Annotated in this window: 47 protein-coding genes, 1 tRNA gene and 1 pseudogene (1 of these 49 running past the window's edge); 15 read left to right on the top strand and 34 right to left on the bottom strand. The window is 71.3% G+C overall.

The features are described 5' to 3' along the window. Both D0Z08_RS23915 and lepA read right to left on the bottom strand, forming a co-directional pair. A protein-coding gene (locus tag D0Z08_RS23915; protein ID WP_118927797.1) for an outer membrane protein assembly factor BamB family protein crosses the window boundary here: on the bottom strand, positions 1 to 673 show its 5' portion. 437 nt of this gene lie to the left of the window's left edge; the window shows 673 of its 1,110 coding nt (coding positions 1–673); its start codon is at positions 671 to 673; the stop codon falls past the left edge of the window. Continuing rightward, positions 670 to 2,553, bottom strand: a complete 1,884-nt coding sequence (lepA, locus tag D0Z08_RS23920) for a translation elongation factor 4 (protein WP_118927798.1) — start codon at positions 2,551 to 2,553, stop codon at positions 670 to 672. Before lepA ends, D0Z08_RS23915 begins: the two co-directional genes overlap by 4 nt. Before the next feature lie 205 nt (positions 2,554 to 2,758). Here lepA and D0Z08_RS23925 point away from each other — a divergent pair, with 205 nt between their 5' ends. The 5 genes from D0Z08_RS23925 to rpsT all read left to right on the top strand — a co-directional run bounded on the left by D0Z08_RS23925 (position 2,759) and on the right by rpsT (position 6,829). Then, entirely contained in the window at positions 2,759 to 4,372 is a 1,614-nt protein-coding gene (locus tag D0Z08_RS23925) for an alkaline phosphatase D family protein (RefSeq protein ID WP_118927799.1), read from the top strand. 115 nt (positions 4,373 to 4,487) lie between these two features. After that, positions 4,488 to 5,129, top strand: a complete 642-nt coding sequence (locus D0Z08_RS23930; protein ID WP_245994372.1) for a hypothetical protein — start codon at positions 4,488 to 4,490, stop codon at positions 5,127 to 5,129. Then, a complete protein-coding gene (locus D0Z08_RS33155) occupies positions 5,129 to 5,425 on the top strand; it encodes a hypothetical protein (RefSeq protein WP_245994375.1) in 297 nt (98 codons plus the stop codon). Before D0Z08_RS23930 ends, D0Z08_RS33155 begins: the two co-directional genes overlap by 1 nt. Beyond that, positions 5,422 to 6,396: an aminoglycoside phosphotransferase/kinase family protein gene (locus D0Z08_RS23935; RefSeq protein ID WP_118927800.1), complete on the top strand. Its 975-nt coding sequence runs from the start codon at positions 5,422 to 5,424 to the stop codon at positions 6,394 to 6,396. Before D0Z08_RS33155 ends, D0Z08_RS23935 begins: the two co-directional genes overlap by 4 nt. Positions 6,397 to 6,568: 172 nt before the next feature. Continuing rightward, positions 6,569 to 6,829 (top strand): 30S ribosomal protein S20, encoded by a 261-nt coding sequence (rpsT, locus tag D0Z08_RS23940; protein WP_118927801.1) that lies wholly within the window; start codon positions 6,569 to 6,571, stop codon positions 6,827 to 6,829. Between the two features lie 124 nt (positions 6,830 to 6,953). On the opposite strand, the gene holA is transcribed toward rpsT, so the two are convergent. Beyond that, the gene (gene holA / locus D0Z08_RS23945) at positions 6,954 to 7,901 is read right to left on the bottom strand and encodes a DNA polymerase III subunit delta (RefSeq protein WP_118927802.1); all 948 of its coding nucleotides are present in this window, start codon (positions 7,899 to 7,901) and stop codon (positions 6,954 to 6,956) included. A gap of 10 nt (positions 7,902 to 7,911) precedes the next feature. Then, positions 7,912 to 10,263, bottom strand: coding sequence for a ComEC/Rec2 family competence protein (locus D0Z08_RS23950; protein WP_118927803.1), 2,352 nt, complete (start codon positions 10,261 to 10,263; stop codon positions 7,912 to 7,914). Positions 10,264 to 10,406: 143 nt separating this feature from the next. Here D0Z08_RS23950 and D0Z08_RS23955 point away from each other — a divergent pair, with 143 nt between their 5' ends. After that, the gene (locus D0Z08_RS23955; protein WP_118927804.1) at positions 10,407 to 11,447 is read left to right on the top strand and encodes an HPP family protein; all 1,041 of its coding nucleotides are present in this window, start codon (positions 10,407 to 10,409) and stop codon (positions 11,445 to 11,447) included. On the opposite strand, the gene D0Z08_RS23960 is transcribed toward D0Z08_RS23955, so the two are convergent. From D0Z08_RS23960 to D0Z08_RS23980, 5 genes are all read right to left on the bottom strand, one after another. Then, positions 11,448 to 12,410: a ComEA family DNA-binding protein gene (locus D0Z08_RS23960; RefSeq protein ID WP_118927805.1), complete on the bottom strand. Its 963-nt coding sequence runs from the start codon at positions 12,408 to 12,410 to the stop codon at positions 11,448 to 11,450. A 185-nt stretch (positions 12,411 to 12,595) separates the two neighbouring features. After that, positions 12,596 to 13,459: a DegV family protein gene (locus D0Z08_RS23965; RefSeq protein ID WP_118927806.1), complete on the bottom strand. Its 864-nt coding sequence runs from the start codon at positions 13,457 to 13,459 to the stop codon at positions 12,596 to 12,598. A gap of 63 nt (positions 13,460 to 13,522) precedes the next feature. Beyond that, positions 13,523 to 16,012, bottom strand: coding sequence for a leucine--tRNA ligase (gene leuS / locus D0Z08_RS23970; protein ID WP_118927807.1), 2,490 nt, complete (start codon positions 16,010 to 16,012; stop codon positions 13,523 to 13,525). 209 nt (positions 16,013 to 16,221) lie between these two features. Then, positions 16,222 to 18,333 (bottom strand): PhoX family protein, encoded by a 2,112-nt coding sequence (locus tag D0Z08_RS23975; RefSeq protein ID WP_118927808.1) that lies wholly within the window; start codon positions 18,331 to 18,333, stop codon positions 16,222 to 16,224. A gap of 62 nt (positions 18,334 to 18,395) precedes the next feature. Next, positions 18,396 to 19,991, bottom strand: coding sequence for an AMP-binding protein (locus D0Z08_RS23980; RefSeq protein ID WP_118927809.1), 1,596 nt, complete (start codon positions 19,989 to 19,991; stop codon positions 18,396 to 18,398). Positions 19,992 to 20,193: 202 nt separating this feature from the next. Here D0Z08_RS23980 and D0Z08_RS23985 point away from each other — a divergent pair, with 202 nt between their 5' ends. Next, the gene (locus tag D0Z08_RS23985; protein ID WP_245994378.1) at positions 20,194 to 20,874 is read left to right on the top strand and encodes a LuxR C-terminal-related transcriptional regulator; all 681 of its coding nucleotides are present in this window, start codon (positions 20,194 to 20,196) and stop codon (positions 20,872 to 20,874) included. On the opposite strand, the gene D0Z08_RS23990 is transcribed toward D0Z08_RS23985, so the two are convergent. Further along, a complete protein-coding gene (locus D0Z08_RS23990; RefSeq protein WP_118927811.1) occupies positions 20,875 to 21,459 on the bottom strand; it encodes a TetR/AcrR family transcriptional regulator in 585 nt (194 codons plus the stop codon). A 47-nt stretch (positions 21,460 to 21,506) separates the two neighbouring features. Next, a complete protein-coding gene (locus D0Z08_RS23995) occupies positions 21,507 to 22,454 on the bottom strand; it encodes a helix-turn-helix domain-containing protein (protein ID WP_118927812.1) in 948 nt (315 codons plus the stop codon). A gap of 151 nt (positions 22,455 to 22,605) precedes the next feature. Between D0Z08_RS23995 and D0Z08_RS24000 the strand changes: the two genes are divergently transcribed. Then, complete coding sequence (locus tag D0Z08_RS24000; protein WP_118927813.1) at positions 22,606 to 23,238, top strand: TetR/AcrR family transcriptional regulator; 633 nt, start codon at positions 22,606 to 22,608, stop codon at positions 23,236 to 23,238. A gap of 27 nt (positions 23,239 to 23,265) precedes the next feature. Here D0Z08_RS24000 and D0Z08_RS24005 read toward each other — a convergent pair whose 3' ends face one another. The 5 genes from D0Z08_RS24005 to D0Z08_RS24025 all read right to left on the bottom strand — a co-directional run bounded on the left by D0Z08_RS24005 (position 23,266) and on the right by D0Z08_RS24025 (position 29,301). Then, entirely contained in the window at positions 23,266 to 24,561 is a 1,296-nt protein-coding gene (locus D0Z08_RS24005; RefSeq protein WP_118927814.1) for a calcium-binding protein, read from the bottom strand. Then, entirely contained in the window at positions 24,552 to 25,037 is a 486-nt protein-coding gene (locus D0Z08_RS24010; protein WP_118927815.1) for a hypothetical protein, read from the bottom strand. Before D0Z08_RS24010 ends, D0Z08_RS24005 begins: the two co-directional genes overlap by 10 nt. A gap of 125 nt (positions 25,038 to 25,162) precedes the next feature. Next, positions 25,163 to 25,444 (bottom strand): nickel-binding protein, encoded by a 282-nt coding sequence (locus D0Z08_RS24015; RefSeq protein WP_118927816.1) that lies wholly within the window; start codon positions 25,442 to 25,444, stop codon positions 25,163 to 25,165. Positions 25,445 to 25,507: 63 nt separating this feature from the next. Next, positions 25,508 to 28,258: a helix-turn-helix transcriptional regulator gene (locus D0Z08_RS24020; RefSeq protein ID WP_182481461.1), complete on the bottom strand. Its 2,751-nt coding sequence runs from the start codon at positions 28,256 to 28,258 to the stop codon at positions 25,508 to 25,510. Positions 28,259 to 28,359: 101 nt separating this feature from the next. After that, complete coding sequence (locus D0Z08_RS24025) at positions 28,360 to 29,301, bottom strand: hypothetical protein (RefSeq protein WP_118927818.1); 942 nt, start codon at positions 29,299 to 29,301, stop codon at positions 28,360 to 28,362. 95 nt (positions 29,302 to 29,396) lie between these two features. Between D0Z08_RS24025 and D0Z08_RS24030 the strand changes: the two genes are divergently transcribed. Continuing rightward, positions 29,397 to 29,984, top strand: a complete 588-nt coding sequence (locus tag D0Z08_RS24030) for a 1-acyl-sn-glycerol-3-phosphate acyltransferase (protein ID WP_118927819.1) — start codon at positions 29,397 to 29,399, stop codon at positions 29,982 to 29,984. 63 nt (positions 29,985 to 30,047) lie between these two features. Here the strand turns inward: D0Z08_RS24030 and D0Z08_RS24035 are convergent. Next, positions 30,048 to 30,120: transfer RNA gene (locus tag D0Z08_RS24035), tRNA-Ala, on the bottom strand. Positions 30,121 to 30,265: 145 nt separating this feature from the next. Between D0Z08_RS24035 and D0Z08_RS24040 the strand changes: the two genes are divergently transcribed. After that, on the top strand, positions 30,266 to 30,901 hold the full coding sequence (locus tag D0Z08_RS24040; protein WP_118927820.1) for a hypothetical protein: 636 nt from the start codon (positions 30,266 to 30,268) through the stop codon (positions 30,899 to 30,901). Positions 30,902 to 30,907: 6 nt separating this feature from the next. Here D0Z08_RS24040 and D0Z08_RS24045 read toward each other — a convergent pair whose 3' ends face one another. The 6 genes from D0Z08_RS24045 to D0Z08_RS24065 are packed head-to-tail and all read right to left on the bottom strand — an operon-like array spanning position 30,908 to position 33,832. Continuing rightward, positions 30,908 to 31,522, bottom strand: a complete 615-nt coding sequence (locus D0Z08_RS24045) for a histidine phosphatase family protein (RefSeq protein WP_118927821.1) — start codon at positions 31,520 to 31,522, stop codon at positions 30,908 to 30,910. Then, positions 31,515 to 31,901 carry a ribosome silencing factor gene (gene rsfS, locus D0Z08_RS24050; protein WP_118927822.1) on the bottom strand — a complete coding sequence of 129 codons (387 nt, stop codon included), beginning with the start codon at positions 31,899 to 31,901 and terminating at the stop codon, positions 31,515 to 31,517. Before rsfS ends, D0Z08_RS24045 begins: the two co-directional genes overlap by 8 nt. Next, complete coding sequence (nadD, locus tag D0Z08_RS24055; RefSeq protein ID WP_118927823.1) at positions 31,898 to 32,521, bottom strand: nicotinate-nucleotide adenylyltransferase; 624 nt, start codon at positions 32,519 to 32,521, stop codon at positions 31,898 to 31,900. Before nadD ends, rsfS begins: the two co-directional genes overlap by 4 nt. A 27-nt stretch (positions 32,522 to 32,548) precedes the next feature. Continuing rightward, on the bottom strand, positions 32,549 to 32,707 hold the full coding sequence (locus D0Z08_RS32330; protein ID WP_182481462.1) for a hypothetical protein: 159 nt from the start codon (positions 32,705 to 32,707) through the stop codon (positions 32,549 to 32,551). 19 nt (positions 32,708 to 32,726) lie between these two features. Next, positions 32,727 to 33,188, bottom strand: coding sequence for a hypothetical protein (locus D0Z08_RS24060; protein WP_118927824.1), 462 nt, complete (start codon positions 33,186 to 33,188; stop codon positions 32,727 to 32,729). Next, positions 33,185 to 33,832, bottom strand: a complete 648-nt coding sequence (locus D0Z08_RS24065; RefSeq protein WP_118927825.1) for a CDP-alcohol phosphatidyltransferase family protein — start codon at positions 33,830 to 33,832, stop codon at positions 33,185 to 33,187. Before D0Z08_RS24065 ends, D0Z08_RS24060 begins: the two co-directional genes overlap by 4 nt. A gap of 114 nt (positions 33,833 to 33,946) precedes the next feature. Here D0Z08_RS24065 and D0Z08_RS33775 point away from each other — a divergent pair. After that, a pseudogene (locus tag D0Z08_RS33775) lies at positions 33,947 to 34,681 on the top strand (DMT family transporter); the annotation flags it as partial. A 72-nt stretch (positions 34,682 to 34,753) separates the two neighbouring features. Here the strand turns inward: D0Z08_RS33775 and D0Z08_RS24070 are convergent. Both D0Z08_RS24070 and D0Z08_RS24075 read right to left on the bottom strand, forming a co-directional pair. Beyond that, positions 34,754 to 35,845, bottom strand: a complete 1,092-nt coding sequence (locus D0Z08_RS24070; RefSeq protein WP_118927826.1) for a class I SAM-dependent methyltransferase — start codon at positions 35,843 to 35,845, stop codon at positions 34,754 to 34,756. 118 nt (positions 35,846 to 35,963) lie between these two features. After that, positions 35,964 to 37,502 carry a helix-turn-helix domain-containing protein gene (locus tag D0Z08_RS24075; protein WP_118927827.1) on the bottom strand — a complete coding sequence of 513 codons (1,539 nt, stop codon included), beginning with the start codon at positions 37,500 to 37,502 and terminating at the stop codon, positions 35,964 to 35,966. Between the two features lie 103 nt (positions 37,503 to 37,605). Here D0Z08_RS24075 and D0Z08_RS32335 point away from each other — a divergent pair, with 103 nt between their 5' ends. Next, complete coding sequence (locus tag D0Z08_RS32335; RefSeq protein WP_182481463.1) at positions 37,606 to 40,047, top strand: tetratricopeptide repeat protein; 2,442 nt, start codon at positions 37,606 to 37,608, stop codon at positions 40,045 to 40,047. A gap of 18 nt (positions 40,048 to 40,065) precedes the next feature. Here D0Z08_RS32335 and D0Z08_RS24085 read toward each other — a convergent pair whose 3' ends face one another. Continuing rightward, positions 40,066 to 41,316 carry a glutamate-5-semialdehyde dehydrogenase gene (locus D0Z08_RS24085; RefSeq protein WP_118927828.1) on the bottom strand — a complete coding sequence of 417 codons (1,251 nt, stop codon included), beginning with the start codon at positions 41,314 to 41,316 and terminating at the stop codon, positions 40,066 to 40,068. An 84-nt stretch (positions 41,317 to 41,400) separates the two neighbouring features. On the opposite strand from D0Z08_RS24085, the gene D0Z08_RS24090 reads away from it, so the two are divergent. Continuing rightward, positions 41,401 to 42,930, top strand: a complete 1,530-nt coding sequence (locus tag D0Z08_RS24090) for a lysyl oxidase family protein (RefSeq protein ID WP_118927829.1) — start codon at positions 41,401 to 41,403, stop codon at positions 42,928 to 42,930. Positions 42,931 to 43,033: 103 nt separating this feature from the next. On the opposite strand, the gene D0Z08_RS24095 is transcribed toward D0Z08_RS24090, so the two are convergent. The 4 genes from D0Z08_RS24095 to D0Z08_RS24110 all read right to left on the bottom strand — a co-directional run bounded on the left by D0Z08_RS24095 (position 43,034) and on the right by D0Z08_RS24110 (position 46,107). Next, positions 43,034 to 43,996 carry an electron transfer flavoprotein subunit alpha/FixB family protein gene (locus D0Z08_RS24095; protein ID WP_118927830.1) on the bottom strand — a complete coding sequence of 321 codons (963 nt, stop codon included), beginning with the start codon at positions 43,994 to 43,996 and terminating at the stop codon, positions 43,034 to 43,036. A 13-nt stretch (positions 43,997 to 44,009) separates the two neighbouring features. Beyond that, positions 44,010 to 44,780, bottom strand: coding sequence for an electron transfer flavoprotein subunit beta/FixA family protein (locus D0Z08_RS24100; RefSeq protein WP_245994380.1), 771 nt, complete (start codon positions 44,778 to 44,780; stop codon positions 44,010 to 44,012). A gap of 188 nt (positions 44,781 to 44,968) precedes the next feature. Continuing rightward, entirely contained in the window at positions 44,969 to 45,319 is a 351-nt protein-coding gene (locus D0Z08_RS24105) for a hypothetical protein (protein WP_118927832.1), read from the bottom strand. Between the two features lie 5 nt (positions 45,320 to 45,324). Continuing rightward, positions 45,325 to 46,107: an enoyl-CoA hydratase/isomerase family protein gene (locus tag D0Z08_RS24110; protein WP_118927833.1), complete on the bottom strand. Its 783-nt coding sequence runs from the start codon at positions 46,105 to 46,107 to the stop codon at positions 45,325 to 45,327. Between the two features lie 73 nt (positions 46,108 to 46,180). Between D0Z08_RS24110 and glgX the strand changes: the two genes are divergently transcribed. Next, positions 46,181 to 48,343 (top strand): glycogen debranching protein GlgX, encoded by a 2,163-nt coding sequence (gene glgX / locus D0Z08_RS24115; RefSeq protein ID WP_118927834.1) that lies wholly within the window; start codon positions 46,181 to 46,183, stop codon positions 48,341 to 48,343. A 16-nt stretch (positions 48,344 to 48,359) separates the two neighbouring features. Here glgX and D0Z08_RS24120 read toward each other — a convergent pair whose 3' ends face one another. Beyond that, a complete protein-coding gene (locus D0Z08_RS24120) occupies positions 48,360 to 51,989 on the bottom strand; it encodes a hypothetical protein (RefSeq protein WP_118927835.1) in 3,630 nt (1,209 codons plus the stop codon). Between the two features lie 115 nt (positions 51,990 to 52,104). Continuing rightward, the gene (glgP, locus tag D0Z08_RS24125) at positions 52,105 to 54,699 is read right to left on the bottom strand and encodes an alpha-glucan family phosphorylase (RefSeq protein ID WP_118927836.1); all 2,595 of its coding nucleotides are present in this window, start codon (positions 54,697 to 54,699) and stop codon (positions 52,105 to 52,107) included. A 371-nt stretch (positions 54,700 to 55,070) separates the two neighbouring features. Here glgP and moeA point away from each other — a divergent pair, with 371 nt between their 5' ends. Beyond that, positions 55,071 to 56,282: a molybdopterin molybdotransferase MoeA gene (gene moeA, locus D0Z08_RS24130; RefSeq protein ID WP_118927837.1), complete on the top strand. Its 1,212-nt coding sequence runs from the start codon at positions 55,071 to 55,073 to the stop codon at positions 56,280 to 56,282. A gap of 18 nt (positions 56,283 to 56,300) precedes the next feature. Here moeA and D0Z08_RS24135 read toward each other — a convergent pair whose 3' ends face one another. Together D0Z08_RS24135 and D0Z08_RS32730 are read right to left on the bottom strand one after the other, a co-directional pair. Beyond that, a complete protein-coding gene (locus tag D0Z08_RS24135; protein ID WP_245994382.1) occupies positions 56,301 to 56,795 on the bottom strand; it encodes a GNAT family N-acetyltransferase in 495 nt (164 codons plus the stop codon). Between the two features lie 32 nt (positions 56,796 to 56,827). Next, positions 56,828 to 57,028: HNH endonuclease signature motif containing protein (locus D0Z08_RS32730; RefSeq protein ID WP_220454330.1), on the bottom strand; the 201-nt coding region annotated here is incomplete at its 5' end.

Consider the following 57,028-nt stretch of genomic DNA (forward strand, 5'->3'; position numbering starts at 1 on the left):
CCTGCGCCGTCGAGTCGCCGGCGCGTCCGACCTTGCGGCCGCTGGCGAGGTCCACCAGGCCACCCGCGAGATCGTCGACCAGGGTCGGACCCAGTGTCGTCACCGGCGCGCCCTCGGCGAGCCCGCCCTTCGCGACGGTCTCGCCGGTGCGCGCGTCGAGGACCAACCAGTCGTTGTTGTCGAGCGACTCGAAGATGATCGAGCCGCGGCCCTCGTAGTTGCCGGCGAGGTGGCCGGCGAGCTCGATCGCCCAGAGCTGCTCGCCCTCGGGGGTGAAGCCGGCGACCAGCTTCGGCTCATCGTCGTACAGGTCGGCGTACGCCTCCTGCGCCTCGACGACGACGATCGGCCCCTCGGCGGTCGGCACGCAGCCGCCCGAGGTGCGCCAGTCGTGGGTGATCACGACGTCCGAGCCGTCGGGCGGCGTCACCTCCGGCACGACCACGCGGTCCTCGTGCACGAGCGCGACGTGCAGATCCTCGTCGGGGTTCGCCATCACCGCGAACGAGCCGCACGTGTCCAGGTGGCCCGCGACGATCAGGTGGTCGTCCCAGATCACCTCGCCGAGGTGGACGGGGGGTTCCTCGTCTTCGTCCGGCTCCGCGTCGCCCGCGCAGCCGGCCACGAGCAGCAGCACTGCCGCCGCGGCCGAGATCCACCAGCGCGTGGTCACTTCTTGGGCTTGTCCCCCGCGGGCCCCGACGTCGACAGTGCGGCGACGAAGGCCTCCTGGGGCACCTCCACCCGGCCGACCATCTTCATCCGCTTCTTGCCTTCCTTCTGCTTCTCGAGCAGCTTGCGCTTGCGGGTGATGTCACCGCCGTAGCACTTGGCCAGCACGTCCTTGCGAATCGCGCGGATGTTCTCGCGGGCGATCACGCGGGCGCCGATGGCGGCCTGGATCGGCACCTCGAACTGCTGCCGCGGGATGAGCTCCTTGAGCTTCGACGCCATCATCACGCCGTAGGAGTACGCCGCCTCGCGGTGCACGATCGCGCTGAACGCGTCGACCGGCTCGCCCTGCAGGAGGATGTCGACCTTGACCAGGTCGGCGGCCTGCTCTCCCGAGCGCTCGTAGTCGAGGGAGGCGTAGCCCTTGGTGCGGGACTTCAGCTGGTCGAAGAAGTCGAAGACGATCTCGCCCATCGGCAGCGTGTAGCGCATCTCGACGCGGTCCTCGGAGAGGTAGTCCATCCCCTGCAGGTTGCCGCGCTTGGTCTGACAGAGCTCCATGATCGCGCCGATGTAGTCGCTCGGCGACAGGATGGTGGCGCGGACGACGGGCTCGCGGACCTCGGCGATCTTGCCGTCGGGGTACTCGCTCGGGTTGGTCACCTCGAAGGTCTTCCCGTCCTCCATGACGACCTCGTAGACCACGTTGGGCGCGGTCGCGATCAGGTCGAGGTTGAACTCCCGCTCGAGCCGGTCGCGGGTGATCTCCATGTGCAGCAGCCCCAGGAACCCGACCCGGAAGCCGAAGCCGAGTGCACCCGAGGTCTCCGGCTCGTAGGCCAGGGCGGCGTCGTTGAGCTGCAGCTTCTCCAGTGCGTCGCGAAGCACGGGATAGTCGTCGCCGTCGATGGGATAGAGGCCGGCGTACACCATCGGGTTGGGGTGCTTGTAGCCGCCGAGCGCCTCGGTCGCGCCGTGGTGCTGGCTGGTGACCGTGTCGCCGACGCGGGACTGGCGGACGTCCTTCACCCCGGTGATCAGGTAGCCGACCTCGCCGACGCCGAGGTCCCCGGCCTTCACCGGCTCGGGGCTGATCACGCCGACCTCGAGCATCTCGTGGACGGCGCCGGTCGACATCATCTTGATCCGGTCGCGGTGGCTGAGCTTGCCGTCGATGACCCGGACGTAGGTCACCACGCCGCGGTAGGTGTCGTAGACGGAGTCGAAGATCAGCGCCCGCGGCGGCTTGTCGGCCCGACCGACGGGGGCGGGCGTCTGCTTCACGATCTCGTTGAGCAGCGCCTCCACGCCGACGCCGGTCTTGGCGCTGGTCAGGAGCACGTCGGAGACCTCGCAGCCGACCAGACCGGCCAGCTCCGCGGCGTACTTCTCCACGTTGGCGCTCGGCAGGTCGATCTTGTTGAGCACCGGGATGATGTGGAGGTCCGCGCCCATGGCGAGGTAGAGGTTCGCGAGGGTCTGCGCCTCGATGCCCTGGGCGGCGTCGACGAGGAGCACTGCGGCCTCGCACGCCTCGAGCGACCGGGACACCTCGTAGGTGAAGTCGACGTGGCCCGGGGTGTCGATCATGTTGAGCACGTAGGTGTCGGGCCCCGCATCGATGCCGTGCTCTCGGGCTGCTTCCTCCGTGACCGTCCACGGCATCCGGACGGCCTGGCTCTTGATGGTGATCCCGCGCTCGCGCTCGATGTCCATCCGGTCGAGGTACTGCGCCCGCGCCTCCCGCTCGCCGACCACGCCGGTGAGCTGCAGCATCCGGTCGGCCAGCGTCGACTTGCCGTGGTCGATGTGGGCGATGATGCAGAAGTTGCGGATGATCGCCGGGTCGGTACGACCGGGCTGCGGTGCGGGTGCGGGCATGATCCGGCCATTCTCCCAAAGGGCTGCTCAGTTAGGTGAATCCTGCCTATCGGTAGGCGTCGACCAGCTCCTGTCCGATCCGCGCCAGCTCCCGGGCCCGCACTACCTGGAGCAGCTCGGCGAGCAGTGATTCGTCGCCGCGGGTTGGGGGCGTCGTACGGCGGGCGTCGGATGCCGTTCGCCGTGCCCGGGGACGTTCGACGTCATGACCTCGGACCTCTCGGACAGCCCCCAGCCCGCCTTGCGCGCCTCCCGTCGCGGGCTGCTCGGCGGCGCCGCCCTCACCGTCGGCGCAGCCGGCCTCGCCCTTCCGTCCCGCGCGCTCGGCGCACCGTCGCCCGCATTCGGATCCGCCTCCCTGATCTCGAGGGGGCGGCCCGCACTCACGCACGGCGTCCAGTCCGGTGACGTTCGCGTGGGCGCCGCCACCCTCTGGGCCCGCGCCGACCGGCCGTCCCGGCTGATCGCAGAGATCTCGCGCGATGCACGGTTCCGCGACGTGCGCCCGGTGCGCGGACCGGTCGTCACCCCCGACACCGACCTCACCGGCGAGATCCACCTCTTCCGCCTCCCGGACGGGATCGACCTGCACTACCGGATCCGCGCGGTGTCGCTCGACGACAGCCACCGCGCCGGAGAGCCCGTGGTTGGGCGACTGCGAACGGCACCGCGCCCGAACGACGACGTACGGTTCCTGTGGTCCGGCGACATCGCCGGCCAGGGATGGGGCGTCAACCCGGAGTACGGCGGCTTCCGGGTCGCCGACGCGATGCGGGCCCGCCGCCCCGACTTCTTCCTCTGCAGCGGCGACAACATCTATGCCGACGGCCCCGTCCAGGCGAGCGTCCCGCTCCCCGACGGCTCGACCTGGCACAACCTGGTGATCCCGGAGAAGACGAAGGTCGCCGAGACGCTCGAGGAGTACCGCGGCCAGTACAAGTACAACCTGATGGCCGACAACTGGCGTGCGTTCCTCGCCGAGACCTCGCAGGTCGTCCAGTGGGACGACCACGAGGTGACCAACAACTGGTACCCGGGCGAGATCCTCGCCGATGCTCGCTACACCGAGAAGAGCGTCGACGTGCTCGCCGCCCGGGCGGGCCGGGCCTTCCACGAGTTCCTGCCCGTCGCACCGATCTCGCCCGATGACGAGGGCCGCGTCTACCGGGTGATTCACCACGGTCCGCACCTCGACCTCTTCGTGCTCGACATGCGGGCGCACAAGAACCCGAACACCGGCAACCGCGAGCCCGTCGCCGACGGCGGCGTGCTCGGCAACCGCCAGACCGAGTGGCTGATCGGCGAGCTCAGGAAGTCGCGGGCCACCTGGAAGGTCATCGCCGCCGACCTCCCGCTCGCGCTGGTCGTGCCCGACGGGTCGGCCGCCCAGGAGGGCATCGCACAGGGCGACAACGGGGCGCCGCTCGGCCGCGAGCTCGACATCGCGCGGGTGCTGACGGCACTCTCGCGGCTGCGGATCCGCAACCACGTCTGGCTGACCGCCGACGTCCACTACACCGCGGCGCACCACTACTCCCCCGATCGGGCGGCCTACCAGGACTTCGACCCGTTCTGGGAGTTCGTCTCCGGGCCGGTCAACGCCGTGGTCGCGAACGCCCCGAACGCCCTCGACGGCACCTTCGGACCGCGGGCCGAGTTCGTCGCGGTCGCGCCGACCGCCGGCACCGGTCCCGCCAGTGGGCACCAGTACTTCGGCGAGGTCGAGATCTCCGGCGAGACCCGGCAGCTGACCGTCAGCCTTCGCGGTCTCGACGGCGCGGCGCTCTGGTCGACGACGCTGGATCCCGGGCCCCGCTGACGCCGAGTCGGCTCATCTCAGAATGCGCCGACTCGGCGTCGTACGGAACCGGAGATGAGCCGACTCGGCGGAAATGGAGAGGCCAGACGCGCCGACTGGGGCGAGGATGGGCGCCGTGACCGTCGTACCGCTGCCCACCCGGATCCCGCACGGCCGTACCGCCCGCCGGCTGGAGTGGTCGTTCCTGCCGCCGCACATCCGCTCCGAGGTGGAGCGGCGGGTCGGGGCGCCCGTGACCGACGCCGTCTCGCGGACATCCGGGTTCACGCCGGGGTTCGCGTCGGTGCTGACCTGCGCGGACGGCAGCCGGCACTTCGTGAAGGCGGCGTCGACCATCGCCCAGCGGGCGTTCGCCGACGCCTACCGCGAGGAGGCCCGCAAGCTGCAGATGCTGCCGGACGGCGTCCCCGCTCCGCGGCTCCGCTGGATGCACGACGCCGACGACTGGGTCGTCCTGGGCTTCGAGTACGTCGACGGGCGGGCGCCGCTGCGGCCCTGGGCGCCGGACGAGCTCACGGCGGCGTCCGCCATGGCGGTCGAGATCGCCCGGCTGCTCACGCCGGCGCCGCCGGGGATCGACCGGGCGGTCGACGAGTTCGCCCGCTGGCCGGGCTATGGACCGCGATCGACCACCCGCGGGCCGCGGAGTGCCAGGCGCTGGCCGCCCGGTACGCCGAGGTCGTCGAGGGCGACACCCTGGTCCACACCGACATCCGCGACGACAACCTCCTGGTCCGCAGTGACGGCTCGGTCGTGATGTGCGACTGGAACTGGCCCGTGGTCGGCGCGCCCTGGATCGACTCGCTGTTCCTCCTCATCGGCCCGCGCGGCGACGGGCTCGACGTCGAGAAGCACATCGCCTCGCACCCGCTGCTGTCGACCGTCGATCCCGACGACATCGACGTCGTGCTCGCGCTGGTCCTCGGCTACTTCGAGACCTCCGCCGCCCTGCCCGCGCCACCCACGTCGCCGTACCTCCGCGAGGCCCAGGCCTGGCAACGCGACGTCCTGCACGGCTGGCTCGCCGAGCGCCGGGGCTGGGCGCCGCAGTGACCGCACCGCGTGCGGTGGGCGTGCGGGCGCCGTACGCCACGATGCCGGACGTCGTGCGCGCCTGGGTCGACGACACCCTGGGCTCACCGGTGGTCGAGGCGGTCGACCAGGTCGGCGGCATGTCGCCGGGCTGCGCCACCCGGTTGCGGTGCGCCGATGGGACCAGGGCGTTCGTCAAGGCCGTCGGGACCGACCTCAACCGGGACACGCCGACCCTGTTCCGGCGCGAGATCACGGCCCTGACGCTGCTCGGGTCGCATCCGCTCTGGGCCGGCCTGCTGGCGGCGTACGACGACGGCGACCGGGTCGCGCTGCTGCTGGAGGACGTCGACGGCGGCCACCCGGACCTGGCCGACGACGCCACCATGGAGCGCCTGGTCGCGGCGACCGACGACCTGGGCGCCGCGATGCGGAGCCGGGTCGACGCGACCGAGGTCCAGGACCTGGTCGGCAGCGTGCTGATGAAGCCGGGGCTGACAGACCTGCGCGCGGTGTTCGGCCACTGGCTGGCGGCGTTCGACGACCTCGCCCGGCTACCGGACGCACCGGTGCCGGCGTGGGTCCGAGCCGAAGCGGCCGAGTGGCGCAAGCGGATGGCCGTCCTCGCGGACTGCCGCACCGACACCCTCGTCCACTGGGACGTCCGGGTCGACAACCTGCTGCAGCGGCGGACCGGTGAGATCGTCTTCCTCGACTGGGGTGCCGCGGGGGTCGGCGAGTCGTGGCTGGACCCGCTCCTGGCGCGGCTCGAGAGGGTCGACCGGGCGTGGTTCGACCGTTCGGTGGCCACGTCGCCTGCCCTGGCCGCGCTCGGCGACGACGCCATCACGACCTGGCTGGTCGGCATCGGCACCAACCTGGCGGTGCGGGCCGTGACCGCGGTCGACCTCAACCTGCCGACGCTCGCCGACTTCCGGCGGGTCGAGTCGGCGCGGTTCCTCGGCGCCGCGGCCCGGCGGCTCGGGCTCTGAGAGCCGGACCGGACCGGCGTCCTGGCGCCTCGCCGGTCGATTTGGGTGCGCTCCGACACCGCTGTTAGCCTTGCCTGTCGCGTCCGCCGCAGGTCTTTTGCATGCCCTCCTCGGTGCCGACGCACTCCGGACCAGACCAGCTTTCACCGATCGAAACGACAGAGGCGTATCAGTGGCAAACATCAAGAGCCAGATCAAGCGGAACAAGCAGAACGAGAAGCGCCACGAGCGCAACAAGGCCGTCAAGACCGGCCTGAAGAGCGCCGTCCGCAAGTTCCGCGAGGCCGCCGAGGCCGGCGACAAGGAGCAGGCCATCGCGCTGGGTCGCGACGCGGCCAAGAAGCTCGACAAGGCCGCCTCCAAGGGCGTCATCCACAAGAACCAGGCCGCGAACCGCAAGTCCGCGATCATGAAGAAGGCCGCCTCTCTCTGAGGCCCTGGCTCCGGTCCGGAGCTTTGACGAAGTGTCAAACTTGGCCCTTCGAAATGTCAGAACCGCCCGTGGATCCACGGGCGGTTCTGACATTTCGAAGGGCCAAGTTTGACACTTCGTCACGTCAGCCCGCCTCGCGGAGGGAGGCGATGGTCAGCACCAGGCGCTCCAGCGTGTACGACGCATCGCTGGACGCTCCCTTGAGATCCGCATCCGCCTTGGCGACCGCCCGGATCGCCCGCGCCAGCGCCGGAGGCGTCCAGCCCCGGGCCTGGGCGTTGAGGCTCTTCAGTTTCCACGGCGGTATCCCGCCGTCGCGGTTGCCGGCGACGTGGTTGGCGAGCGAGCGCAGCTGCCCCGCGACGGCGGACAGGATGTAGACCTCGGACGTGCCGCTCTCGATCGACCAGCGCAGCTCCTGCAGCGCCAGGGCCCGCTTGCCGGCCAGCATGGCGTCGGCGATCTCGTAGTTCTTGACCTCGGCACGGCCACCGAAGTAGCGACCGACCTTCTCCTCGTCGATCCGCTCACCCGGGAAGTCGCTGGTCAGCTGGTCGACCGCGGCGGCGAGCGACCGGAGGTCATGCCCGACCGCGATGACGAGGACCTCGGCGGCCTGCTTGTCGAGGGTGGCGCCGCGCCGCCGGGCCTCGCCGACCGCGAACCCGCCCATCTCCCACGCCTTGACCTCGCCGGACTTGATCTCGGTGACGGTGGGGAGCTTGCGCAGCTTGGTGAGCACGCCGGAGCCCTTGGGCCCGCCGCCGTGCACCAGCACCAGGGCGACGTCCTCCGCCGCCTCGGCGGCGTAGCGCAGCAGTCCGTCGACGGACTCGTCGGGCAGGTTCTCCAGGCCGCGGACGACGACACAGCGCACCGTGGAGAAGAGCGATGGCGCCGAGAGCTCGCCGAGCGTGGCGAGCGTGAGATCGGCGCCCGTGGCCTCGGAGATCTCTGCCTCCGGGTCGTGGGCCCGGACGACTGAGCGCACCTCGTCGACCGTGCGTGCACTCAGGAACTCCTCCTTGCCGGTAACCAGGATCACCCGGCCCAGCACGTCCTCCGCCCGCATGGCGGCGAGCCTAGTCCGAGGTGACGACAGTCGGTCCGCCCTCCCCCGCCACCACCGCGACATCGCCGTCCTGGTCGGTGCGGGCGATCTCGGCGCCGCCGTAGACGAGGGCGTCGAGCAGCCACGGATCGGGGTGTCCGTAGTCGTTGTCCTCGCCCACCGACACGACCGCGATCTCGGCGTCGAGCGAGCGCAGCCAGTCGGTGTCCTGGTGGGTGCTCCCGTGGTGCGGGATCTTGAGCACGTCGATGTCGAGGTCGGGCAGCACGGCTGCGAGGCGCTGCTGGCCGGGCGGCTCGATGTCGCCGGTGAGGAGCATCCGGATCCCGCGGGACTCGATGAGGAGGACCACGCTCGCATCGTTGGCCGCCGAGCCGTCGCCGGGACCGCGGACCGGGGCCGGCAGGTCGGGCCAGAGCACCTGGAGCGTGACGTCGCCGTACCGAAGCGTCCTGCCGTACGACGCCCGGGTGACCACCACGCCCGCCTCAGCCGCCGTCCGCGTCACCTCCTCCACCCCGGCAGCGGGGTCGAGCATCGGGCTCGCCTCCACGACCCCGACCGTGCGCCCGTCCAGCACGCCCGGCAACCCGGTGATGTGGTCGGCATGGAAGTGGGTCAGCACCACCAGCGGGACCTGGGTGACGTCGAGCCGGTCGAGGCACCGGTCGACGAGGTCGGGGTCCGGGCCGGCGTCGACGACGATCGCCTGGTGGGGCGCGACCGACACGGCGAGCGCGTCGCCTTGACCGACGTCGCACGCCGCCAGCACCCACCCGCGCGGCGGCCAGCCGCGAAGCCAGCCGCCGGGGACCGACGCGATCCGACCCGGCACGCCCAGTACCACGACCAGCGACGCGACGACGACAACGACGCCGAGGCGCCGTCGGCGCAACAGCGCGGGCGCGGCGAGAGCCACGCCCAGGCACAGTGCGACGAGGGCGGCGATCGCCAGCACGCCCGAGCCCCACCCCACCGAGGGGACCGGCAGGTCGGCGCCCCACCGCGCCACCAGCACGATCCAGCCGACGCAGAGGGCCGCCCCCGTGCCGACCACCCGGCCGAGGGGATCCCACACCAGTCCCGCCAGTCCCCCGGCCAGGCCGAGCACTGTCGCCGGCCCGACGAGCGGGGCGACCAGCAGGTTGGCCAGCACGGCCACCAGGCTGACCTCGCCCGAGAGCGCGGCGATGACCGGAGTGCACGCGAGCTGGGCGGCGAACGGGACTGCGATCGCGCCGGCCATCGGCATCGGGAGCCACTGTCCGAGCGCCGCCTGCACCCGCGGCCCGAGCAGGACGATCCCGCCGGTCGCGAGCACCGAGAGCGCGAACCCGGCCGACACGGCCAGCGCCGGCGACACCAGCAACAGCGCGGTGACCGCCACCCCGAGCGCCCGCAGGCCGCGACGCCGCCCGTCGGTCCCGAGAGCGAAGAGCCCGACGGTCCCCATGGCGGCGGCGCGGACGACGCTCGGCTCGGTGCGGGCGAGCAGGACGAACCCCACGATGCCGAGCAGGCCGACCAGAGTCAGCCAACGACCCCGCACCCCGACCGAACGCGCGAGGAGCAGCAGGAAGCCGACCACCAGGGTGAGGTTGGTGCCCGACACGGCCGTCAGATGGGTGAGCCCGGTCGTCCGGAAGTCACGCTCGACCTCGTCCGGCAGGCCGACGTCGTCACCGACGACGAGTGCCGGCACCAGCTCACGCTGGGCCGCCGGCCGGCCGTCGACCGAGTCGCGGATCGAGGACCGGACCGCCGCTGCGCCGCGCCACCACACGTCCGGCCCCCGGATCCGGACGGGCGGCCGGGACCCGACGACCAGGGCTGCGAGGTCGGCGTCGTCCGCGGGCGCGAGCCGACCCACCCACCTCACCTCGGACCCGAGCGCAACGCGCGACCAGCCCGGGTCACCGAGGGCGAGCACCACCCCTCCCAGCCGGTACCTCGTGCCACGCGCGGTCACCTCGCAGACCCGGACCCGCACCACGACCTGCTGGCCCCACTGGCCGTCGACCACGAGCGGGTCGGACACGACGGTCCCGCGCAGCTCAGCCACGGCTCGCTCCTCGGCGACCGCCCGCAGCACCCCGTGGGCGACCGCCTCGCTCCGCAGCAACGCGCTCGCGACCACCCCGGTGCCCACCACGGCGCAGCCCACCAGCAGTCGGGAGCCCCGTGCCCTTCCCTGCCGCGCCAGGACGACAGCGACGACGACGAGCGCGACGGGAAGCCAGACCGACCAGGCGCCCACGCCGTACGCCGCGATGCCGCCCAGCCAGCCGACCGTCACGACGACCGCCATCCGCAGGTCGTGAGCCGGCCTGCGCCCGGGGTCGACCTCGGTCTGCTGCGTCATGGCGGGGAAGCTACGGAGGCCTCCCGACGCGGACCCGCTCGACCGGAGGACGCTGTGGAGTACGACGCAGCCGGGAGGCCCTGTGGACGACAACCGGGCCGGACCCGCTCCGTCACCGGCGTAGACCTAGGGTTCCGTGGGTGATGCGCTACTCCCCGGCCGAGCTGGCCCGCGGCGCCGCCGGCGCCCTCCTCGGCATCGCGCTGGCGGGTGCCACGGCGAAGGTAGTGCCCGGCGGAGCGGAGTCGCTGCCGTTCATCGTCGCGCCGATGGGCGCGGCGGCGGTTCTGCTGTTCGCGGTGCCGGCCAGCCCGCTCGCGCAGCCCTGGCCGGTCGTCGGCGGCAACATCATCTCCACCCTGGTCGGGCTGACGGCCCACTGGCTGATCGACGACGTGCTGCTGGCGGGCGCCGTCGGGGTCGGCGCCGCGATCGGCGTGATGATGCTGCTGCGGTGCCTCCATCCGCCCGGTGGCGCGTGCGCGCTCCTCGCGGCCACCGCGACGCCGGCGATCGACGAGCAGGGCATCGCGTTCGCCGCACTGCCGGTCGCGGTCAACACCGTCGCACTCCTGCTCGTCGCGATCGCGATCAACAACCTCACCGGCCGGCGCTACCCGCACCGGGCACCCGCAGCGCCTCCCCCGACGGGCGCCGCTGCCGAGCTCACCCTCGGCGCCGCGGACATCGAGTCGGCCATGGCCCGGCTGTCGCAGCGGCTCGACGTGCTGCCCGAGGACGTCGTGGCCCTGGTCCGGGACGCCGAGGCGCACGCGCTGGACCGGCGGCTCGGCAGCGTGCCGGTCGAACGGGTCATGCACACCGAGGTGGCCACGGTGATGCCGTTCGAGTCCATCTACCGCGCCCGCACGGTGATCGTGCAGCGCCAGGTCAAGACCCTCCCGGTCGTCGACGAGAACGCCCACGTCGTCGGCATCGTGTCGATCATCGACCTCTTCACCCGCGACCTCGTCGAGCTGGAGCCCGTGGAGTCGATCATGATCCGCGAGGTGACGACCATCCTCGCGGACACCCCGGTGGCCGACCTGGTCCCGGTGATGACGCAGGAAGGGTTCAAGGTGGTGCCGGTCGTCGACGAGCACGACCGGCTGGTCGGGATCGTCACCCGCGGAGATCTCATCACCGTCCTGCACCGGGCGCTGCTGGAGGACGGGTCCCGATAGTCACACCGTGACGTAGGGCGCGAGCTTCTGGAGCGTCACGTCGCCGATCCCGTCCACCTCGAGCAGCTCGTCGACGCTCGTGAAGCCACCGTGCTCATCGCGCCACGTGACGATCGCGAGGGCGGTCACCGGGCCGACATCGGGCAACGTCTCCAGCTCTGCCTGGGTGGCGGTGTTGAGGTTGACGAGGGCCGGTGGCACGCCGGGAGTCGCTGAGCCGGTCGGCGCCGATGGCACCGTCGCCTGCGGCGCTCCCACCACGATCTGCTCACCGTCGACCAGTACCCGGGCCAGGTTGAGGGTGCCGAGGTCGACGCCCTCCCGCTCCCCGCCGGCAGCCTCCAGGGCGTCGACGACCCGGGCGCCGACGTCGAGCACCACGATCCCCGGGCGGCGTACCTTGCCCGTCACGTCGACGGTCACCGTGTCACCGGTCTCGCCCGTCGAGGTCGCGCCGGCCGGTTCGCCGCCTCCGGTACCGGCGACCAGCGGCTCCGCGGACGCCGCCGGCTGCGCCGCGAGCGGACCCACCGGCGCTGCCTGGTCGCGGACCACCCACCAGGCGGCGAGCGCCACACCCACGGCCACGACCACCGCCAGCACCGTGACCTGGGGCGCACCCAGCCCGGGGAGACGCGCAGCCGTCAACCCGGGCACCGACCAGCTCAGCCTCCGGCGAGCGGCATGTCGTCCGGGACGGGGCACCACCGGCGGCGCGGGCGCCGGGGACTGGTCGACGGCTCCCGCGAGTTCGGGATCTGGTTCGGGATCGCCCGGCGACACCGCGCGCCGGGCCGGCACCACCCGCGTGAAGTCACCCGGACCTCCGGGCCACTCCCCTGCCCCGGAACCAGGGTCGACCGCTCCGATGTCAGCAGCGAGCAGCGCGAGCCGACGGGCGGCTGCGTCGGCGCGCTCGGACCGCGACGGCTCGCCGCCGGACGTCCCACGAGTGCTGCGCATGCCGGCACGTTAGGTGGCTGGCGCCCCCGTCGCACCGGAGCGACCGCGCACCTGTGGACAAGGGAGCCGCCCGATGGCGCCTGTGGACGGATGCCGGTCCGACCGCCGATTGGTCAGAAGCGACAGTCCCCAGGGCCGACTTCATGCGGTTTGGTCCCAAACCGCATGGACCAACACCCCCGCACTCAGACAGTCGGCACGAGGGGCGCGACGCAGATCGCGAGCATGCCCGGCCCGACGTGCGCGCCGAGCACCGCCCCGAGCTCGCCGCACCGGACTTCACGACCGTCGAGCTGCTTCTCGAGCCGGTCGGCAAGACTCGCAGCCAGCGCGCCCGCCCGCTCCTCGCTCGCGAGGTGCGCGACCGTCACGTCGACCTGCTGGTCACCCGCGGCGGCCACGGCCAGCTCCTCGAGCCGGCTGATCGCCCGGCCGGACGTGCGCACCTTCTCCAACGTGGTGATGACGCCGTTCTCGATCGCCAGCAGCGGCTTGACCGCGAGCGCACCGCCGAACACCGCCGCGGCGCCCCCGATCCGACCGCCACGACGGAGGTACTCGAGGGTGTCGACGTAGAGCACGGACGTCACCGCAGCAGCGCGCTCCCGCGCGGCCCGGGCCGCCTCGGCGCGACTGCCCCCGGCAGCCAGGACCGCAGCCGCCGACTCGACGGCATATCCCGTGCCGAAGCCGACCTGCCGCGTGTCCACGCAGGTCACCGGCACCGGCGCGTGCCGCGCCGCCACCTGGGCGGACTCGAAGGTCCCGCTCACCTCGCTCGACAGGTGCACCGAGAGGATCTCGTCGGCTCCCTCGTCGGCCAGTCGCCGGTACAGGTCCGCGAACACGGCGGGCGCCGGTCGCGACGTACTCACCGATCGCTTCTCCCGCAGGGCCGCGGCCACGCACGCCGGGGACGCCTCGTCGGCGCCCTCGTCGTACGACACGTCGTCGATGACGACCTGGACCGGCACCACCGAGACCCCGCACTCCCCGGCGACCTCGGGCGTGAGGCTCGCGGTGGAGTCGGTGACGAGCGCGACCGTCATAGACGGCAACCTACCGGCCTTGGTTTCGACGCTCGCAAGCTCGCACCTCAACCAGCGGCTGCATCAGACCACGATGTTGACGAGCTTGGGCGCACGGACGATCACCCGGCGCACCTCACGCCCGTCGATCGCGCGTACGACGTCGGGGTCGGCCATCGCGGCCGCCTCCAGGTCGGCGTCCGAGACGTCGGGCGCGACCTCGAGCCGGGCCTTCACCTTGCCCTGGACCTGGACGATCGCGGTCACGGTGTCCTCGACCAGCAGCGACTCGTCCACGGTCGGCCACGCGACCTGGGCGACCGACGGCTGGTGGCCCAGCCGCTCCCACATCTCCTCGGCGGTGTACGGCGCCACCAGCGACAGCAGGATCGCAACCGTCTCGGTCGCCTCCCGCACCGCCGGGTCGGCCGGTCCGCAACCGGAGTCGATCGCCTTGCGGGTCGCGTTGACGAGCTCCATGGTGCGGGCGACGACGACGTTGAACCGGTGGTTCTCCAGCAGCTCGGCCGCGTCGTGCACGGTGCGATGGGTCACCTTGCGCAGCCCGACGTCACCGGCGCCGGCGTCCGCACCCGGCTCCGACGTCACGTCGCCGGACAGCCGCCAGGCCCGCTGCAGGAACCGCAGCGATCCGGCCGGGCTCACGTCGGCCCAGTCGATGTTGTCCTCCGGCGGGCTCGCGAACACCAGGGTCAGCCGCACCGCGTCGACGCCGAACTTGTCCAGCTGCTCACCCAGGTTGACGCCGTTGCCCAGCGACTTCGACATCTTCTTGCCCTGGTTGACGACCACCCCCTGGCCGAGGAGGGCCTGGAACGGCTCGGTGAAGTCGAGCATCCCCATGTCGTGCAGGACCTTGGTGAAGAACCGGGCGTACAGCAGGTGCAGCACGGCATGCTCGACGCCGCCGACGTACTGATCGACGGGGCCCCACATCCGCACCTGCGCCGGGTCGAACGGACCGTCGGTCGCGCCGGGAGAACAGAAGCGCAGGAAGTACCACGACGAGTCGACGAAGGTGTCCATCGTGTCGCTGTCGCGCTTCGCCGGCCCACCGCACGACGGGCAGTCCACGTTGACCCAGTCCTCGGCGGCGGCCAGCGGCGAGACGCCCTTCGGCTTGAGGTCGGCGCCCTTCAGCTCCGGCAGCACGACGGGCAGCTGGTCCTCCGGGACCGGCACCTCGCCGCAGGACGGGCAGTGGATGATCGGGATCGGGGCGCCCCAGAACCGCTGGCGCGACAGCAGCCAGTCCCGCAGCCGGTAGTTGACCGCGCCGGAGCCCAGGCCCTGGGCGGTCAGCCAGTCGATGGTGACCCGCTTCGCCTCGGCCACCTCGAGGCCGTCCAGCGAGATGTCCTCGTTGGCCGAGTTGATCGCCGGACCGGCACCCGTGTAGGCCTCGCCCTCCCAGCCCTCGGGGGGCTGGACCGTGCGCACGATCGGCAGGTCGAAGGCCTTCGCGAAGTCGTAGTCGCGCTGGTCCTGCCCGGGCACCGCCATGATCGCGCCGGTGCCGTAGTCGGCCAGCACGTAGTCGGCGGCCCACACCGGGATCCGCTGGCCCGTGACCGGGTTGGTCGCGTGCACGCCGAGGAAGACGCCGGTCTTCGGCCGGTCCGTCGCCATCCGCTCGATCTCGGAGGCCTTCCGGACCTCCTCCAGGTAGGCCTCGTACGCCGGGCGCTGCTCGTCGGTCACCAGCTCGCCGGCCAGGTGGGCGTCGGCCGCCACCACCATGAAGGTCGCACCGAACAGGGTGTCGGGCCGCGTCGTGTAGACGGTCAGCGCCTTGTCCCGGCCCTCGACCTCGAACGCGACGTGAGCACCCTCGGAGCGGCCGATCCAGTTCACCTGCGAGTGCACGACCCGGTCCGGCCAGCGCTCGGCCAGCGGCTCCATGTCGGCGAGCAGCCGGTCGGCGTACTCGGTGATCTTGAAGTACCACTGCGTCAGCTCGCGCTTGGTGACCTCGGCGCCGCAGCGCTCGCACCTGCCGTCGACGACCTGCTCGTTGGCGAGCACCGTCTGGTCCTGCGGGCACCAGTTGACCGGGCTCAGCTTGCGGTAGGCCAGCCCGCGCTCGCGGAACTTCAGGAACAGCCACTGGGTCCAGTGGTAGTACTCCGGGTCGGAGGTGTGCAGCCGGCGCGACCAGTCGAACGCCGTCGCGTAGCGCTTGAACGACTCGTACTGCACCTCGATGTTGGCGTAGGTGAAGGTCGCCGGGTGCTCGTTGCGCTTGATCGCGGCGTTCTCGGCGTTGAGACCGAACGAGTCCCACCCCATCGGGTTGAGCACCTCGTAGCCCTGCATCCGGCGGTACCGCGCGATGACGTCGTGCAGCGCCATCACCTCGGCGTGGCCCATGTGCAGGTCGCCGCTCGGGTAGGGGAACATCGTGAGGGCGTAGTACTTCGGGCGCTCGCCGCTCGCCACCGCGGCGTCGTCGGCGCGGAACGGGTCGAGCTTCTCCCAGACCGGCTGCCACTTCGCTTCGACGGCCTGGACGTCGTACGACGCCGCCTCGTGGTGTCCCTCGTGCTCGTTCATCTCAGCTCTCTCGTCCTGTCGCCTGCTTCGGTACTGCCTTCAGACACAACAAAGCCCCTCACGCAGGGAGGGGCGGCCGCGTCGACCCGTCTGGATCGTCGACGCGGCTAGGTAAGAAGCAGGTTCGTCCGCACGAGGTCAGCGTACCGCAGCGCGCGCACGCACGCCGAGCCTGTCGAGGCGCCCCGACAGGCTCGGCGTGCGATGGTTCAGCGCTGCCGGTAGGCCACGCAGACCGACGGACGCGGGAAGTCGTTCGTGTGCGGCCAGGTGCTCGCCGGCTCCTCGAACGTCGCGCCACTGATCTCCCCCGGGTGCTGCGGGGCGAAGAACAGCGACCGGTCGTTGTCGTAGACCAGCGGACCACAGCACTCGGCGCCCTTGGGCACCGTGAGGAACGCCTTGACGTGGCCCCGCTCCGGGCCTGCGACGGGCACCCGGAACAGGCCGTCGTTCTGGCCCATCGGCGTCAGTGCGCCGTCGGTCGAGATCCACAGGTTGCCGACGCTGTCGAAGGTCAGGTTGTCCGGGCAGCTGATCCGGCTCACCTTCGACTTGTCGTAGCCCGCGAAGTAGGTCTCCGGCGACTCCGGGTCGCCACACACGAGCATCAGGTCCCAGGTGAAGGCCCGCCGGGCGTGGTTGCCGTCGCTCGGAGTCATCTCGAGGACGTAGCCGTTGCGGTTGCCGCTCTGGTTCACGAGCGGCGCTCCCGGGCTGGTCCGCGTGCCCGAGACCGTGACCGGGTTGGCCTCGTCGGCGGGGTACGACGAGCCGCGGTTGGAGTTGTTCGTCAGCGCGACGTAGACCTTCTCGTTGACCGGGTTGACCTCGACGTCCTCGGGACGGTCCATCTTCGTCGGGCCGACCAGGTCAGCGGCCTGGCGGGTGAAGACCAGCACCTCCGCGACGGTCATGCCGGGCACGAACGACTCGGTGTCGCTGGCCAGCGGGATCCACTCGCCGGTCCCGTCGTACGGCGCCTCGATGGCACCGGTGTCGTTGCCCGTCAACTTCGCGACGAACAGGGTGCCCTTGCTGAGCAGGGTCTTGTTGTGGCGACGGGCGGCGCGGGTGCCGCTGTCGTCGTACTTCTCGGCGGAGACGAACTTGTACATGTAGTCGCCGCGCTCGTCGTCACCGGAGTAGGCGACGGCCCTGCCGTTGCTCGCGATGACGACGCAGGCACCCTCGTGCTTGAACCGGCCGAGCATCGAGTGCTTCTTCGGCGCCTCGCCGGGGTGCATCGGGTCGACCTCGACGATCCAGCCGAACCGGTGCGGCTCGTTGGGCTCGGTCGCCAGGTCGAACCGCTCGTCGACCCGGTACCACTGGCGCGGGTCGCTGCTGGACTTGGCGATGCCGTAGCGGCTGTAGGAGTCCTTCGCCGTGCCGAAGGTCGGGCCCGTGGGCATCGTCCCCTCGGTGTTGAAGTACTGGTTGAAGTTCTCCTCGCCCGACAGCACGGTGCCCCACGGCGTCGTGCCGCCGGCGCAGTTGTTGAGCGTGCCCTTGATCCGGGAGCCGGACGGGTCGGCCGTGGTCTGGAGCAGCGCGTGGCCGGCGGCCGGGCCGGTCACCCTGAAGGTGGTGTCGGCGTTGATGCGGCGGTTCTTCGGTGCCTTGGCGAGGTCCTTCTCCCGGAACCAGGACCCCGGCACCTTGCCGCGCTTGATCGTGACCACCGAGAGCCCGTGCGAGTAGATGCCGAACCGGGCGATCTGCTCCTGGCTGTACCTGCCCGCCGGGTACATGAGGGTCGGGTCGTCGTACTCGTGGTTGACCGTCATCAACGCGGTCGTGTCGTCGAGCGGCACGACACCGACGTAGTCGTTGTTGTAGCCGAACGTCTTCTTCACGGCCTCCAGCGTCAGGTTGTACGGCGACCAGAACGGCGCGCCGGGCAGGACCGGGTCACCCCACCGGATGATCACGTTGTGGTCGAAGCCGTTGGGAAGGACCACCGCGTCCCGCCGGTTCGGCGGCACCGGCTGGAAGTCCACCCGGGCCAGCGGACCCGCCGCCGCGAGCGGAGCGGTCGCGGCGGCGGCGAGCGAGCCGGTGGCGGCCGTCGCCGCGCCGCCCAGCACCAGCGCGCCCGTGCCGACGGCTGCGCCGCGGAGCACCGACCGCCGGGCGACCGTTTTCGCGATCTCGTCCTGGATGTGACCCGTCTCGGTCTGGTTGGGCTGGGCGTGGTCGCAGGCGTTGCCGCACTTGAACAGGCAGGTCAGGTAGGACCGCGATCCGTGCCGGACGCCCTCGCGGGCGACCGGGGTCAGGGACAGGAGCGAGCGGTTCTCGGGGCGCGTGACAGTCATGGCCGGAGCCAACAGACCACCGCTGAACCCGGGCCGGTCCGATGGTGTCCGGCCGGTGAAGGCTAGGAGAAGTCGGACGCGGTCTTGCCCTTGAGGTCCTTGCGCAGGATCTTGCCCGACGCCGACTTCGGGATGACCGGGATGAAGTCGACGACCCGGATCTTCTTGTGCGGCGCGACCTTCTCGCCGACGTAGGCCATCACCTCTTCGGCGGTGAGGGTGGCACCCTCCTGGAGCACGACGAAGGCGTGCGGGACCTCACCGGCATCCTCGTCCGGATGCGGCACGACCGCCGAGTCCGCGATGGCCGGGTGCGTCAGCAGCACGGCCTCGAGCTCGGCCGGCGGCACCTGGTAGCCCTTGTACTTGATGAGCTCCTTGAGCCGGTCGACGACGTAGACCTCGCCCTCCGGGCCGACCTCGACGATGTCGCCGGTGTGCAGGTAGCCGTCGGCGTCGATCGTCTCGCGGGTCGCCTCGTCGTTGCCGAGGTAGCCGACCATCACGTTGGGGCCGCGCACCCAGAGCTCGCCCGGCGCCGTGCGCCCGCCGGGGACGGCGTCGATCTCCTCCCCCGTGCCCGGGTCGACGACCTTGAACTCGACGTTCGCCACGGCCATGCCGACCGAGCCGATCGAGATGTCGTCGCGGTCCAGCGGCAGCGCGTGGGAGACCGGGCTGAGCTCGGTCATGCCGTAGCCCTGCTGCATCCCGCAGCCGAGGCGCTTCTTGACCGCCTGGCCCAGGGCCTCGTCGAGCGGCGCGGCACCGCTCAGCACCGCCCGCACGCTGGAGGTGTCGATGTCATCGACGGCCGGGTGCTTGGCGAGCGCGACCGCCATCGGCGGGGCGATGTAGAGGAAGCTGATCCGCTGCTCGTGGATTAGGCGGAGGAAGTCGCCGAGGTCGAAGCGCGGCATCGTGACCAGCTTGGCCCGCACCTTCAGCGTGAGGCTCATGATCACGTTCATCCCGTAGATGTGGAAGAACGGGAGGACGGCGAGGACGACATCGTCCGACCGCTCCTGGATCGCCGTCAGGGACTGCTGGACGTTCGCGACCAGGTTGCGGTGGGTGAGCATGACGCCCTTGGCCTTGCCCGTCGTACCGGACGAGTACGGCAGTACGGCGAGGTGCGTCGCCGGGTCGATCGAGACCTCCGGCGCCGGAGCGCCCTCCGACAGCAGGTCCATCATCGACTCGTGGCCTTCGGCCCCGTCGAGCACGATCACGTGCTCCTGCCCGAGGCCGACCTCGGCGCAGCCCGCCATCGCGCCGGGCAGCAGGGGGGAGACCGTCACGTAGCGGATGGCACCGGAGTCGCGGAGCTGGTTGGCGATCTCGGGCGGCGTGTAGAGCGAGTTGATCGTCGTCGCCGTCGCACCCGCCCGCAGGATGCCGTGGAAGGCGATCACGAACGCCGCCGTGTTGGGGCAGTGCAGGGCCACGACGTCGCCCGGCTTGATCCCGCGAGCCGCCAGCGCACCGGCGAACGCGTCGATGCGGGCGCGCAGGTCGCCGTACGTCGTCTCCGCGTTGGTCGCCGAGTCGAAGACCGCGACCCGGCCGAGCTCGTCGTCGGTCAGTCCGGAGAAGAGGTAGTCGTAGACGCTGACGTCAGGAATCTCGACATCGGCGAAGGGGCTCTGGAACGGCACAGCGGTGTCCTCTCGGAGAGAGCGGGCGTCGATCCCCGAACCGTAGCGCCTCCGACCGATCTCGGCGCGCCCCTCCGAACTACGGGCGGACCTAGTCATTGCGGACCACCATCCGATGGCCGCGCGGCCAGAACCTGCGTCCCCGCGGTCGCGATCTGGCCGTTCGACCGCGCCTGTCCTCGCCACTGGGCACAGTGAAGCCGTGGCAGGCAAGGAACCGATCCGGGTCTACCTCGCTGCGCAGTACGACATCGTCCGCAGCGGGCTCTTCAGCCTGCTCGAAGCAGAGCTCGACATCGCGGTCGTGGGCCAGTCCGGCCTCGCCTCGGTCGCCCTGCCCCAGATCCTGGAGCTCCGGCCGGACGTGGCCGTCCTCGACGCCCGGCTGCCGGACGGCAGCGGGCTCGGGCTCTGCCGGGCCATCCGTGCTGCCGACCCGGCCATCCGGGGCCTGATCCTGGCCGGCCGCCGCGACGACGACGCGATCGCCACGGCGATGCTGGCCGGAGCCGCCGGCTACATGCTCGAGCAGATCAACGCCAGCTCCCTGGTCAACGGCATCCGGCTCGTCGCCAGCGGCCACTCGGTGGTCGACTGGTCGGTCCCGGCCAGCGTCGTCGAGCACGTCGCCCTCCACAAGCGATCGCTCCAGGTGGTCGCCGACCTCACGCCGCAGCAGCGCAAGATCCTGTTCCTCATAGCCGAGGGGCTGACCAACCGGGAGATCGCCGCGCGCCTGTACCTCGCCGAGAAGACCGTCAAGAACCACGTGACCGCGCTGCTCAGCCGGCTCGGCGTCGCCCACCGGACCCAGGCGGCGATGATGGCCGCGACCTGGGCGCGGGCAGAGTCCGCGACGAGGACGTACGACGACGCCGGCTGATCAGGCGTCCGGGTCGATGCTCGCCTCGAGCGCCGGCGCCAGCAGGGCTGCCAGCTCCGCGGCGACGTCGTCGTCGGTCTCGGGCGGCATCGCCACGTAGCTGATCCCGAGTCGGGCGATGGTGCGCGCGAGCGCGCGACCGGCCGCTGGGTCGGCGATCGGCCACACCCGGGCGACGGCGATCGTCAGCCGCTCGGCGATGTGCGCCAGCAAGGGCCCGCTGTCGGTGGTGACGAGTCGGAGCAGGTCGGGGTGCGCGTCTCCGTCCTGGACCCGGCGGATCAGCGGGTCGCCGGAGGTGCCGTCGAGGAACGTGCGGAGCGCGGCCTCCAGGCCCGCGCGCGGGTTGTCGGCGTTCGCCTCCATGTCGGCGTCGACGAGGTCGCAGAAGGCGTCGGCGACCTCGTGGGCGTAGGCCTCGGCGAGGCCGGCCCGCGACCCGAAGTCGTTGTAGATCGTCTGCCGGCTGACCCCGGCGCGCTTGGCCACGGCCGCGAGCGTGACGCTGCGCCAGGGATTCTCCTCGAGCACCTCGCGCAGGGCGGCGAAGACCGCGACGCGCGTCGGCACTCCGGCTCTGGGCATGGCCGAAGAGTAGTGGGTGGGGTCAGGCGGCCTCAGCCGGAACACACCTACGCCGAGGCGTCGCGCGCCCTGCGCGCCTGGCGCTGCGCGCGCGCCGACGCATGGTTGAACCGCACCATCATCGAGGCCGACGGCGTGACCAACCCGTTCACGTAGGTGGAGAGCCGGGGCGCCGACGTACCGCACAGCGCAGCGAACTGCCGCTGGCTGAGGCCGCTCACGGCCACCAGGCGCCGGATCTCGCGCGCCACGAGCTGCCGGTCGTGACGCTCGGACTGCTCGCGGTAGTACTTGATCGCCTCCTCCAGGGCGGCTGCGGGAAGCAGGCGGTCGCCGGCGACCAACAGCTTGTGGAGCTCGACGGGGTACGGCGACCACGGGTTGGCGGCGACGACCGCGACCTGTGCCCGCCACCCGCGGATCCCGCCGGTGTCGGCACACCTGACAGCGTCCTCGACCGTGGCGAGCTCGGGACCGGGCGAGTCCGGGTCGACGTCGGCAACGACAAGCCAGAACCCGCACCGGTAGCAGTTGCCGCTGACGTCGAGGGCCGCATCCCGGTCGAGCCCACTCGCCACCAAGCCGTCGATGATCTCGTCGGCGCGAGCGAGGTTCCAGACGAGGCGACTCGCCAACGGCATGCTCGACGCGGTGCCGAGCCGTTCGTCGACACCGGTCTGGACGGCGGCGACCGCGCGGTGGCCGTAGCGCTTCACCAGGGCGTCGAGGGTCGCGAAGTCGGCGGGCTCTGCAAAGCCGACGAGCGAGATCGCGTTGGCCATCACGCCGACCTTCATCGGCCACCGATCGGTTCCGACGAGCGTCTCAGCGGCCTCGGCGAAGTGCTCCACTCCGACAAGGAGTCGGTCGGTGCCCGCCCGGTCCGTTCGATCGAGCAGCTCGAGCGTGGCGCGGTGCGCGACGTGGTGGCCGGCGTCGGGGTCCTCGGCAATGGCAACCCTCAGCGCGTCGAGCCGAGCGACCGATGTCTCCATGCCCCTGCACCCTTCGAGCGCAACCGGCGGCGTCGAAGATCCCCATGCCTGCGCTCGCCCGCTGCTGACCTGCGGCACCCACGTTAATGCATGGCTGTAGGATTTTGCTGCGGGAATGCAGGAATCCATGGCTTCCACTAGCCTCCAGCCCATGTCTGCCGCCGGACCGCCGTCGCGCGCCCGAGCAGCCCACCTGGGACCGGAACGGCGACGTCCCCTAGTCCTCGACGCTGCGCTGGCGATCGCGAACGAGCATGGGTTCGGCGCGGTGACGATCGGCGCCGTGGCCGCGCAGATGGGCGTCACCCGGCCCGTCGTGTACGCCTGCTACGCCGACCGGGTCGCGATGGTCAACGCCCTCCTCGATCGCGAGGGCGGTCAGCTGCTCGAGGCGGTGATCAGCGCCCTGCACAGCTCCGGCACCGCCGGAACCCCGGAGGAGGCGTTCGTCACCGGCACCCAGGCGCTGCTGCGGACAGTGACCGAGCGCGCCGACGCGTGGCGGCTCCTCGTCCTCGGAGAGCCCGATCCGGCGATGTCCAAGCGGTTCCGAGGGGCTCGTTCGCTGGTCAGGACCGAGGCGACCAGGTGGATGCGCCCTGCCCTCGAGCGGTGGTGGGACATCGAGGACCTCGACGCCAAGCAGCCGGTCCTCATCGAGATCTTCATGTCCACCTGCCAGACCGCGATCCAGACGATGCTGGCACCGGGCAACACCTGGACCGCGGACCACCTCGGGGAGTTCGTCGGCCAAGCGTTGCACCGGGTGTTCCGCGACGCCTGAGCGATCCAGGTCGACCGAGCATCGGGCTCACGGGCAATTCGTCCTGACCTCCCCGACACAGGAGTCGAACCCGTCGCCTCCGTCGATGCGGTCATAGCCCGCGAGGCCGTCGAGCTGGTCGTCCCCGGGCCCGCCGGACAGCGTGTTGCCCGCTGCACTACCGCTCAGCTGGTCGTTGCCGACACCGCCGACGACCTTCTCGACGTCGACTCGGACGTTGTCGCGCTCCCCCGTCACGCTCGGCCGGCCGTCGTTCGCGACGTCGTCGATGGTCACCACCACGTTGGTCGGCCGCTCGGCGTAGCTCGCCGTGTCGGCGCCCGCGCCGCCGATGAGCTCGTCGGCTCCCTCCTCGCCGACGAGGAGGTCGGCACCGCCGTTGCCGGCCAGGACGTCGTCTCCCGGTCCGCCGTAGAGACGCTCTGCGTCGCCTGACCCGGCCAGCACGTCGTTCGCCGTACCGCCGCGGAGCACCTCGACATCGCCCTTGACGTTGTCGCCCTCGCCGAACGAGCCGTCGTTCGCCGTGTTGTCGATGGTGGCGCTGACCGCGAAGCCGCGGTCGGCGTACGACACCGTGTCGAGGGCGCCGCCGCCGGCCAAGACGTCGGGGCCGGCGCCTCCGAGGAGCAGGTCCGCACCGCCGCCACCGGCCAGGGTGTCACCGCCCGCTCCCCCGTCGAGGGTGTTGGCGGCACCGCTGCCGGTCAGCCGGTCGGCGCCACTGCCGCCACGCATGTCTTCGACATCGGCCTTCACCAGGTCACGCTCGCCGGCCTCGCCGTCGTTGGCGAGCGCGTCGATCATGACGACGACGGGTTGGGTGCGGTCTTCGTACGTCACCAGATCGATCCCTTCCCCGCCGGACAGCGTGTCCGGGCCGGGACCGCCGTCGAGCACGTCGTCTCCGGCGCCTCCGAGGAGCGTGTCCTTGCCGAAGTAGCCGTCGAAGATGTTGCTGCCGTCCGGTCCGGACAGGGTGTCGTCACCGCTGCCGCCGATGACGATCTCGTTCTCGGGCGGGACCCAGTCGTTCTCGCCGGCCTCGCCGTCGCTCGAGACACCGTCGACCGACACCGTGACCGGCGCGACCCGCCTGCGGTAGTCGACCGTGTCGACACCCGCGCCCCCGAACATGATGTCGCTGCCGAGTCCACCGTCCAGGACGTCGTCACCCCCGTTCCCGTTCAGGGTCTGCGCCAGCTGGTTGCCGGTGATCGTGTCATTGCTGGCTCCGCCGGCGAGGATCTCCAGGTCGGAGCCCAGGAAGTCGTGTTCACTGGGGCCGCCGTCGTTCTCGGCAGAGTCCAGGCTCAGCGACACGGCCGTGGTCCGGGTGCGATAGTTGACGGTGTCGCTGCCGGCGTCTCCGAAGAGGTCCTCCGGACCGGTTCCCGGCTCGATCCAATCGTTGCCGCACCGGCATGCACGACCCCGGCGAGCGCGAGGGCGGGGAACTGGATGACGTCGTTCAGGTCACCGCTCGTCACGTCGTACGACGACACCAACGACTTGGGGCACATCACCGACGCCGAGCTGGCGACCTGGCACGGCGACGTGGTCGTCATCGTTGCGCCCGGTGTGTTGTCCCGTACGAGGTACGCCGGCCCGCCGTTGGGGAGCGTGGCGTTGTTGATCGTGATCCAGTTCGCGCCACCGGCGCCGGACTGCACCACCATCTGCGATCCGTTCATGAAGACCACGGTGTGGCCGGCCGCCTGGGCCGGTGCTGCCGCCAGCACCACCGCGGCGGGCGCCGTGGCCAGGGCTGTCGCCAGGGCCAGGGTCCGAGTACTCATTGTCGTGCTCCTTTCGAGTGGGGCTACTTCGCGCTGACGGCGAGGCCGTCGATCGAGACCTCCCTATTGGAGGTGAGCACCGTCGTCGGGCTCCCTTCGGGATAGATGACGACCGCCGGCGGCGGTCAGGCGGAGCCTTGGAACAGGGGCGGCAGGTCCAGTGCCTCGGTGATCCGGTCGCACGCAACACCCGCACGGCGGGCGACGTTGCGGACGGTGTCCGCGCTGTCGGCCTCCCACAGCAGGAACCAGGTCTCGTCCCCGGGCACGAGGATCGATCGGACCAGGTGGGCCGGGTGGCCGTCCTCGGTCGACTCCACGGCCATCGCCTTCATGCGCACGAGCGCTCGACTCGCCGCATCCGTGTGACCTGCCGCGACGTAGCACTCCTGGAGGAACTCGCTCACGTGGTCGACGCTAGGTTCCGGTCCGGGGCGGTCGCATCACGGAAACCTGCGAACTTTGACGGGTCAGTCGATCTGCTGCGCCTCGTCCGCGAGCCGTCCTGCCAGCTGGCCGCGCCGGGTGACACCGAGCTTCACGAACGCGTGCGAAAGGTGGCTCTCGATCGTGTGCACGCTCACCGACAGGGTCGCCGCGATCTCCTTGTTCGAGGCTCCCCCTGCGGCCAGCTCGACGACGCGGCGCTCGCTCCTGCTCAGCCCGCCCGTCGACGCCGAGCGCCCGCCGATCCGGGCGAGCTCCTCGCGCGCTCGCTCCGTCCACCGGCGGCAGCCCATCCGCTCGAACTCCGCGAGTGCCTCCTCGAGCGCACGGCGCGCGTCGGCCCGTCGTCGTACCCGACGAAGTGAAGCACCCAGGACCAGCAGCGTCCGGGCGCGATGGAACGGCTGCCCCGAGGAGCGGTGGTGCTCAAGCGCCTCCTCGGCCGCCGCGATCGCGGTGGCATCGTCGCCCTCCGCGGCGTGCAGGACGGCTCGGCAGCGGGCGCCCAGTGCGAGCGCCCACGGGTAGCCGAGCGCCCGGCCGCGCTCCTCCCAGGCTTCGATGATGGCCCCGGCACGGTCGCCGAGTCCGCGGGCGATCATCAGCTCGATGGCGTCGGGCACCCAGTCGTCCTGGTGCGGCTCGGTGAGCCCGTCGCGCTCTGCCTCCTCGACCCGCGCCCGGCAGGCCTCCCACGCCATTTCCGGATCGCCCCCCGAGAGCCCCGCCGCGAGCGCCACCCTGATCTCGGTGTTGGCGGCCAGACCACCGACCGGCCCCTCGTGCTGCAGCCGCTCCTGGGCGGTATCGAGATCGCCGTGGAGGACGTCGACGAACGCACGATCTGCCACCAGCTGGTCCCTCAAGGCGCTGTTCCCGGTCAGCGCGGTGATGGCGATGCCCTCGTCGATGTGCGCGATCGCCGCTCCGAGGTTGCCGCATGCGGTCTCCAGCCGTCCCAGCCAGTGCTGGATGTAGCCGTCCTCGAAACCCCGCAGGGCCACGTCGTCCCTGATCTCGATCAGGCGCTGCCGCGCCTCGTCGTAGCGATGGGCGTAGAACGCGAAGTACGCCGCGATGACGCACGGCGGATCGGAGCCCACCGGGACCGCGTCTCGGTCCTCCAGCTCAAGCGCGCGCTCGATCCGGGCCCAGTCCAGGCCGTCGCCGGCGCGGAAGTCGGTCATCGCGGAGTAGGCGAGCACCTCAGCGACGAGCGGGCCGTCCGTGGACGGGTCGAGTCGCTCGAGGAGGTCCCGGCTCAACCGCTGGGCCCGCTCGAAGTCGCGTCGCTGCGCGGTGATCGCCATCAGCGAGAGGGCGCACCGGTGCGCTGCTGGGTTCAGCGCGAGTGCCTCGGCGAGGGCGTCCTCTGCTCCGGCCAGGTCGTCGTCTGCCATGCAGACCTCCGCCCGCAGCCGGAGCGCCTCCGCCGCCTCGTCGCCGGTCAGCTCCCGCGCGATGAGGTGGTCGAGCATCGCTTCGGCGGAGGCATGCTCGCCCACGTGCTCGTAGTACTCAGCCGCCCGCAGGCCACGACGGACCGCGAGTCGCGGCGCCTCCGCGGGTGTCAGCCGGCACGCACGCTCGAGGAGCAACGCGCCGTCCAAGGGCGCTCCGCGGGTCAGCGCGGCCTCGGCGCCGACCTCGATCGTGCGGGCGACATCGAGGTCCGGTACGTCGACGGCGCGGCCGAGGTGGCGAGCCCGTTCCTCGGGTCCGACCGCCTCGGCAGCGAGCTGGCGTCGTACCTCCTGGATCAGGTCGGGGTGCGCGGTCGCGAGCACGGCGGCCGCGTGGAACGGATGGGCGAACCGGAGGACCTGACCGTCGAGGCGGACCACACCTGCCCGCTCCGCGTCGACCAGGCAGTCGAGGCTCCGTTCTCCGAGCGCCGACGGGGGCACCGGGCTGGTCGGCCCGAAAGCGAGCGCGGCGCGCAGCAGCAGCACCCGGGTACGCTCCGGCAGGTCCGCGACCCGACGGCGGATCAGCTCCTGCACGTCGCCCGGCACCGGCAACGGCTCGCCGAACGGTGGCACCCCGACCTCCTCGAGGACCCGGACGATCTCCAGCGCGAACAGCGGGTTCCCCTGGGAGGCGTCGTGGACCCGCGACAACGTCGACCGCGTCAGCCGGGTCGGCAGTCGCGACTCCAGGATCGATCTCAAGGCCCCCATCGACACCGGCCCCAACCGCAACCGCACGACCGCGTCCTCCGGAAGCACGCCGGGGAGGTCGAGCCGAGCCGGCTCCGGGAGTCTCCGGGTCGTGACGACCGCGACCGGATCGTCGCCCAGCCGGCGCAGCACGTAGCCCAGGACCGCCGCCGACGCCTCGTCGACCCAGTGCACGTCGTCGAGCACGAGCAGCAGCGGGCCTTCGGATGCGAGCCGGGTCAGCACGCCGCGGAGCGCAGCACCGACGGTCGCCTGCTCGACGGACCGCCCGTCAGGCTCGGCGCGGCGCATGACCACGTCCAGCGCGTTGCGCTGGGGCTCCGGGAGTGGGTCGATGGCCTGCTCGGGCACGTCGTCCAGCAGGTCGCCGACCGCGAGCAGCGACCACGACGCCTCGGCCTCCGCCGCCCGGCTGCCCAGGACACGGAACCCGCGCCCGGCCGCCTGCTCGACGGCTGCCTCGAGCAGCACCGACTTGCCGATCCCGGCCTCACCCTCCACGACCAGCCCGACCGGCCCCGACACCGCGCGATCGAGCAGGTCACGGATCGCGTCGAGCTCGGCATCGCGCCCGATCACGGTTGTCGTCGGCACCGTCGTACTCCCCATGTCGCGCAGGCCCCGAGGGCATGCCGAGACGAGTCTCCTCGGTTCCCGACCAGCCGGCCAGACCCGTGTCCATGGGCGACCTCCCCTCATCGACCCCGGGAGTCGTCGAAGGGGATGGTGCCGACCTCCAGCTTGAGCCCGACGATCCCGGAGTGCCGGCGCGCGTAGCGCAGCTCGCTGGCCAGGTCGCCGAGGCCGTTCCACAGCACGGTGTCGATCACGAGGGTCGACAGCGTCCCCATCGCCCGACCGTCCCCGTCGACGTACCCGCTCCCGCTGTCCCCCGGGATGCCCGGCGACGGCGAGTAGATCGTGTGCGACCAGCCGTCGGTGTCGGACCCGCCCGGCATCAGCGTGGCGGCCTGACGCGAGTACGGGCTGCCGTCCTCGCGCAGCGACGAACGTCCGTACCCGTAGACGCGGCTGATCGAGTAGGAGTCGACGCCGGTGGCCGGCAGGCCCGTCGGGCCACCCCAGTACGGCAGGCTCGGGTTCACCTTGTCCCGGGAGCCGCGCGCCACCCGGACGAGTGCGAAGTCGTTGAAGGCGCAGGCGTTCCGGTTCTTCTCACCGCGCCGTTGCATCGTGCGCCAGCTGCTGTAGGCCAGCCTGCCGCGCCCGAGCTGCTCGCCGGCGTCGTACCGCGTGCCGTGGGCGTTGAACGTGACCCTCGTCCCGAGCGGCCGGGTCGGAGCCTCGCAGCCGTTCTCCTCGTCACCGGTGGTGGCGCAGTGGGCGGCCTGCCCGAGGTAGACCTCGCCGGCCGCGTCGGTGAACACGAAGTTGGTCGTGCACTGGCCGGCGCCGTCGGTGAGGGTCTGGATACCCGGCGTGATCGTCGCCCGGCGGAACGACGTCCAGCCGCGCGACTTGCGCACCATCGGGTCGTGGGACTCCCTGTCGACCCCGGACGTCGTCTCCGCCGGGCCCGAGTCCTCGAACGGCTCGAACCAGGCGTTGGCAAGGGCGAGGACCGTGATGATGCTGAGCACCACACCCCACGGAAGCTCCGGCGACTCCGAGGTCACACCTCGAGCATGGCGCGGTCCAGCGAGAAGCGGTAGGCACCACGCCGTCCGACACCCGGCGCGGCCGCCGTCGCCGGCCGACTACGGTTTCGACCATGGCTCACACGATGCGGGTACGACGCGCGCTCGCCCGAGGCGCTCTGCGCGCGACCCGATGGCGCCTTGTCGGCACGGTGCCCAGCAAGGGGATCCTCGTCGGCGCGCCGCACACGTCGAACTGGGACTGGGTCGCGATGCTGCTCATCGCCTGGAGCGACGGCCGGCGCCCCCAGGTGCTCATCAAGCAGTCGTTCTTCAAGGGACCGATGGGCTGGATCATGCGTGCGACCGGAGGCATCCCGCTCGACCGCGCCAACCCCGGCGCGACGATCCGGGAGCTGCTGAAGGAAGCCGAGACGCACGAGTCCTTCCTGCTGGTGATCGCTCCCGAGGGCACGCGGGGCAAGAGCGAGTACTGGAAGCCCGGCTTCTACCGGATCGCGGGGCAGACCGGCCTGCCGATCTGCCTCGGGTTCATCGACGGCGAGACCCGCACCCTCGGGATGGGGCCGTCCTTCACCCCGTCCGGCGACGTCGTCGCTGACATGGATCTCGTCCGCGCGTTCTACGCCGACAAGCACGGCGTCAACCCCGAGCTCCGGGTCGAGCCGCGGCTCCGCGAGGAGTCCGCCGGCGCCGGGTAGGGCGCAGGAACGACGAAGGTCGGCTTCCGCTCGGAAGCCGACCTTGTCCATCAAGAAACTTTGTGGAGCTGAGGGGACTCGAACCCCTGACCCTCTGCATGCCATGCAGATGCGCTACCAGCTGCGCCACAGCCCCGTGGTTTGCAACGCGGAGAACCTTACCGAACGCTGCGACGCCGGTGAAATCGAGGTCCCCGGCCACGCGTAGGCAAAGGTTCTGCGAAGTCGCCGCGGCGCGGACCCGCGGGCGCTAGCGTCGAAGCGTTCGACGGAGGTGACCGATGCTCCGTGTGGTGCGACTCGCCTGCTGCATCGTGGTGCTGATGCTGGTGTCCGCCGCGGGCTGCGACGACGAGCCGCGCCGGCCGAAGGGCGGTACGGCACCGAGTGGCCCGTCCGCCTCGTCGGCCTCGGTGACACCGACCGATGTGACCACGGTGCCGACGTCCAGCCCTGTCTCGAGCGACCCGGCGACCCGGAGCTCCCAGATCGCGACCCGGACCGGCTTCACGATCACCCACAACGGCCAGCCGATCGACACTGCCGGCCTCCGGGCGCTGGGCTGGACGATCAACGCGGTCCTCGGCACCGCGCAGTGGTCCGACCCGGCCCTCGGGTCGATGTCGGTGACCTGGGAGATCCCCGACGAGCGCGCCGTCTCGGGGTTCGACGCGTCGTTCTGGGGAGACGTGACGGCCCAGAACCTGGCGATGAACCCGACCATGTCGACGTCGGTGTTCACCGGCGGCCCGGTGGAGGCGACGGCGTACTCGACAGGCGGCCGCAAGGCGGAGACCCCGACCAAGAGACTCGTGGTGACGGTGCCCGAGCAGCCCGTTGGGACGACGGCGACCGTGAGCATGAACCTCGGCTGGCCGCAGCCGGTGCTCATCACCTACAACTACACCTACGTGTAGGGCGCCTCAGGCGGTGCGGTTGTACGCCGCCAGCGCCCAGCGCCCGGAGGGGCGTTCGACGATCTCCACCCACCCGCAGTTGGCGAGCGCGCGGAAGTCCCGGACCATCTCGAGCGGCCAGGCGAGCCAGTGCACCATGGCGGTCCGGATCGCGGCGCCGTGGGCGACGACCACGGCGGTCTCCCCCGGCTCGAGCACACCCGCGGTCTCCTTCAGCACGGCGGTGAACCGGTCGGCGACCTGGGCCAGCGTCTCGGCGCCGGGGATGTCGTCCCAGTCACCGGCGCGGAACCGCGCGTACTCGTCGGGGTCGAGCGCGGCGTACTCATCGTGGGTCAGGCCCTGGCGCTCACCCAGGTAGCACTCCCGCAGGCGGTCGTCGTACGACGCGCCCAGGCCGGTCGCCTGCGCGACGTACTCGGTCGTCTGCCGGGCCCGCTGCAGGTCCGAGGACACCAGCAGCGTCGGCGCCAGCGCGGCGATCGCCGGCGCCACGGCCTGCGCCTGGGCGTGACCGAGGTCGTCGAGCGCCGGGTCGAGGTGGCCCTGGATCCGCTTGACCGCGTTCCACTCGGTCTGCCCGTGCCGCAGCAGGACCAGCCGGCGCTCTGCCTCAGCCACCGGCCGAAGCCGGCCCGTGCACCTCGGCCGGCAGCTCGATGATCGGGCAGTCGCGCCAGAGCCGCTCGAGCGCGTAGAACTGCCGCTCCTCGCTGTGCTGGACGTGGACCACGATCTCGCCGTAGTCGATGAGCACCCAGCGTGCGTCGCGCTCGCCCTCGCGGCGGATCGGCTTCGCGCCGATCTCACGCAGCTTGTCCTCGACCTCGTCGACGATCGCCTTGACCTGCCGGTCGTTGGCGCCGGACGCGAGCAGGAAGGCGTCGGTGATGGCCAGCTGCTCGCTCACGTCGAAGGCGAGGATGTCGGTGGCGAGCTTGTCGGCGGCGGCGCGGGCCGCCGCGTGGACCAGCTCGACGGCGTGCTCGGTCGCGGTCATTTCACTCCGGGTTCTGCGGCGTAGAGGCCGTGCTTGGTGATGTATTGCACGACCCCGTCAGGGACGAGGTACCAGATCGGCTCCCCCTGCGCCTGCCGCTGACGGCAGTCGGTGGAGGAGATCGCGAGTGCCGGCACCTCCAACATCGTGACACGATCGGCCGGTATCGCCGAAAGCGTGGCGGGGTCCATCTCCGACCCGGGTCGGGTGCAGCCGACGAAGTGCGCGAGCGCGAACACGTCGTCGGCGTCGCGCCAGCTGAAGATGTCGGTCAGCGCGTCAGCGCCGGTGATGAAGAACAGGTCGGCGTCCGGGCGCGCGGCGCGGAGGTCGCGCAGCGTGTCGATCGTGTACGTCGGTCCGGCGCGGTCGATGTCGACCCGGCTGACCGTGAACCGCGGGTTGGCGGCGGTGGCGATCACCGTCATCAGGTAGCGGTGCTCGGCGGGCGAGACGACCCGGTCGGTCTTCTGCCAGGGCTGCCCGGTCGGGACGAAGACGACCTCGTCGAGCCCGAACCAGCCCTGGACCTCCGACGCCGCCACCAGGTGGCCGTGGTGGATGGGGTCGAACGTGCCGCCCATCACCCCGACCCGGGGCCGCCGAGCGGGGTCAGTCATCGCCGAGTCATCGAGGGGCCGCGGGGTTCAGCTGTGGTCGCGGCCGCCGCCGAACCACACGAGGCCGGCGAGCAGGAGGAGCAGAATGAGCAGCGCGCCGCCGCCGATGAACCACGGGTTGACGGCGGGCTCGCCGTGCTCCTCGGCGGCCTGGAGTACGGCGAGTGCGGTCAGGCTGATCTGCATGCGCGGGATCCTACCGGTCTCAGTGGATGGCGAAGTCGACGCCCAGGAACAGCAGCGTGAAGCGGACGGTGCGGCCCAGGAAGACGGTGGGGATGAACACCCACATCGGCATCTTCAGCAGACCACCGACGGCAGCCATCACCAGCAGGGGCGGGAGTCCGACCGACGCCGCCAGGAACATGATGCTCGCGGCGTACACCGGGCGCCCCTGCATCCGGGCGACCCACTTCTCGTAGCCGGCCTTCACCTTCGGCGCTGCGAGCTTCTTCTGCGCCCACTTCGAGTCGATGCCGCGGCGCGCGGCCTCGTACCAGATGATCTTGCCGATGGTCGCGCCTGCGCCGGCCGCGATCCCGAGCGTGATCGCGGCCGGGACGCCGGGCTCGGTCGCCGCGGCGCCCAGGATGTAGACCTCCATCGGGAGGAACGGGAGCAGAGCCGACGCGATGCTGACTGCGAACGTCGTCAGCCACAGGATCATGCGGCCGGGACCCTCTCCGGAACCGGTAGCCCGAGCTGCAGCAGCCAGCGCAGCGACACGCACTTCAGCACGAGCAGTGCGACCGCGATGATCAGCCCGAGCCACCACCACCCGGTCGCGAGCAGCAGGACGGCGAACAGGCCCGAGTTGGCCGCCTTGCCGAGCCGCGACCAGTTCCAGAGGTAGATCCGGCGATCGACCACGTAGAAGTAGTTGGGGCTGCGGATCGGCCAGGCGAGGAAGGCCAGCGACAGGAACATGTCGATGACCATGAACTCGAACAGGTAGACCGCGACCGGGATCGCGATCAGCTCCATCGGCTCGTCGCTGAAGAAGAGCGGCGCCGGCTGGAGCCAGGCCAGGCCGACGTAGAACGCACCGCAGCTGAGCCGGTCGCTCACCATGTCGATGACCCCGCCGATCCGGGTCTCGCAATCGGTCAGCCGCGCCCACGCGCCGTCGAGGGTGTCGCCCACCCAGTAGACGACGAGTCCGGTGACGAGCAGGGTGAGGCTCTCGTCGTACGCGCCCCACAGGGTGAGCGCCAGGGTCGCGATGGTGCGGACGAACGTGATCGCGGTCGCGCCGGTGAGGAGCCGCTCCGTGGATGCGTCCGCGTAGATGCGGTCGGGCGCCCCTGCCATGGCGCGAAACCTACCTTGCCGACCCTCGCGGCCGATCGACCCCTGCCGGTACTCGTGTCATTCACCGACCCGCTACCTGGCCTGCCTACCGTCACGGCCGTGATCTGGCTGGCCGTGCTCTTCGCCCTCGCGAGCGCGGCGACGACCGCACTCTCGACGTCCACCCAGCACCTGTCCACGGGGAAGGCACCGGAGGGCGCAGGCGTCGTCGACCTGATGCGTTTCCTCGTACGACGACCGGAGTGGCTGTTCGCCCTCGCACTCGGGCCGGTCGGGTTCACGTTCCACGTGCTCGCGCTCGACAACGGGCCGATCGGGGTGGTCCAGCCGATCGCGATCATGGGCATCGTGTTCGCGGTGCCGATCCGCGCGGCGCTCGCGCGCTCCTGGCCCTCCCGCTCCGAGCTGGTCGGGGTGACGGTCACCGCGCTCGCAATCGCCGTACTGCTGCTCGCGGCCGACGTGCGGTCCGCCCACCACTCCCCCGACCTGTTCACCCTGTTGCTCGGCTGCTCGGCCGCCGCCGGCGGCGCCCTGGTCGCGATCGCGGCCGCGGGTGCCGTCGCCGGCCCGACGCCGCGTGCGTTCCTCCTCGGCTGCGCGTCCGGCGTGCTGTTCGGCCTGATGGCGGTGCTGATCGAGGCCTGCCAGCTCTACCGCGACGGCAACGGCCTGCTCGCGCTCGCGACGTCGTGGCTGCCCTACGCGCTGGTCGGCGCCGGCCTCGCCGGGATCTCGGTCAACCAGCTCGCCTACCGCTCGGCGCGCCTGTCGGCGTCGATGCCGGTGCTCAACGTCGTCAACTGCCTGCTCACGCTCGGGTTCGCCCACCTGGTGTTCGGAGAGGTGCCGCGACACACACCGTTCACAGCGGCGCTGACGGTCGCCGCCTTCGCCGCGATGGCGTGGGGACTGTGGGCGTCAACCCGACGTCGCGACGTAGTAGCTGTTGAACGGGTCCGTCTCGATCTCGTGGACGTCGACGTTCGCGAACCCGGCCTCGTGCAGCATCCGCTCCGCCGTCTGCCGTCCCCAGGCGGTGCCGAGACCGTCGCCGCCCTGGGCCAGCGAGACGGTCATGCAGTGCATCAGCGAGACCGTGTAGAGGAAGGTGGCGGCCGGCTCCTCCAGGTTCTCGTGCACGTGGCTGGACGCCTTGATGTCGACCATCAGGAAGGTGCCGTCGGGCTTCAGGGCCGTGGCGATGTTGGCGAGCACCGTGGCCGGATGGGCCTGGTCGTGGATGGCGTCGAACGCGGTGACGACGTCGTACTCCCCGACCGCGCCGAGGTCGGCGATGTCGCGGACGACGAACTCGGTGTTGGCGAGTCCCCACGCCGCCGACTCCTTCCGCGCTGACTCGATCGCCTCGACGGCGAAGTCGTAGCCCACGAACCGGCTGTCCGGGAACGCCCGCGCCAGCAGGTTGACGGCGTGACCCGACCCGCACCCGACGTCCGCCACCCTGGCGCCGGCGGTCAGCGTCTCCCGCAGCCTTGGGACCAGGGGTACGACGAGGTCCAGCAGCCCGGCGTCGTGGGTCGCTTCGCTGTCTTCCGCCATCAGCCGGTGGAACCGCGGGAACGCGTCGTACCCGACGCCGCCCCCGGTCGTGAAGCAGGCGACGACCTGCTCCTCCACCTCGGCCAGCAGGGGGACCAGCTGCATCATCCGCGCCAGGTTCCCCGGCCCGGCGCCGGTGGTGAGGCTGGCGGCGTGCTCGGCAGGCAGCCAGTACGACGAGCTCTCCGGGTCGTGCTCGACGACCCGTCCGGCGGTGACACCGTTGAGCCACTCGCGGACATAGCGCTCGTCCAGCCCGGCCGCAGCGGCGATCTCGGCGCTGGTCGACGGCGGCAGCGTGGACATGGTGTCGAACAGGCCGATCTGGTGGCCGACGCTGAGGAGGAGACACAGCGCGGAGTCGTTGAACACCCCGAGCATCCGCTCGGCGAACTCCTCGGCGGCGCTGGACTCGACGGGTGAGGTGGCGGTCTCGGTGGTGAGGGACATGAGGGGCTCCCTGGTCGGTCGGGTGGGACTCACGACGCTAGGAGCCGGCGGCCCGCTGCCGCTTCCGGAGAACTGTGCATTCGTCACTGGACGGCCTGCACAGTTCGGTGCAGCAGCCTCAGCCGACGACGCCTTCCTGGTGCGCCCACGCCGCCGCCGCCGTGCGCGACGTGACCCCGAGCTTGGCGTACACGTTGGCCAGGTGCCGGGCGACCGTCTTCTCGCTGATCACGAGGCGGGCCGCGACCTGCCGGTTCGAGAGCCCCTCGGCCACCGCACCCAAGATCTCCCACTCCCGCGCTGTCAGCCCGCCCGGAGGGCCCGCCGACGTCTGGGCCTGGGGATCGATCGCGTCGGCCAGCAGGCCCCGGGCCACGTTCTCGTCGTACGTCGCGCCCATCGCCCGGCAGGCCGCCAGCGCCGCGCGCAACGGAGCCACCGCGTCGGCCGGCGAGCCACTGCCGATCAGCACGGCGCCCCGGGCGATGTCCGCCCATGCTCGGAACCCCGGCGACCCGTAGGTCCGGGCGATCGCGTCGAGCTCGCTCGCGGCGACGTCGGCAGTCGTGTAGTCACCGCGTGCACAGGCGATGGTCGCCTGCGCGGCAAGCAGGCGGGCCCGCGGGAACGGGTCACCCTGCTCGGCGACTGCGCCCCGGATGGCGGCGGCCGCCTCGTCCGGGCGGCCCTCGGCGAGCACCAGCAGCGAGCGGCCCGGCTGCGGCACCCGCCCCAGGGAGGCCGCGGCGTCGTACGCCGCCCGTGCGCCGGCGAGTTCCCCCCGCAGCCGACGTGACTCCCCGATCTCGTAATGCGCCTCGGCGACGGCTTCCACGTTGAGCTCGGCCAGCTCCGCGCACGCCGCCGCAGCCGCCTCCTCGGCGGCGTCGAGATCGCCCTGGATCCGCAGCAGCTGCGCACGGTGGACCCGACAGATCCCCTCGAACATGACGGCGCTGGACGACAGGTCGCACCAGCGCTCGGTGGCCTCGGTCCAGCGCCGGGCCCGCGCGACGTCCGCGAGGTCGGTGCAGATCGAGATCATCTGGCAGTAGAGGTTGCCGGCCTCGCCCGGGCCGATCCGGCCGGCCAGGACCGGCAGCATCGCCTCGTCGAGCAGCTCGAAGCCACGGGCGGTGTCGCCGCCGCGGATCGTCATCACCCCCTGCAACGCCAGCCCGAAGCAGGCCAGGGCCGGCTCTTCGAGATCGGCGGCCAGCTGCTCGAGGGCGACCGCTCCCGACCGTGCCCCTTCGATATCGCCAGAGGCGAACCTGACCTGCGCGTCCATCCAGAGCAGGAACCCGTGGCCGATGCTCGGCGGCTGCCCGTCGAGGAGACGCCTGGCACGGCTCAGCCAGCCCGACCCGACCTCGGGCTCGCCCCGCATCATCCAGTGGAACCCGGACTCCAGCGCCACCATCGCCGCCCGGTCGAGCCGGCCCTCCTCGAGGAAGCGCTCGTGGCACTCCTCGCAGATCTCGAGGGTCTCGCGGATCAGCCCCAACCACCAGGCGGCGTCACCGAGCGCGTACAGGCCCTCGGCGTCCAGGCTGCCGGACCCGCGCAGCACCACGAGCTCGTCGTACGCCGCGGCGAAGTCCCGTCGATCTCGCGCCGCCAGCGCGCGACCGAGCCGGTCGGCGTCCTCGGACATGTGACCACGGTAGCGGCGCTGAAGGCCCCACCGGTCTAGTCCACTCTGCTCCGATCATTGCGAAATTGAGCGGTACTTGAGCGCCGCGGGTGACGCTGGTGCCATGTCACGACTGCTGACCGTCGTCCTCACCCTCGCCCTCCTCGGCGTGGCAGCACCTGGCGCTGACGCCGCCGCCCGCGTGCGCCTCACTGCCTCCGACAACACGCCGGTCGTCGGCCGGCCGGTGGCACTCACCGCGGATGTCGGCGTGCGCGGCCGAAGGGTGGTGTTCCAGAAGCGGACCGGCCAAGGCTGGCGGGCGATCGGCAGCGACCACTCCGACCGTCGTGGCAAGGCCACGGTGCGGGTCCGGTTCAACCGGGTGGGGCGGGTCACCGTCCGCGCCGTGGCCGCCAACGGGTCCGACGCGCTCACCCTCCGGGTGGTGAAGGCGCCGACCATCGTGGCAGCGTCGTTCCCGCCAGGTCCGTGGCGGGTCGGCGTGCCGGTGAGCACGCCCGTCCAGGTCACCCCGGCGAAGCCCGGACGGATGGCCTGGCTCGAGCGCCGGGACGGCGACACGTGGGTCAAGGCGACCACCAACTTCACCACTGACGCCCTGGGTGCTGCAACGGTCCGGTGGACGCCGCCCGAGGTCGGCATGGAGACGGTCCGGATCCGCGTCGGACCCAGCGCGACCCACAGACCCGGGACCTCGGCCCCGGCGGAGCGCGAGGTGCGGGCAGGCGCCGGCGGCGGCTTCCTGTACGGCGGCGGCCTGGAGGCCACCCAGGAGGTGCGGGACGCCCCAGGTCATCCGGACGGCATCTTCGTCGCCTGCGTCGGCTTCCAGCCGCCGCCCACGGGCGCGGTGCCGACGTTCGAGGTCGCACTTCAGCAGGCGAAGGCGTACGTCGCCGACGCGACGGCCGAGGACAGTGACGCGTGGGACGAGCTCCCCGCGCGGAACGACAGCGGCCTGCTCGACCAGGTCGCCGCGATCGCCGTCGCCGACAGGCGGTACGACGCCGCCCTCGCCGCCACGCTGCGCGCCTACGAGCTCGACCCGACCGACAGCGTCAACCTGTCGAACGCCGCCGCGGCCGCCAACCTCGTCGACCACCCGGAGTGGGCGATCGCGTTCGCCCGGAAGGCCGCCGAGGCCGGACCCGCACCTTCGGTCGGCGTCCGCCAGGACGCGGTCCGGCTGGTGAACCTCGGACATGGCTATGCCCTGCGCCGCCAGTGGGACCTCGCGGTCCAGGCCTTGCGCCAGGCGGCCGCCGTGGACCCGGAGAGCCAGGCGGTCCAGGCCGAGCTCGGGGCGGTGCTCGCGTGCCAGGGCAACAAGACGGCCGCGCTCCCCCACGTCCGTCGTTCGCTGCGCACCGACGACACCGCGGACCCGATCGAGCTCCAGAACGGCGACGACGAAACCAGCCGCCGGACGCTGATCGACAGCAGCACCGTCTACGACCTGTCCGGCGGCGCCGACCAGTCGCTCATCCTCCCGTACGTCCCGGGGACCTGGGGCGAGCTCGTCGGCCGGGCTCGGCTCTCCGGCGGCAACAGCTACTACGCCGACGAGCTCGAGGCCTACAACCAATACATCCTCGCCCTCTACCAACGAAGGAACGCACTCGAGGTCCAGCTCAGCCAGCGGATGCAGTCCTGGGCGCCGGCTCGCGTCCGCATCGTCAACGACATCCTGCGCCGGATCGGCACGTCGTACGACCGGGAGATCACCCAGGCGTGGGACGACTACCTCGAGGTCCAGGACCAGGCGATCGGCCCGAACAACTGCCAGGGCATGTTCCCCGGCCACCCCTACTGTGGTGACCAGAGCGGGAACACGTGCAGCCAGTCGCACTCGGTCTTCAACGAGTGGGAACGCCGGATCGAGTACTGGGGGGACGCCCTGTCGGCGTACCACGACGCGACGGCCGAGCACTTCAGCGGGCTCCAGGCACTGCTCAAGGACCCGGTCGCCCACGAGCTCGCGGGCATCCGCGGCGAGCTCGAGTTCTCGACGCCGGTCCACTCCATGCTGGCCAACCTGAGGCTGACGGCGGACCTCTTCGTCGGCTACAACGAGGGCTACGACGGCCACCAGGAGGGCGACCCCCCCTGCGTCGGGATCTCCGTGCCGACCGAGCCCGACCCGGAGGTCAAGTCCGAACGGGCGGCCGCCACCCCGTGCAGCGACGGCAGCCCACTCGCCGACCTCGACCTGAACATCGACCTCCTGGTGGTGTCCGTCAGCATCGGGTGTGAAGGATGGTCGATCGAGGCCACGCGCGGTGTCCTCTGGCTCGAGGCGTTCGCCCGGGTCGAGGGCGACTGGGCGACCAACGGTCTCGTCGTCAACGTCGGGATCAAAGCGGGCGGAGGCGGAGCCAGCGTCGAGACCGGCTTCTACTACCAGCAGGACGGCGGCGGCAAGGTCGTGGACTACGGCTGGCAGGCCAGCGCGAGCGTCCAGGCGGGCGGCCTCGTCTCGATGGACCTGTACGACGACACGGTGCGGGTCAGCTTCATGAGCGCGTTCTCCTCGCCGCACTGACCAGCGGAGGGCGACCCGTCAGCGCACGTGGCCGTCGCCGATCACGACATACTTCGTCGACGTCATCTCCGTCAGCCCCATCGGCCCGCGTGCGTGCAGCTTCTGGGTGCTGATGCCGATCTCGGCGCCGAACCCGAACTCACCGCCGTCGGTGAACCGGGTGGAGGCGTTGACCAGGACGCCCGCGGAGTCGACCTCGGCGACAAAGCGCCGTGCGGCGGCCTGGTCCTCGGTGACGATCGCGTCGGAGTGCTGGCTCGACCAGCGCCGGATGTGCTCGAGCGCCGTGTCGAGATCGGGTACGACGCGCGCCGCGATGTCGAGCGAGAGGTACTCCGTGGCCCAGTCCTCGTCCGTGGCGGCCACCACGCCGTCGTACGCGCCGAACGCCTGGTCGCCGTGCAGGGTGACCCCGGCCTCCTGCAGTGCCGCGACGACGCGCGGCAGGAACGCCTCGGCGACAGACTCGTGCACGAGCAGCGACTCGGCGGCGTTGCAGACGCTGGTGCGGTGCGTCTTCGCGTTGACGACGATCGCCAGCGCCTTGTCGAGATCGGCGGCCGCGTCGACATAAACGTGACAGTTGCCGACGCCGGTCTCGATGACGGGGACCGTCGACTCCTCGACTACTGACTGGATGAGGCTGGCGCCGCCGCGCGGGATCAGCACGTCGACGTGACCGCGCGCCCGCATCAGCGCCTTGACGCTCTCGTGGGTGTCGCCCGGGACCAGCTGGACGACGTCGGCAGGAAGGCCGACGGTCGTCACCGCACCGCGGAGCACGTCGACGATCGCCGCGTTGCTGGACCGGGCGCTGGAGCTGCCGCGCAGCAGCACGGCGTTGCCCGACTTCAGGCAGATGCCCGCGGCGTCGGCAGTGACGTTGGGCCTGGCCTCGTAGATCATCCCGACCACGCCGAACGGCACCCGGACCTCCCGGAGCTCGAGACCGTTGGCGAGCACGCCGCCCCGGACGACCTCGCCCACCGGGTCGGGCAGCCCGGCGACGTCCCGCAGGCCCTGGGCCATGCCGGCGATCCGCTCGGGGGTGAGGCGCAGCCGGTCGATGATGTTGGCCGGCGTCCCGCCGTCCTCGGCGCGGCTGACGTCATCGGCGTTCGCGGCCAGGACGTCGCTCTCGCGGGCCAGGAGCGCGTCCGCCATGGAGTGCAGGGCCTGGTCCTTCGTCGCCCGCGTGGCCAGCGCGAGATCGCGACCGGCGACCCGCGCGCGGCGCGCGGCGTCGATGACGTCATCGGTGATGCTCACCCCTGGAAGGTTAATGCTGAACGGACGCAACCGTCCGGCCGTCTCGGGCGTCTACCAGTCAGACGCAGTTCGGCGTCTCCCACCATGGCAAAGCCATGCCCGCTCGAGGAGGAGTTCGTGATCCACCACCCGTCCCCCCGCCGATCAAAGCGCTGGGGCCTAGCCGCCGTAGCCGCCCTTGCGCTCGGCGCACCGCTCATCGCCACCGCCACCACCCCGGCGACCGGCGCCGAGCCCACGAACCCGACGCTCGACCTCACGGCACCCGCGGCCGTGACCGCGTACACGTACGGGCGCACCATCTACTCCGACCTCGGCTTCCGGCTCGAGGTGAGCGGCGGGCCGCTCGAGATCCGCACGCAGCGTGCCGATGACTACGAGACCGTCCCGACCGCCGTCGCCAAGCTCCCCCTCGGCGACGTGGCGCTACCCCCGCAGGAAGAGGTCGGCAAGCTCAACGACTTCGTGCGGATCCGCCTGGTCGACCGCAACGACCCCGACGCCACGCCGTGGATCCGCAGGCGCAGCTCCTGCCTCGGCGAGTCCACGGAGCGGATGACGCCCGAATCGGAGTTCAAGAACCCCTACCCCAGCACCTGCTTCTACAACTCCTACGCCCTCGGCTCGGTCCAGGGCGTTCCGGACGGCTGGGCGGCCAGCATCTTCGGCTACGAGTCCTCCGGGCTCCGGGTCCGGCCCGGCGAGTACGACCTGACGGTGTCGGTCACCAAGGGGTACGCCGAGGCGCTCGGCCTGAGCGCCGAGCAGCGCACCGCCAGCACCGTGCTGACCGTCGTGAAGGAGGGTGACTGCCGCGGCTGCCGCGAGAACGGCACCAACCCGCGGCTGACGCCGAACCGCACGGAGCCCGACCCCAACGGTGGCGTCGACTCGATCGCGGACCTGCCCGAGGGCACGCCCACGCCGGACCTCCGCTCGCTGCCCGCGTTCAGCATCCAGCTGAACCGTCGGGGCACCCAGCTCCAGTTCGCCGCGAACGTCTGGAACGGCGGCAACTCCCCGCTCGTGGTCGACGGCTTCCGCCGCTCCGGCGAGGACATCATGGATGCCTACCAGTACTTCCTGGACGAGGACGGCAACCAGATCGCCTACCAGGAGGTCGGGACGATGGAGTGGGACCCGGCGCCGACGCACGAGCACTGGCACTTCACCGACTTCGCGACGTACGAGCTGCTCAACGCCGACAAGACCCGCGCCGTGCGCTCGGGCAAGGAGGCGTTCTGCCTCGCCAACACCGACGCCGTCGACCTGACCGGCGAAGGTGCGGACTGGGAGGGCTACCAGGAGGACCTCGGCAGTGTCTGTGGCGGCTACGAGACCCGCTCGATCCGTGAGGTGCTCTCGGCCGGCTGGGGCGACACCTACGCGCAGTTCCGCGCGGGCCAGTCGTTCCCGATCAAGAACCTGGCCGACGGCGTCTACTACGTCCGCGTCCTCGCGAACCCGATCGGCACCCTGATCGAGTCCGACACCACCAACAACGAGTCGCTCCGCCGGATCCGGCTCTGGACCAACGCGAGGGGCGAGCGCCGCGTCCGGGTCGCGCCGGTCGGCCTCGTCGACGAGTCGAGGGGCATCTACTACCGCCGCTGACGCAGCACGAGTACGACGAAGCCCCCGGCACCGTGAGGTGCCGGGGGCTTCGTGTGTTGTTCTCGGTGGTCGAGGAAGTCGCGCTAGCGACTGTCTCGAGACCTCAGCTCTTGCGCTTCTCGATCTCCGCGGTGGCGGCGGGAAGCACGGAGTGCAGGTCGCCGACCACACCGAAGTCGACCAGCTCGAAGATCGGGGCCTCTTCGTCCTTGTTGACGGCCACGATGGTCTTCGAGGTCTGCATGCCGGCGCGGTGCTGGATCGCACCGGAGATGCCGTTGGCGACGTAGAGCTGCGGCGAGACCGTCTTGCCGGTCTGGCCGATCTGCAGGCTGTGCGGCTGCCAACCCGAGTCGACCGCGGCGCGCGAGGCACCGACAGCGGCACCGAGCGCGTCGGCGAGACCCTCGACGGCGGAGAAGTCGCCGCCGGTGCCACGGCCACCGGAGACCACGATCGCGGCCTCGGCGAGCTCGGGGCGACCGCTGGCCTGCCGCGGGTTCGACGCCACGATCCGGGCGGCCTTGGCCGCGTCGGAGATGGTGACCGCGAACTGCTCGACGGTGCCGGCGCCGGCGCCCTCCTCGGGCGCGGCCGAGTTCGGCTTCACCGTGATGATCGGGGTGCCGGTGGTGACCTTCGCCTTGACCGTGTAGTTGCCGGCGAACACGGACTGGGTCGTGCTGCCGTCCTCGGCGACGTCCACGGCGTCGGTGATGAGACCGGAGCCGAGCTTGATGGCGAGGCGACCCGCGATCTCCTTGCCCTCCGCGGAGGACACGATCAGGATCGCGGCCGGGCCCTCAGACCCCGATGCCTCGGCAATTTGTTGCAGCACCTCGGCCTTGGGGGCGACCAGGTAGCCCTTCACCTCGGCGTCGTCGACCGCGTAGACCTTCTCCGCGCCGAACTTGGCGAGGTCGGCCGCGGCACCCTCGGCCTTGTCGGCGCCACCGATGAACACTGCTGCCGGCGTGCCGAGCTTCTTGGCGATGGCGAGGAGCTCGTAGGTCGGCTTGCGGACTGCACCGTCGACGTGGTCGACGAGAACCAGAACTTCAGACATGTCTTGTTGCTCCTCAGATGAACTTCTTCGAGGCGAGGAAGCCCACGAGCGCGGTGGCGCCCGAGCCGTCCTCGTCCTTGACGATCTCGCCGGCGGTCCGCGGCGGGCGCTCGGTGGTCTCCTCCACGGCGGACCAGGCCACCGAGAGGCCGACCTCACCGGCGTCGACGCCGAGGTCACCGAGGCTGTAGGTCTCCAGCGGCTTCTTCTTGGCCGCCATGATGCCCTTGAAGGACGGGTAGCGGGCCTCGCCGGACTGGTCGGTCACGGAGGCGACCAGCGGCATCGAGCCGATGACGACCTCGGTGGCCGTGTCACCGTCGCGCTGGACGGCGAGCTGGTTCTCCTTGCGCTCGATCCGCGAGCCGAGGGTGACCTGGGGCAGCCCGAGGCGCTCGGCGAGCATCGCCGGGACGACGCTCATCGCACCGTCGGTCGAGGCCATGCCGCAGAGCACGACGTCGACGTTGCCGACCTTCTCGACAGCCTTCGCCAGCACCAGGGAGGTCGCGATCGCGTCGGAACCGGCGATCGCGTCGTCCTGGACGTGGACTCCCTGGTCGGCGCCCATCTGCAGCGCCTTGCGCACCGCGTCGACCGCCTTCTCGGGGCCGACGGTCAGCGCGGTGACCGTCACCTCCTCCTCGGTGCCCTCCTTCAGCTGGAGGGCCTGCTCGACGGCGTACTCGTCGAGCTCCGACAGGAGACCGTCGACGCCGACGCGGTCCACGGTGTTGTCCGACTCGAACCGCGGGTCCGCGGTGGCGTCGGGGACGTACTTCACACAGACGACAATGTTCATGGTTGTGGCCGGGAAGGCCCCTTCCTGCACTCGTGCGACCCCTGGAGGTCGGCATTGGGTCCGTAATGGACAGCGCCCGCAGGTTACCGCCCGGTTCGGCGCCGCGGGTAACCCCGCGGGCGTGGACTACCTCACACGCTATCCGGGCCCGGTCGTACCCAGGGTGCGTCTTACGGACGGATGATCCGTTCCAGGAACCGGCCGACGATCAGGTAGACGACGGCGGCGATGCCGTAGTTGAACAGCGCGGTCTTCACGTCGGCGTTGGGGTCCGCGAACTTCTTGACCGGCTCGTCCAGGTCGAAGAAGCCGAGGTCGAACGCGTTGGCCAGGTCGCGGACGAGCTGGACCAGCTCGTTCTCGTCGTTCGCGTCGAGCGCGAAGCTGAAGGCAGCCGCCGCCAGGATCAGCGCGAGCGTGAGGCAGACCACCCAGAGGGCTCGCGAGACGTAACCCCGCACCCGCGCGATCGCCAGCGAGGCGTGGTTGACCCCGTCGTCCCGCGTGGACTTGTCAGCCATCCTGCTCATCGTCCCTCGAATCTGGCCTTGCCGGGCCCGTTCTCGATGAAGGATTGCATGCCGGTGCTGCGATCGTCGGTCGCGAACACCGACGCGAACTGCTGGCGCTCGATTCCGAGGCCGGTCTCGAGGTCGGTCTCGATCCCGCGGTCCACGCACTCCTTGATCGCGCGCAGTGCGTAGGGAGCGGCGTTGCTGAACTTGGAGGCCCACGCGACGGCGGCCCCGTAGACCTCCTCGGCGGGGAACACCCGGTCGACCAGGCCGATCGACAGCGCCTCGTCGGCCTTCACGAAGCGACCGGTGAACATCAGCTCCTTGGCCTTCGCGGGCCCCACCAACCGGGTGAGCCGCTGGGTGCCACCGGCGCCGGGAATGATCCCGAGGAGCACCTCGGGCTGCCCGAAGACGGCGTCCTCGGCGGCGAACCGGACGTCCGCGGCCATGGCCAGCTCACAGCCGCCGCCGAGGGCATAGCCGTTGACGGCGGCGACGACCGGCTTGGGAATGCGGGCGATGGCGGTGACGGCGCCCTGCACCCGGTCGCCGCGGTCGACCATGTCGACGTACGACTTCTCCGCCATCTCCTTGACGTCGTTGCCGGCGGCGAAGACCCGCTCGCCGCCCCAGACCACGACCGCCCGGACGTCGGCGCGCTCGGTCGCCTCCGCAGCCGCGGCCAGGAGCTCGTCCTGGACCTGGAAGCTGATGGCGTTCATCTTGGGGCGGTCCAGACGGATCGTCCCGACGCCGTCGGCTACCTCGAGTCGCACGAACTCGCTGGACATCTGGCTCCTCGGTGTCGGTGAACGGAAACGGGCTCCGACAGCGCATTGTGCCGGACCCGGCAGAATCGAGTCCATGACTCCCGGCCTTTGGCGCAGCCTCGGTGACCGCGCTCCGGTCTGGCCCGGCCGGAACTGGCCGCTCGGCGCCAGCTGGACACCCGAGTCCACGAACTTCGCGGTGTACGCGCCGGACGCCACCGAGGTGTGGCTCTGCGTCTTCGACGACCCCGACGACCCCGTCGAGTCCTGCGGCGAACGTCGCTTCCCGTTGACCGAGCACTCGCTCGGCATCTGGCACGGCGCCCTGCCCGGCCTGGCGCCAGGGACCCGCTACGGCTACCGCGTCAACGGCCCGTGGGACCCCGCGAACGGCATGCGCTTCAACCCGCAGAAGCTGCTGCTCGACCCCTACGGGCTCGCCGTCTCCGGCACCGCCGCGGCCGGCGCCGAGACCCTCGCGTACGACGTCGCGGACCCCTCGCAGCCGAGCCAGCTCGACTCCGCACCGGCGACCGCCCGCAGCGTGGTCGTCGACCCTGCGTTCGACTGGGAGGGCGACGCGCCCCTCAAGCGCCGCTGGCGCGACACCGTCATCTACGAGCTCCACGTCAAGGGCTTCACCCAGCTCCACGACCGGATCCCGGAGGAGATCCGCGGGACGTACGCCGGGCTCGGCCACCCCGTCGTCACCGACTACCTCAAGGACCTCGGCGTGACCGCGGTCGAGCTGCTGCCGGTGCACCAGTTCTTCTCGGAGCCGGCGCTCCTCGAGCGCGGGCTGACCAACTACTGGGGCTACAACAGCATCGGGTTCTTCTCCCCCGACGGCTCCTACAGCTCGGCGGGCGATCGCGGGCAGCAGGTCGCCGAGTTCAAGCAGATGGTCAAGTCGCTCCACCGCGCCGGCCTCGAGGTGATCCTCGACGTCGTCTACAACCACACCGCCGAGGCCGACCCCCAAGGGACATCGCTGTCCTTCCGGGGACTGGACGACCGCGGGTTCTACCGCCGGGTGGAGGATCCCGACGGGTTCGACGACACCTACTGGGACGTCACCGGCTGCGGCAACACGGTCAACTCCGACGACCCGCTGGCGCTCCGGCTGATCCTCGACTCGCTGCGCTACTGGGTGACCGAGATGCACGTCGACGGCTTCCGGTTCGACCTGATGTCCGCGCTGACCCGGACCGGGCCGGACATCGACATGTCCTGCAAGCTCCTCATCGCGATGGGCCAGGACCCGGTCCTGCGGCACGCGAAGCTGATCGCCGAGCCGTGGGACGTCTCCATGGGCGGCTACCTGGTCGGCCAGATGCCGCCGCCGTGGGTCGAGTGGAACGACCAGTACCGCGACGCGATCCGCGACTTCTGGCGCGGCCACACCAACGGGATGCACGGCGTGGCCACCCGGCTGGCCGGCTCCTCGGACCTGTACGCCGACGACGGGCGGTCGGCGTACAACTCGGTCAACTTCGTGACGGCCCACGACGGGTTCACCATCCGCGACCTGGTCTCCTACGACCACAAGCACAACGAGGACAACGGCGAGGACAACCGCGACGGCACCGACAACAACCGGTCGTGGAACTGCGGCGTCGAGGGTGAGACCGACGACCCGGACGTCGTCGCGCTGCGGCGGCGACAGGCCGCGAACCTGATGGCGACGCTCTGCCTGTCCAACGGCGTCCCGATGCTGACGGCCGGCGACGAGCGCGGACGGACGCAGGGCGGCAACAACAACGCGTACTGCCAGGACAACGAGATCTCATGGGTGGACTGGCGTGCCGACGACGCGTGGCTCGACGTCTACGAGCTCACCAAGACCGCGCTCCGGATGCGCCGCGACCACCAGACGCTGCGCCAGCGGCACTGGTTCGAGGGCCGGCCGACGATCGTCGGCGGGCCCAAGGACGTCGCCTGGCTGCACCCGACCGGCCGCGAGATGACCGACGCCGACTGGCACGACACGGACCTGCGCACCATCGGCATGTTCGTCTCGGGCAAGCCGCTCCGGGAGCCGGGGCCGCAGGGCGAGCAGGTGATCGACGCGTCGTTCCTCATGTGGTTCCACGCCGGGGCGGAGCCGTGCCCGGTGTTCCTGCCCGACAACGACTGGGTACGACGCGGGCAGGTCGTGCTCTCGACGGACCCCGACCTCGAGGAGGGCACCCCGGTCGAGACCAGCGAGGAGCTGCGCCTCGGTCCGCGGAGCGTCGTGGTCCTTCAGGAGATGTGAGCGGAGTGCGCCGTCCCTAACAGATGCCGGGCAGGTCGAAGATGTCGATCAGGCCGAGCACCGGTACGTCGATCCGCAGCGCCGAGTCCGAGCCGCAGTCGAAGCTCCCGCCGATCCGGAGGAACGGGATCCCGGTCGTGTCCCCGACCAGCTCCCAGTGGTCCGCGGAGAAGGGAACCTCGCCGATCGACTCGAACTCCTTGACGCTGCCGCTGTCGACCGTGGTGGCATCGCCGTCCTGGTTCGCCTGGTAGTGGATCTTGCCGCGGAACGACGGCACGTCCAGGTGGACGCCGACCAGGTCGTCCTCCTGCGGATCACCGTCGCCGTCCAGCTCGACGCTGTCGCCGGAGTGCGCGTCGACCTGGTAGTCGGTGACCTGAACGCCGTGGAACGACACCTGGTGGGCCGAGTTGGTGGTCCCCTGCCACTCGCAGACCGGGTGCCAGGTCGCGTCGACGCCCACCGGCTTCAGGCACACGACACCGTTCATCGTGATCGGCCCCTGCTCGCCGGTGGTCCGCAGGTAGGTGTGGAACAGGCCCGGGATCGTGTAGAACTCGTCGTCCTCGATCTCGTGCGGCGACTCGACCCGCGTCTCGCAGCCCGCGTGCGCGGTGGACAGGCAGAACTTCGTGTGGGGCGCGATGTCGTCGATGAGCAGGTCCGCCGCAGCGGCATCGTCGATCACGAAGTTGATGTCGGCGTCGGTCGACGTGGCCGCGTCCCAGTCGAGGATCGTCGAGTCCCCCGTGGTGTTGCCGAACGTGAACCACTGCGGCGGGTCGGCCACGGACGCGCCGAGATCCAGGGCCGTGGTGTCGGCGTTGACCGTGATCGCCGCCGGGTCCGTGCCACCGAAGGCGACGTCCATCTCGCTCGAGGCCTCGCCTGTCGTCGTGTAGAGGGCCCGCTGCAGGTCGTGGATCCGGACGAACGCCGTGAACGATGCGGGCGTGTCACCGACCGCGTCGAGGCTCTCGAGGAGTACGGCGTTGTCGTTCCCCTCGAAGCTGCCCAGGGGCGCGTGCGGCGCGTCCGACACCTGGGCAGCGATCCGCCCGATCGAGCCGGCGCTCAGCACCTCGACGCCGGTCGTGTCTCCTCCGACCCGGATCCGGAAGCTCTCCGGGATCTGGGAGATCTCGAGGTCGGCGAAGTGGACGCCGCCGTCGTTGAGCGCGCCGCCCGGCAGGTTCGTCGCGTCCAAGGTGAGCGAGCCGATCGGGTCCTCGGCCTCCCACAGGAAGCCGTCGGCGTCCTCGGAGAAGGTGAGGCTGGACGGCAGGTCCTGGATGGCGCCGGTGATCGTCGCCGTCGGGACGGAGTCCGTGGGGTCGTCGATCTGGGCGTCGATGCTGAACGGCTGGGCCTGGGTCGTGTCGATGTCGACCAGGAGCGGGTCGGCAGCGAAGCTCAGCCCGGTGACACCGTGCAGGCGCCCGCGAGCGGTGAACTGCCCGGGGAGGGCCCGCAGGTAGGCGCCGGAGTCGTCCTCGTCGTCGCCGATCTGGCCGAGCGGCCCGCTGGTGAGCGTGACGTCGACCTCGTCGATCGCGTGGTCGAGGGTGACCGATGCACCGGAGTCACTCATCACCACGTCGGCGGTGAGCTCCGCCGGGATGCCCTCGAGGCCGACGATCGCGACATCGGGGTCGGCGCCCTGGCGCTCCATCAGCGGCAGCTGCGGCTCGACCCGGAGGTCGATGGCCCCGATGTCGGCGTCGGCGTCGATCTCGAGGGTGCCGTCGTGCGTCTCCGAGGGTGGCCGCACCCGCGCGTCCAGGACGTGCGGCAGGTCGACCACGTCGCCCTCGATCAGCAGGGCGTCGTTCGGGACCGTCGGGTCGTTGGTCTGCACCTTGACATGGAACGGCCCGGCGCCGAGCGTCGTACCGAGCTCGGTCCAGCCGCCGATCCGGTTCAGCAGGGAGACCCGCTCGAAGTCGGTGACCCGGGCCGCGATCGCGAACCGCGCGGGCGTGTCGAGGTACGTCGCTCCCGCGCCGGCAGGCAGCACGGACGCCCCGCCGTCATCGGCCTCGAACTCGACGGTGCCGATCGGGGCACTCGACGTCACCTCGACGCCGTCGAGGAGGACGACGCCAGGGTTCGGCTCGACGTGCCGCTTGCGCACCTCGAACACGAACGCGGCCGGGATGTCCGTCGCATGGGCGCGGAGGTCGGTCGCACGGGCGAACAGCGGGTCGTCGGCGACGGCCTCGATCGCCAGGTCGTCGAGTCCCTGCCCGTGACCGTCGTACGTCACGACCGGGCCGTCGAGGTCCGCGTCGAGGGTCAGGTGCTCCGGCAGGTCGGCCACCGAGCCCGTCACGTCGAGTCCCGGTCGTTCGACGTCGATCGCGACCGGCTTGCGGCCGGCCGGCGTGACCTCGAGGTCGGCGTGGATGGTGTCGGTCGCGTCGACGGACGCCCGCCGCAGACCGTCGATCCGGGCGGCGACCGAGCTGTGGGTGCCGTCATCGAGCAGCTTCACGTACGGCCCGTCCGCGGTGCCGAGGACGGGGTCGCCGTCGGCCAGCCCGAACTCGACCGACCCGAACGCCCCGTTGGTGTCGACGGCGCCGGCCCGCTCCGCCGTCTGCTCGACCGTCACCAGGGTCGGCAGGTCGGTGGCGTGCAGGACAGCACCCAGCAGCGGGACCTCGCTCTCGGTCTCGCGGTAGGCCAGGTCGACGTCGTCGACGATCGCCGACGAGGTCACGGTGACGGTGCGCTGGTCCGCGGTGGCGCCCGGCACGTACGACGCCTCTACCGACTGCGGCAGCGGATCGAGATGTGCGGTCGCGCGCTTCTCGTTGGCGCCGGTGACCATCTCGACCTGCGCGTCGAGCGTCACCGGCTGGCTGGCCCCGAGCCCGACCCGGTAGCGCTCGCCGATCCCCAGGTCGATGGTCGAGGTGGGCGGCATCGGCGTGTAGGTGAGCCTGCCGCCGAGCGGGTCGGTGCGGTCGAGGGACTCGCCGTCGAAGAGCCCACCCACGACCGTCAGCGCCGCCGGCGTCTTGATGCCGTAGGCCGCATCGTTCTCGAGCTGCACCCGCGGGTCGCCGTTGGCTTCCTCGCCGATACCGATGACCGAGTGGAAGAGCCGCGGTGCGCGGGTGTCGCGAGCGTCGTAACCGAGGTGCATGCGATCGCGCGGCAGCGACCCTCCGGCCGTCGGGTCGTTGACGATCAGCTCTACCGAGACCGGCAGGGTGCTGGTCTCCGTCATCAGTCGCTCGATCCGAACCGCGAACTCGTGGAGGTTGCGGATCGTCGGCGTGACCACCAGGTCGGGCAGCAGGTCGGGATCGGCGTTCACCAGCGCCGGGACACCGATCAGGGTCCGGTGCCGACGGACCAGCATCGTGCCGTCCGGCCGGCGGAACTGCGTCAGCACCTCCACGTCCGCCGCCCCGAGCGCGCAGCCGATGGCGTCGAGCGGGATCGGCACCGCGGTGATGAGCGGCGCCAGCCCCGGCGGCGGCGGGCACAGCAGCCCGTCGGCGAGCCCGATCCGGTCACGCGACGACGTCGGCGGCGGCGTCACTGACCCGCCGAGGGCGCCGAGCATGACGAGGATGGTGGCGCCGACCAGCCATAGGGCGAGGTGCGGCGGACGCCGGAGCGAGACGGCCATGACGAGCCTCCTGTGCCGAGGGGGGAGCGCTCGTCAGGCTAGAAGCGGAGCCCCTGCCTGGGGACCCCGAACGAGTCTCAACGCCGTCTCAACCCACTCGGGCCGCACGACCGGCTCAGGCGGAGGTGACGACCCCCAGCTCGGCCGGCGCGACGAGGAGCGGGTTGGCCGGGACCACCCGCACGGTGTAGCCGAACGGGCCGCTGCGCGGCAGGCCGACCTCGGCGTCGTACCGGTGCCGGCCGCCGTCGTAGGACTCGGTGAGCTGCAGCCCGGTGATCGCGGGCTCGACGAGCATGTCCTCGGCGTCGACGCGACCATGGACGAGCTGGACCTCGACGTCGGACGGGGCGAGGTCGCCGAGGGCGACGTACGACCGCACGGTGAGCGGGGCGCCGACGAGCGGCTCGTCCCCGACGCCGAGTGCCTCGACGTGCTCGACCCGGACGCCCGGCCAGGCCTGGCGGACCCGTGCCTTCCACTGCGCGAGCTCGCGCGCGCCGGCGTAGTCGCTGTTGAGCGCGCGGGCGTTGCCGGCCGCGGGGGCGTAGAGCTGTCGGACGTAGTCGCTGACCATCCGGGTCGCGAGCACCTTCGGGCCGAGCGACTTCCAGGTGTGGCGGAGCATCTCGACCCAGCGCACCGGGACGCCGTCGTGGTCGAGGTCGTAGAACCGGGGCGCGACCTCGTGCTCGATCAGGTCGTAGAGCGCCGCGGCCTCGAGGTCGTCGCGACGGTCGTGGTCGTCGAGACCGTCGGCGGACGGGATCGCCCAGCCGTTCTCGCCGTCGAACCACTCGTCCCACCAGCCGTCGAGGATCGACAGGTTGAGGCCGCCGTTCAGGGCCGCCTTCATGCCGGAGGTGCCGCAGGCCTCGTAGGGGCGCAGCGGGTTGTTGAGCCACACGTCGCAGCCCGGGTAGAGCGGCAGCGCCAGCCCGATGTCGTAGTTGGGCAGGAAGACGATCCGGTGCCGGACGTCCTCGGCGTCGGCGAAGCGGACCAGCTCCTGGATCAGCTTCTTGCCGCCGTCGTCGGCCGGGTGCGACTTGCCGGCGATGACCAGCTGGACCGGGCGCTCGGGGTGGAGCAGCAGCGACCGCAGCCGATCGGGGTCGCGCAGCATCAGCGTCAGCCGCTTGTACGACGGCACCCGCCGCGCGAAGCCGATCGTCAGCACGTCCGGATCGAGGGCCTCGTCGACCCAGCCGAGCTCGGCCCGGGCGGCGCCGCGCTTCTCCCAGGAGCGGCACAGTCGGCGACGGGCATCTTCGACGAGCCGTTCCCGCAGTGCGCGCTTGGTGCGCCAGATATCGCCGGCCGGCACCTTGTCGACCGCGGCCCAGAAGCCTTCGGTGTCGTCGCTGTCGGCATCCGCGCCGTGCGCGGTCGCGAGGGCGATCACCTCGCGCGCGACCCAGGTCGGCGCGTGCACGCCGTTGGTGATCGACCCGATCGGCACCTCGGCCTCGTCGAAGGCCGGCCACAGCCCGTTGAACATCCCCCGGCTGACCTGGCCGTGCAGGAGCGAGACGCCGTTGGCGCGCTGCGCCAGCCGGAACCCCATCACCGCCATGTTGAAGACGCTCGCGTCGCCGCCCTCGAAGTCCTCGGCGCCGAGCGCCAGCACGCGCTCCACCGGCACGCCGGGCGTGGGCCCGGCGTCGCCGAAGTACTGCTCGACGAGGGTCTCGGGGAACCGGTCGATGCCGGCGGGCACCGGGGTGTGGGTGGTGAAGACGGTCGACGCCCGGCCGACTTCGATCGCGGTGTCGAGGTCCAGGTGCGGGCCGTCGTTCGCGACGGTGAGCTCGCGGATCCGCTCGATCCCGAGGAAGCCTGCGTGGCCCTCGTTGGTGTGGAACACCTCCGGCTCCGGCGCGCCGGTGATCCGGCAGTAGGTGCGGATCGCGCGCACGCCGCCGACCCCGAGCAGGATCTCCTGGCGCAGCCGGTGCTCGCTGTTGCCGCCGTACAGCCGGTCGGTGATGTCGACGTAGTGGTCGGGGTTGCCCTCGACGTCGGTGTCGAGCATCAGCAAGGGCACCCGGCCGACGCTGGCCACCCAGATCCGGGCCAGCAGGTCGGGACCGTCCGGCAACGAGAGCGAGATGGTCGCGCGGCTCCCGTCGGCCTCGTGCAGCTGCGAGATCGGCAGGCCGTCCGGGTCGAGCACCGGATAGGTCTCCTGCTGCCAGCCCTCGCGCGACAGCGACTGCTTGAAGTAGCCGTGGCGGTAGAGCAGGCCGACGCCGATGATCGGTACGCCGAGGTCGCTGGCCGCCTTGAGGTGGTCGCCGGCGAGGATGCCGAGGCCGCCCGAGTACTGCGGGAGCACGGCGGTGATCCCGAACTCCGGTGAGAAGTAGGCGATCTGGTGCGGCCACACCGGGTCCGGCTCGCGGCCGTCCGAGACCCGCTGGTACCACCGCGGCTCGGTCAGGTAGGCCTCGAGATCGGCGCGGACCTCGCCCAGCCGCCGGACGAAGCCCTCGTCCGCGGCCAGCTCGTCCCACCGCTCGGCAGGCACCTCGCCGAGCAGGCGGACAGGGTCGTGGCCGGAGGACGCCCACAGGTCGGGGTCGACCGCGGCGAAGACGTCCTGCGTCTCGGGATGCCAGGACCAGCGCAGGTTGCCTGCCAGCTCGCCGAGAGGCGCCAGCGTCGGGGGCAGGAGGGGACGGACAGTGAACCGACGGATCGCACGCACGGTACGACGTTAGCGGGCTTGACTTGAACGATCCAATGGAGCGGCCCTCTTCGTTCCCGCGACAGAGTGTCGTGGAACCCGTAACCCCGGCGCACCCGCCGCGTTGTCGGTCTTAGGCGACGAGCGGGGCGGAGTCATGGGGGCTGTCCCGCTCGTCTCCCCTATTGGCCGAGACGCGTCTCCGGTGACGCCGCCGAGACTTGGCCGACCGTCGTCGGCTTTCGGGCCGCCACCGGCGGCGCCACCTCCCGCCGCGCTGCCGGCCGCGCAGTCGACGTAGTCGGTGGTTACGGCCGCTTGGCGGCAAACGGATGCCTCCCTCCCGACCGGCGCTGCCATGCCGCTCCCTGCGACTCTCTAGGCTGGCGCCGATGCCGACCTCACCGCTTCGCAGCGTCGCCGACCACCAGCGCCGTATCGCCGATCTGCTCGGTTCGCTCGCCCCGACCCCGGTCCCGCTCACCGAGGCCAGGGGCCTGGTGCTGGCCGAGCCGGTGACCGCGCCCGAGTCGCTGCCGTCCTTCGACAACTCCGCGATGGACGGGTACGCCGTCCGCGCCGAGGACATCGCCGACGCGAGCCCCGATTCACCCGTGCGGCTGCCGGTGGCGGCCGACATCCCGGCGGGCTCCCCCGGTGGCGACCTCGCGCCCGGGACCGCCCACCGGATCATGACCGGCGCGCCGCTCCCCCGCGGCGCGGACGCCGTCGTCGAGGTCGAGCTGACGGACGGCGGCACCGACGTCGTCGCCATCACCGGCGCCCGCGAGGCAGGCTCGTTCATCCGGTCCGCAGGCGTCGACGTAGCCGCGGGTACGACAGTGCTCGACGCCGGCGCCGTGATCGGGCCGGCCCAGATCGGCCTGCTGGCGGCGCTCGGCGTGCGGGAGGTCGTCGTACGACCGCGGCCGCGGGTGCTCGTCTGCTCGACCGGCTCCGAGCTGACCGAGGACCCCGAGCCCGACGCCGGCCAGATCCGGGACTCCAACAGCTTCATGCTGGCCGCGGCCGTCGAGGACGCCGGCGCGGTCGCGATCCGCCGGCTGTGGGCGGCCGACGACGTACCCACGTTCCTCGGCATCCTCGACGCCGAGCTCGACGCCGGCGTCGACCTCATCCTGACCTCCGGCGGTGTCAGCGCCGGCGCCTACGAAGTGGTCAAGGACGCCCTCGGCCCTCGCGGCGTGGAGTTCACGAAGGTCGCCATGCAGCCCGGCATGCCTCAGGGCTCGGGGACGTACGGCGACGCGGCCGTCGTCTGCCTGCCCGGCAACCCGGTGAGCTCGCTCGTGTCGTTCGAGGTCTTCGTGCGGCCGGCCCTGCGGGCGTCGTACGGACATCCGCGGCCACACCGCCGCGTCGTCCGCGCCGCCCTCACCGAGGCCGTCACCTCCCCTGCCGGCAAGCGTCAGCTCCGGCGCGGCCGGCTCGATCCCGCCGCGGGGACGGTCGAGCCGTGGGGTCCGCCGGGCTCGGGCTTCCTGGGCTGGCTCGCCGGCGCGGACTGCCTGATCGACCTGCCGGCGGACGTCACCTCGCTCGACGCGGGGGCGACCGTGGACGTCTGGGACCTGACCGACTGACGCGGCCACCCGGCCGACCTACAGGTCGGCGCCGAACACCAGCGCCGGACCGCCGTTCTTGATGACCCGGCGCTCCAGCCGGAGGCCGACCTTCGCCGCGACCCGCTGCGACGGAATGTTCTCGGGACGGATGATCGCCACCAGGTGGCCGACCCCCTCCTCCCGTGCTGCGTCGCGGACTGCCGTGGCAGCTTCGGTCGCGAGACCCTGGCCGCGAAGGGTGGGGTGCACGTGATAGCCGACCTCGACCAACAGCTCGCCCTCCACGTCCTGCATCGTGAGGCCGCAGTCACCGACGAACCGGCGATCACGGGTCTCGATCACCCAGAGACCGAAACCGTGGTCGGCGTAGTTCCGACGGTTCCAGCGGATCCAGTGCTGCGCGTCGGCGCGGGTGCGCTCCCGGCGGTTCGGACGGATCGGGTCGGGCGCCGTCAGCACCGCCGCCACGTCGTCGAGGTCGGCATCGACCATCTCGCGGAAGCGAAGCCGCGAGGTCGAGGTGGGCAGCACCCTCGACACCCTAGGTGGCTGTCCATGGGGATTCAGGCGACGAGGGGTGGTGGTCGGGTTGGTGGGTGGTAGGTGAAGCGGTCGCGGTCGTCGACGGGTGGTGGGGGGATCCACACGGGTCGGTGGGTGTTGGGGTCGAGGTGGACCTGCCAGGGGGTTTGGTGGGTGAGGGTGTGGTGTTTGCGGCAGAGCAGGACCAGGTTGTGCAGGCTGGTGGGTCCGCCGTCGGCCCA

Source organism: Nocardioides immobilis, assembly GCF_003515065.1.
Lineage (GTDB): Bacteria > Actinomycetota > Actinomycetes > Propionibacteriales > Nocardioidaceae > Nocardioides > Nocardioides immobilis.

Coding starts and splice junctions, on each gene's coding strand:
- lepA (WP_118927798.1), bottom strand. CDS start 2,553: ATGCCCGCACCCGCACCGCAGCCCGGTCGTACCGACCCGGCGATCATC.
- D0Z08_RS23925 (WP_118927799.1), top strand. CDS start 2,759: ATGACCTCGGACCTCTCGGACAGCCCCCAGCCCGCCTTGCGCGCCTCC.
- D0Z08_RS33155 (WP_245994375.1), top strand. CDS start 5,129: ATGTGCGACTGGAACTGGCCCGTGGTCGGCGCGCCCTGGATCGACTCG.
- holA (WP_118927802.1), bottom strand. CDS start 7,901: ATGCGGGCGGAGGACGTGCTGGGCCGGGTGATCCTGGTTACCGGCAAG.
- D0Z08_RS23950 (WP_118927803.1), bottom strand. CDS start 10,263: ATGACGCAGCAGACCGAGGTCGACCCCGGGCGCAGGCCGGCTCACGAC.
- D0Z08_RS23955 (WP_118927804.1), top strand. CDS start 10,407: ATGCGCTACTCCCCGGCCGAGCTGGCCCGCGGCGCCGCCGGCGCCCTC.
- D0Z08_RS23960 (WP_118927805.1), bottom strand. CDS start 12,410: ATGCGCAGCACTCGTGGGACGTCCGGCGGCGAGCCGTCGCGGTCCGAG.
- D0Z08_RS23965 (WP_118927806.1), bottom strand. CDS start 13,459: ATGACGGTCGCGCTCGTCACCGACTCCACCGCGAGCCTCACGCCCGAG.
- leuS (WP_118927807.1), bottom strand. CDS start 16,012: ATGAACGAGCACGAGGGACACCACGAGGCGGCGTCGTACGACGTCCAG.
- D0Z08_RS23975 (WP_118927808.1), bottom strand. CDS start 18,333: ATGACTGTCACGCGCCCCGAGAACCGCTCGCTCCTGTCCCTGACCCCG.
- D0Z08_RS23990 (WP_118927811.1), bottom strand. CDS start 21,459: ATGCCCAGAGCCGGAGTGCCGACGCGCGTCGCGGTCTTCGCCGCCCTG.
- D0Z08_RS23995 (WP_118927812.1), bottom strand. CDS start 22,454: ATGGAGACATCGGTCGCTCGGCTCGACGCGCTGAGGGTTGCCATTGCC.
- D0Z08_RS24000 (WP_118927813.1), top strand. CDS start 22,606: ATGTCTGCCGCCGGACCGCCGTCGCGCGCCCGAGCAGCCCACCTGGGA.
- D0Z08_RS24010 (WP_118927815.1), bottom strand. CDS start 25,037: ATGAGTACTCGGACCCTGGCCCTGGCGACAGCCCTGGCCACGGCGCCC.
- D0Z08_RS24030 (WP_118927819.1), top strand. CDS start 29,397: ATGGCTCACACGATGCGGGTACGACGCGCGCTCGCCCGAGGCGCTCTG.
- D0Z08_RS24040 (WP_118927820.1), top strand. CDS start 30,266: ATGCTCCGTGTGGTGCGACTCGCCTGCTGCATCGTGGTGCTGATGCTG.
- rsfS (WP_118927822.1), bottom strand. CDS start 31,901: ATGACCGCGACCGAGCACGCCGTCGAGCTGGTCCACGCGGCGGCCCGC.
- nadD (WP_118927823.1), bottom strand. CDS start 32,521: ATGACTGACCCCGCTCGGCGGCCCCGGGTCGGGGTGATGGGCGGCACG.
- D0Z08_RS32330 (WP_182481462.1), bottom strand. CDS start 32,707: ATGCAGATCAGCCTGACCGCACTCGCCGTACTCCAGGCCGCCGAGGAG.
- D0Z08_RS24060 (WP_118927824.1), bottom strand. CDS start 33,188: ATGATCCTGTGGCTGACGACGTTCGCAGTCAGCATCGCGTCGGCTCTG.
- D0Z08_RS24065 (WP_118927825.1), bottom strand. CDS start 33,832: ATGGCAGGGGCGCCCGACCGCATCTACGCGGACGCATCCACGGAGCGG.
- D0Z08_RS24070 (WP_118927826.1), bottom strand. CDS start 35,845: ATGTCCCTCACCACCGAGACCGCCACCTCACCCGTCGAGTCCAGCGCC.
- D0Z08_RS24075 (WP_118927827.1), bottom strand. CDS start 37,502: ATGTCCGAGGACGCCGACCGGCTCGGTCGCGCGCTGGCGGCGCGAGAT.
- D0Z08_RS32335 (WP_182481463.1), top strand. CDS start 37,606: ATGTCACGACTGCTGACCGTCGTCCTCACCCTCGCCCTCCTCGGCGTG.
- D0Z08_RS24090 (WP_118927829.1), top strand. CDS start 41,401: ATGGCAAAGCCATGCCCGCTCGAGGAGGAGTTCGTGATCCACCACCCG.
- D0Z08_RS24095 (WP_118927830.1), bottom strand. CDS start 43,996: ATGTCTGAAGTTCTGGTTCTCGTCGACCACGTCGACGGTGCAGTCCGC.
- D0Z08_RS24105 (WP_118927832.1), bottom strand. CDS start 45,319: ATGGCTGACAAGTCCACGCGGGACGACGGGGTCAACCACGCCTCGCTG.
- D0Z08_RS24110 (WP_118927833.1), bottom strand. CDS start 46,107: ATGTCCAGCGAGTTCGTGCGACTCGAGGTAGCCGACGGCGTCGGGACG.
- glgX (WP_118927834.1), top strand. CDS start 46,181: ATGACTCCCGGCCTTTGGCGCAGCCTCGGTGACCGCGCTCCGGTCTGG.
- D0Z08_RS24120 (WP_118927835.1), bottom strand. CDS start 51,989: ATGGCCGTCTCGCTCCGGCGTCCGCCGCACCTCGCCCTATGGCTGGTC.
- moeA (WP_118927837.1), top strand. CDS start 55,071: ATGCCGACCTCACCGCTTCGCAGCGTCGCCGACCACCAGCGCCGTATC.